Annotated in this window: 56 protein-coding genes, 3 tRNA genes and 1 pseudogene (2 of these 60 only partly in view); 32 read left to right on the top strand and 28 right to left on the bottom strand. The window is 69.4% G+C overall.

The annotated features are described in order from the left end of the window. Together ABD875_RS08010 and ABD875_RS08005 are read right to left on the bottom strand one after the other, a co-directional pair. A pseudogene (locus tag ABD875_RS08010) lies at positions 1–87 on the bottom strand (potassium-transporting ATPase subunit KdpA) (its annotated part extends 216 nt beyond the left edge of the window); the annotation flags it as partial. Positions 88–444: 357 nt separating this feature from the next. Beyond that, positions 445–2,016, bottom strand: a complete 1,572-nt coding sequence (locus tag ABD875_RS08005) for a bifunctional phosphatase PAP2/diacylglycerol kinase family protein (RefSeq protein WP_345173089.1) — start codon at positions 2,014–2,016, stop codon at positions 445–447. Positions 2,017–2,095: 79 nt separating this feature from the next. Between ABD875_RS08005 and serS the strand changes: the two genes are divergently transcribed. The 5 genes from serS to ABD875_RS07980 are packed head-to-tail and all read left to right on the top strand — an operon-like array spanning position 2,096 to position 6,055. Next, positions 2,096–3,370 carry a serine--tRNA ligase gene (gene serS, locus ABD875_RS08000; protein WP_345173087.1) on the top strand — a complete coding sequence of 425 codons (1,275 nt, stop codon included), beginning with the start codon at positions 2,096–2,098 and terminating at the stop codon, positions 3,368–3,370. Beyond that, positions 3,367–4,200, top strand: a complete 834-nt coding sequence (locus ABD875_RS07995) for an HAD family hydrolase (RefSeq protein ID WP_345173083.1) — start codon at positions 3,367–3,369, stop codon at positions 4,198–4,200. Before serS ends, ABD875_RS07995 begins: the two co-directional genes overlap by 4 nt. Beyond that, a complete protein-coding gene (locus tag ABD875_RS07990) occupies positions 4,197–4,676 on the top strand; it encodes a GNAT family N-acetyltransferase (RefSeq protein ID WP_345173080.1) in 480 nt (159 codons plus the stop codon). The genes ABD875_RS07995 and ABD875_RS07990 overlap by 4 nt, the downstream gene beginning before the upstream one ends. Next, complete coding sequence (locus ABD875_RS07985; protein WP_345173077.1) at positions 4,673–5,464, top strand: Cof-type HAD-IIB family hydrolase; 792 nt, start codon at positions 4,673–4,675, stop codon at positions 5,462–5,464. The genes ABD875_RS07990 and ABD875_RS07985 overlap by 4 nt, the downstream gene beginning before the upstream one ends. A gap of 9 nt (positions 5,465–5,473) precedes the next feature. Continuing rightward, positions 5,474–6,055, top strand: a complete 582-nt coding sequence (locus ABD875_RS07980) for a hypothetical protein (protein ID WP_345173075.1) — start codon at positions 5,474–5,476, stop codon at positions 6,053–6,055. Here the strand turns inward: ABD875_RS07980 and ABD875_RS07975 are convergent, their stop codons facing one another. The 4 genes from ABD875_RS07975 to mobA are packed head-to-tail and all read right to left on the bottom strand — an operon-like array spanning position 6,056 to position 8,605. Continuing rightward, positions 6,056–6,655, bottom strand: a complete 600-nt coding sequence (locus ABD875_RS07975) for a bacterial proteasome activator family protein (protein ID WP_379187711.1) — start codon at positions 6,653–6,655, stop codon at positions 6,056–6,058. It abuts the gene before it with no gap. A 16-nt stretch (positions 6,656–6,671) separates the two neighbouring features. Next, the gene (locus ABD875_RS07970; protein ID WP_345173072.1) at positions 6,672–7,649 is read right to left on the bottom strand and encodes an NAD(P)H-quinone oxidoreductase; all 978 of its coding nucleotides are present in this window, start codon (positions 7,647–7,649) and stop codon (positions 6,672–6,674) included. Between the two features lie 16 nt (positions 7,650–7,665). After that, entirely contained in the window at positions 7,666–7,998 is a 333-nt protein-coding gene (locus ABD875_RS07965) for a DUF6457 domain-containing protein (RefSeq protein WP_345173069.1), read from the bottom strand. 25 nt (positions 7,999–8,023) lie between these two features. Further along, positions 8,024–8,605, bottom strand: coding sequence for a molybdenum cofactor guanylyltransferase (gene mobA / locus ABD875_RS07960; RefSeq protein WP_345173066.1), 582 nt, complete (start codon positions 8,603–8,605; stop codon positions 8,024–8,026). 18 nt (positions 8,606–8,623) lie between these two features. Here mobA and ABD875_RS07955 point away from each other — a divergent pair, with 18 nt between their 5' ends. The 4 genes from ABD875_RS07955 to ABD875_RS07940 all read left to right on the top strand — a co-directional run bounded on the left by ABD875_RS07955 (position 8,624) and on the right by ABD875_RS07940 (position 10,878). Further along, positions 8,624–9,388, top strand: a complete 765-nt coding sequence (locus ABD875_RS07955; protein ID WP_345173063.1) for a carbon-nitrogen hydrolase family protein — start codon at positions 8,624–8,626, stop codon at positions 9,386–9,388. Between the two features lie 11 nt (positions 9,389–9,399). Continuing rightward, a complete protein-coding gene (locus ABD875_RS07950) occupies positions 9,400–10,461 on the top strand; it encodes a hypothetical protein (protein WP_345173060.1) in 1,062 nt (353 codons plus the stop codon). 56 nt (positions 10,462–10,517) lie between these two features. Next, on the top strand, positions 10,518–10,748 hold the full coding sequence (locus tag ABD875_RS07945) for a biotin/lipoyl-binding carrier protein (RefSeq protein ID WP_345173057.1): 231 nt from the start codon (positions 10,518–10,520) through the stop codon (positions 10,746–10,748). Between the two features lie 42 nt (positions 10,749–10,790). Next, positions 10,791–10,878 (top strand) — tRNA-Ser (locus tag ABD875_RS07940). A gap of 5 nt (positions 10,879–10,883) precedes the next feature. Here ABD875_RS07940 and ABD875_RS07935 read toward each other — a convergent pair. Further along, positions 10,884–11,267, bottom strand: coding sequence for a hypothetical protein (locus ABD875_RS07935; RefSeq protein WP_345173054.1), 384 nt, complete (start codon positions 11,265–11,267; stop codon positions 10,884–10,886). 109 nt (positions 11,268–11,376) lie between these two features. Between ABD875_RS07935 and ABD875_RS07930 the strand changes: the two genes are divergently transcribed. Beyond that, positions 11,377–11,853 (top strand): hypothetical protein, encoded by a 477-nt coding sequence (locus tag ABD875_RS07930; RefSeq protein WP_345173051.1) that lies wholly within the window; start codon positions 11,377–11,379, stop codon positions 11,851–11,853. A gap of 75 nt (positions 11,854–11,928) precedes the next feature. Beyond that, a tRNA-Ser gene (locus tag ABD875_RS07925) sits at positions 11,929–12,019 on the top strand. A gap of 583 nt (positions 12,020–12,602) precedes the next feature. On the opposite strand, the gene ABD875_RS07920 is transcribed toward ABD875_RS07925, so the two are convergent. After that, a complete protein-coding gene (locus tag ABD875_RS07920) occupies positions 12,603–13,565 on the bottom strand; it encodes a LuxR family transcriptional regulator (protein WP_345173048.1) in 963 nt (320 codons plus the stop codon). 204 nt (positions 13,566–13,769) lie between these two features. Further along, positions 13,770–15,590: a phosphoenolpyruvate carboxykinase (GTP) gene (locus tag ABD875_RS07915; RefSeq protein ID WP_345173045.1), complete on the bottom strand. Its 1,821-nt coding sequence runs from the start codon at positions 15,588–15,590 to the stop codon at positions 13,770–13,772. A 339-nt stretch (positions 15,591–15,929) separates the two neighbouring features. Here ABD875_RS07915 and ABD875_RS07910 point away from each other — a divergent pair. Together ABD875_RS07910 and ABD875_RS07905 are read left to right on the top strand one after the other, a co-directional pair. Next, positions 15,930–16,002: transfer RNA gene (locus ABD875_RS07910), tRNA-Arg, on the top strand. 59 nt (positions 16,003–16,061) lie between these two features. Further along, entirely contained in the window at positions 16,062–17,003 is a 942-nt protein-coding gene (locus ABD875_RS07905) for a serine hydrolase domain-containing protein (RefSeq protein WP_345173043.1), read from the top strand. A 21-nt stretch (positions 17,004–17,024) separates the two neighbouring features. On the opposite strand, the gene ABD875_RS07900 is transcribed toward ABD875_RS07905, so the two are convergent. After that, positions 17,025–18,227, bottom strand: a complete 1,203-nt coding sequence (locus ABD875_RS07900) for an endo-1,4-beta-xylanase (RefSeq protein ID WP_345173040.1) — start codon at positions 18,225–18,227, stop codon at positions 17,025–17,027. A 125-nt stretch (positions 18,228–18,352) separates the two neighbouring features. Here ABD875_RS07900 and ABD875_RS07895 point away from each other — a divergent pair, with 125 nt between their 5' ends. Further along, positions 18,353–20,857 carry a family 78 glycoside hydrolase catalytic domain gene (locus tag ABD875_RS07895; protein WP_345173037.1) on the top strand — a complete coding sequence of 835 codons (2,505 nt, stop codon included), beginning with the start codon at positions 18,353–18,355 and terminating at the stop codon, positions 20,855–20,857. Here the strand turns inward: ABD875_RS07895 and ABD875_RS07890 are convergent. From ABD875_RS07890 to ABD875_RS07880, 3 genes are all read right to left on the bottom strand, one after another. Continuing rightward, complete coding sequence (locus tag ABD875_RS07890; RefSeq protein WP_345173033.1) at positions 20,854–21,918, bottom strand: M36 family metallopeptidase; 1,065 nt, start codon at positions 21,916–21,918, stop codon at positions 20,854–20,856. The two genes, ABD875_RS07895 and ABD875_RS07890, sit on opposite strands and share 4 nt — an antisense overlap. A gap of 84 nt (positions 21,919–22,002) precedes the next feature. Continuing rightward, complete coding sequence (locus ABD875_RS07885; RefSeq protein ID WP_345173030.1) at positions 22,003–22,524, bottom strand: cupin domain-containing protein; 522 nt, start codon at positions 22,522–22,524, stop codon at positions 22,003–22,005. Beyond that, on the bottom strand, positions 22,521–23,450 hold the full coding sequence (locus ABD875_RS07880) for an MBL fold metallo-hydrolase (protein WP_345173028.1): 930 nt from the start codon (positions 23,448–23,450) through the stop codon (positions 22,521–22,523). The genes ABD875_RS07885 and ABD875_RS07880 overlap by 4 nt, the downstream gene beginning before the upstream one ends. 119 nt (positions 23,451–23,569) lie before the next feature. On the opposite strand from ABD875_RS07880, the gene ABD875_RS07875 reads away from it, so the two are divergent. Beyond that, on the top strand, positions 23,570–24,811 hold the full coding sequence (locus ABD875_RS07875) for a multidrug effflux MFS transporter (RefSeq protein WP_345173026.1): 1,242 nt from the start codon (positions 23,570–23,572) through the stop codon (positions 24,809–24,811). Here ABD875_RS07875 and ABD875_RS07870 read toward each other — a convergent pair. After that, positions 24,702–25,637 carry a LysR substrate-binding domain-containing protein gene (locus tag ABD875_RS07870; RefSeq protein ID WP_345173024.1) on the bottom strand — a complete coding sequence of 312 codons (936 nt, stop codon included), beginning with the start codon at positions 25,635–25,637 and terminating at the stop codon, positions 24,702–24,704. The two genes, ABD875_RS07875 and ABD875_RS07870, sit on opposite strands and share 110 nt — an antisense overlap. 298 nt (positions 25,638–25,935) lie before the next feature. Between ABD875_RS07870 and ABD875_RS07865 the strand changes: the two genes are divergently transcribed. The 3 genes from ABD875_RS07865 to ABD875_RS07855 all read left to right on the top strand — a co-directional run bounded on the left by ABD875_RS07865 (position 25,936) and on the right by ABD875_RS07855 (position 29,013). Next, a complete protein-coding gene (locus ABD875_RS07865; protein WP_345173022.1) occupies positions 25,936–26,859 on the top strand; it encodes a LysR family transcriptional regulator in 924 nt (307 codons plus the stop codon). A gap of 133 nt (positions 26,860–26,992) precedes the next feature. After that, a complete protein-coding gene (locus tag ABD875_RS07860) occupies positions 26,993–27,844 on the top strand; it encodes a calcium-binding protein (protein WP_345173020.1) in 852 nt (283 codons plus the stop codon). Positions 27,845–27,975: 131 nt separating this feature from the next. Beyond that, positions 27,976–29,013 carry a nucleotide kinase domain-containing protein gene (locus ABD875_RS07855; protein ID WP_345173018.1) on the top strand — a complete coding sequence of 346 codons (1,038 nt, stop codon included), beginning with the start codon at positions 27,976–27,978 and terminating at the stop codon, positions 29,011–29,013. Between the two features lie 8 nt (positions 29,014–29,021). On the opposite strand, the gene ABD875_RS07850 is transcribed toward ABD875_RS07855, so the two are convergent. Together ABD875_RS07850 and ABD875_RS07845 are read right to left on the bottom strand one after the other, a co-directional pair. Next, positions 29,022–29,840: a hypothetical protein gene (locus tag ABD875_RS07850; RefSeq protein ID WP_345173016.1), complete on the bottom strand. Its 819-nt coding sequence runs from the start codon at positions 29,838–29,840 to the stop codon at positions 29,022–29,024. Next, entirely contained in the window at positions 29,833–31,074 is a 1,242-nt protein-coding gene (locus tag ABD875_RS07845) for a toll/interleukin-1 receptor domain-containing protein (RefSeq protein WP_345173014.1), read from the bottom strand. Before ABD875_RS07845 ends, ABD875_RS07850 begins: the two co-directional genes overlap by 8 nt. A 74-nt stretch (positions 31,075–31,148) precedes the next feature. On the opposite strand from ABD875_RS07845, the gene ABD875_RS07840 reads away from it, so the two are divergent. From ABD875_RS07840 to asnB, 7 genes are all read left to right on the top strand, one after another. Further along, positions 31,149–31,613 (top strand): TIR domain-containing protein, encoded by a 465-nt coding sequence (locus ABD875_RS07840; protein ID WP_345173012.1) that lies wholly within the window; start codon positions 31,149–31,151, stop codon positions 31,611–31,613. Positions 31,614–31,617: 4 nt separating this feature from the next. Continuing rightward, entirely contained in the window at positions 31,618–32,220 is a 603-nt protein-coding gene (locus ABD875_RS07835) for an Nmad2 family putative nucleotide modification protein (RefSeq protein ID WP_345173285.1), read from the top strand. Between the two features lie 58 nt (positions 32,221–32,278). Next, a complete protein-coding gene (locus ABD875_RS07830) occupies positions 32,279–33,574 on the top strand; it encodes a hypothetical protein (RefSeq protein WP_345173010.1) in 1,296 nt (431 codons plus the stop codon). A gap of 58 nt (positions 33,575–33,632) precedes the next feature. Further along, a complete protein-coding gene (locus ABD875_RS07825) occupies positions 33,633–34,205 on the top strand; it encodes a toll/interleukin-1 receptor domain-containing protein (RefSeq protein ID WP_345173008.1) in 573 nt (190 codons plus the stop codon). A gap of 327 nt (positions 34,206–34,532) precedes the next feature. Further along, on the top strand, positions 34,533–35,564 hold the full coding sequence (locus ABD875_RS07820; protein WP_345173006.1) for a trypsin-like serine peptidase: 1,032 nt from the start codon (positions 34,533–34,535) through the stop codon (positions 35,562–35,564). Positions 35,565–35,566: 2 nt separating this feature from the next. Continuing rightward, positions 35,567–36,904 carry a hypothetical protein gene (locus ABD875_RS07815; protein ID WP_345173004.1) on the top strand — a complete coding sequence of 446 codons (1,338 nt, stop codon included), beginning with the start codon at positions 35,567–35,569 and terminating at the stop codon, positions 36,902–36,904. A 139-nt stretch (positions 36,905–37,043) separates the two neighbouring features. After that, positions 37,044–38,861 (top strand): asparagine synthase (glutamine-hydrolyzing), encoded by a 1,818-nt coding sequence (asnB, locus tag ABD875_RS07810; protein WP_345173002.1) that lies wholly within the window; start codon positions 37,044–37,046, stop codon positions 38,859–38,861. 1,053 nt (positions 38,862–39,914) lie between these two features. On the opposite strand, the gene ABD875_RS07805 is transcribed toward asnB, so the two are convergent. The 8 genes from ABD875_RS07805 to ABD875_RS07770 form a co-directional block, all read right to left on the bottom strand. Then, positions 39,915–40,550 carry a hypothetical protein gene (locus tag ABD875_RS07805; protein ID WP_345173000.1) on the bottom strand — a complete coding sequence of 212 codons (636 nt, stop codon included), beginning with the start codon at positions 40,548–40,550 and terminating at the stop codon, positions 39,915–39,917. A gap of 58 nt (positions 40,551–40,608) precedes the next feature. Beyond that, a complete protein-coding gene (locus ABD875_RS07800; RefSeq protein ID WP_345172998.1) occupies positions 40,609–41,175 on the bottom strand; it encodes a hypothetical protein in 567 nt (188 codons plus the stop codon). 427 nt (positions 41,176–41,602) lie between these two features. Then, a complete protein-coding gene (locus ABD875_RS07795) occupies positions 41,603–41,977 on the bottom strand; it encodes a PH domain-containing protein (protein ID WP_345172996.1) in 375 nt (124 codons plus the stop codon). Positions 41,978–42,042: 65 nt separating this feature from the next. Beyond that, positions 42,043–43,359 (bottom strand): FAD-binding oxidoreductase, encoded by a 1,317-nt coding sequence (locus ABD875_RS07790; protein WP_345173282.1) that lies wholly within the window; start codon positions 43,357–43,359, stop codon positions 42,043–42,045. Beyond that, on the bottom strand, positions 43,359–44,498 hold the full coding sequence (locus ABD875_RS07785) for an FAD-dependent monooxygenase (protein WP_345172994.1): 1,140 nt from the start codon (positions 44,496–44,498) through the stop codon (positions 43,359–43,361). The genes ABD875_RS07790 and ABD875_RS07785 overlap by 1 nt, the downstream gene beginning before the upstream one ends. After that, positions 44,491–45,279: an ATP-binding cassette domain-containing protein gene (locus tag ABD875_RS07780; RefSeq protein ID WP_345172992.1), complete on the bottom strand. Its 789-nt coding sequence runs from the start codon at positions 45,277–45,279 to the stop codon at positions 44,491–44,493. The genes ABD875_RS07785 and ABD875_RS07780 overlap by 8 nt, the downstream gene beginning before the upstream one ends. Before the next feature lie 2 nt (positions 45,280–45,281). Beyond that, on the bottom strand, positions 45,282–46,385 hold the full coding sequence (locus ABD875_RS07775) for an ABC transporter permease (protein ID WP_345172990.1): 1,104 nt from the start codon (positions 46,383–46,385) through the stop codon (positions 45,282–45,284). A 5-nt stretch (positions 46,386–46,390) separates the two neighbouring features. Beyond that, entirely contained in the window at positions 46,391–47,383 is a 993-nt protein-coding gene (locus ABD875_RS07770) for a sugar ABC transporter substrate-binding protein (protein ID WP_345172988.1), read from the bottom strand. Positions 47,384–47,575: 192 nt separating this feature from the next. On the opposite strand from ABD875_RS07770, the gene ABD875_RS07765 reads away from it, so the two are divergent. The 7 genes from ABD875_RS07765 (at position 47,576) to ABD875_RS07735 (ending at position 52,856) form a co-directional block, all read left to right on the top strand. After that, complete coding sequence (locus ABD875_RS07765; protein ID WP_345172986.1) at positions 47,576–47,866, top strand: putative quinol monooxygenase; 291 nt, start codon at positions 47,576–47,578, stop codon at positions 47,864–47,866. Between the two features lie 3 nt (positions 47,867–47,869). Then, positions 47,870–48,850, top strand: a complete 981-nt coding sequence (locus tag ABD875_RS07760; protein WP_345172984.1) for a fumarylacetoacetate hydrolase family protein — start codon at positions 47,870–47,872, stop codon at positions 48,848–48,850. After that, positions 48,850–50,193: an aldehyde dehydrogenase family protein gene (locus tag ABD875_RS07755; protein ID WP_345172982.1), complete on the top strand. Its 1,344-nt coding sequence runs from the start codon at positions 48,850–48,852 to the stop codon at positions 50,191–50,193. Before ABD875_RS07760 ends, ABD875_RS07755 begins: the two co-directional genes overlap by 1 nt. A gap of 74 nt (positions 50,194–50,267) precedes the next feature. Further along, positions 50,268–50,684 (top strand): VOC family protein, encoded by a 417-nt coding sequence (locus ABD875_RS07750; protein WP_345172979.1) that lies wholly within the window; start codon positions 50,268–50,270, stop codon positions 50,682–50,684. Then, complete coding sequence (locus ABD875_RS07745) at positions 50,681–51,628, top strand: VOC family protein (RefSeq protein ID WP_345172977.1); 948 nt, start codon at positions 50,681–50,683, stop codon at positions 51,626–51,628. Before ABD875_RS07750 ends, ABD875_RS07745 begins: the two co-directional genes overlap by 4 nt. After that, positions 51,628–52,356 carry an SDR family NAD(P)-dependent oxidoreductase gene (locus ABD875_RS07740; RefSeq protein ID WP_345172975.1) on the top strand — a complete coding sequence of 243 codons (729 nt, stop codon included), beginning with the start codon at positions 51,628–51,630 and terminating at the stop codon, positions 52,354–52,356. The genes ABD875_RS07745 and ABD875_RS07740 overlap by 1 nt, the downstream gene beginning before the upstream one ends. A gap of 125 nt (positions 52,357–52,481) precedes the next feature. Then, the gene (locus ABD875_RS07735) at positions 52,482–52,856 is read left to right on the top strand and encodes a glyoxalase superfamily protein (RefSeq protein ID WP_345172973.1); all 375 of its coding nucleotides are present in this window, start codon (positions 52,482–52,484) and stop codon (positions 52,854–52,856) included. 4 nt (positions 52,857–52,860) lie between these two features. Here ABD875_RS07735 and ABD875_RS07730 read toward each other — a convergent pair whose 3' ends face one another. The 4 genes from ABD875_RS07730 to ABD875_RS07715 form a co-directional block, all read right to left on the bottom strand. Then, positions 52,861–53,259 carry a hypothetical protein gene (locus ABD875_RS07730; RefSeq protein ID WP_345172971.1) on the bottom strand — a complete coding sequence of 133 codons (399 nt, stop codon included), beginning with the start codon at positions 53,257–53,259 and terminating at the stop codon, positions 52,861–52,863. Positions 53,260–53,303: 44 nt separating this feature from the next. Beyond that, positions 53,304–54,527 carry a glycoside hydrolase family 1 protein gene (locus ABD875_RS07725; RefSeq protein WP_345172969.1) on the bottom strand — a complete coding sequence of 408 codons (1,224 nt, stop codon included), beginning with the start codon at positions 54,525–54,527 and terminating at the stop codon, positions 53,304–53,306. Positions 54,528–54,593: 66 nt separating this feature from the next. Further along, entirely contained in the window at positions 54,594–55,241 is a 648-nt protein-coding gene (locus ABD875_RS07720; protein WP_345172967.1) for a hypothetical protein, read from the bottom strand. Between the two features lie 8 nt (positions 55,242–55,249). Next, positions 55,250–55,692, bottom strand: partial view of a hypothetical protein gene (locus ABD875_RS07715; RefSeq protein WP_345172965.1) — the 3' portion only. It continues 97 nt past the right edge of the window; the window shows 443 of its 540 coding nt (coding positions 98–540); the start codon falls outside the window, past its right edge; its stop codon occupies positions 55,250–55,252.

The following is a 55,692-nucleotide window of genomic DNA, read 5'->3' as shown; positions in this document are numbered from 1 at the left end:
GGCCGCGAGGTGCCGGGGCGTCGTGTAGACGTGGGCGAGGTAGCGCCCGAGGAACGGGACCGTGAGGGCCAGGGCGGCGACGAGCACCGCGACCTGGCCGAGAGCGGGAGCGAGCTGGCTCACTTGAGCCTCCGGTCCAGGGCGCCCACCAGCACGGCGAGCAGCCCGAAGGCCACGAGGGTCAGGAGCACGTAGATGACGTCGGACACGCCCCAGTCCTACGTCCGGAGACGCCGTCTCCCGAGGTGTCTTGACGGTTCCTTGACGGTCGTCGGGCCGGTGTTGACGGAAGCCTGACGGTGGTTTCGAGGCTCAGGCGCCAGGGCGCCTTCGCACCTCAACCACCGACACGGTGGTTGAGGTGCGAGCGCAGCGAGCCTCGAAACCACCGCGACACGGTGGTTGAGGTGCGAGCGCAGCGAGCCTCGAAACCACCTAGCCGTGCTAGCGCGGCACGCGCACGAGCAACCGCCCGTGCACGCAGGTCATCCGCAGCTCCTTGCCGGGGCCGATCGAGTCGCCGTCGAGCTGGCGCGGGGTGTCGGTGGCGGCGCGGACCACGATCGTGTGGCCGGTCATCCGGTTGACGAGCTCGTCGGTCTGCCGGCGGCGGGCCAGCACGCGGTAGGCGAGCGGGATCCAGGACAGGAACTTGCGCGGGTGCAGCAGCACGACGTCCAGCACGCCGTCGTCGATCGAGGCGTCGGGCAGCAGCGGCATGCCGGCCTGCAGGAAGCCGACGTTCCCGACCACGACCGTGCGGGCGCGGTGCTTGGTGAACTCGCCGCCGTCGACGGAGATCTCCAGCCGGACCGCGGGAAACATCAGCGACTTCATGCCGGACAGCACGTAGGCGAGCCAGCCGACCTTCTTCTTGATGTCCTCGTTGACGCCCTCCATGATCGCGGCGTCGAAGCCCATGCCGGCCATCACCATGAAGTGGGTGTCCTCGAAGCCGTCCCCGGAGACCTCGACCAGGTCGATCGCCCGGTCCTGCCCGGTGAGCGCGACATCGATCGCGGCGCGGATGTAGAGCGGGATGTCGAGGTTGCGGGCCAGCAGGTTGCCGGTGCCGGCCGGGACGATCCCGACCGGGATGCCGGTGCCGGCCAGCTCCGCGCACACCTCCCGGACCGTGCCGTCGCCGCCGCACACGAGCACCAGGTCGGCGCCGGCGACCGAGGCGGCCTCGGCCATCCCGGTGCCCGGGTCCTCGACGGTCGTGTAGTGCCACGTGGGCGTGGACCAGCCGGCCTCGGTCGCCATCGCGGTCACGATCGACTCGAACTGCCCGACGTCCTCGACCTTGATCGGGTTCAGGACCACCGCGAGCTTGCGCTCCGAGACGTAGACCTCGGGAAGCGGCTCGACGCTGGCCGCGTGGCTGCGCGGGAGCGGGTTGTAGACGACGATCCCGAGCAGCACCATGCCGACGCCGAGCAGCACGCCGCCGACCACGTCGGAGGGGTAGTGCCGGCCGAGCAGGACCCGGTCGAGGCAGACGAGGACGATGACCAGGACCACGCCGGCGTACGCCGCGCGGCGCAGGTTCGCCCGGCGGACCAGCATCGAGACCAGGATCACCACGATCCCGCCGAACGCCGCGATCGACGACGCGTGGCCCGACGGGTACGCGCCGTTGTGCAGGAGCGCCTCCGCGCTCTGCCACGGCGGCCGGTCCCGGTCGGTCAGCGCCTTGAGCAGCGTGGTCGTCAGCGACGTCGCCAGCATCACGCCGGCGGTGAAGTACGCCGCCCGGCGGTGCTTGCGGAACAGCAGGCCGAAGAGCGCGACGGTGTAGATCGCCATCGCGACCGTGCCGAACGCGATCTCGACCACGCGCAGCACGTCGTGCAGCCAGTCCACGTCGGTCGCCCAGGCCTGGGCGCCCTCGCCGCGGTCGTCGAGGTCGGCGAGCCAGGACCACTCGGCGGCGATGCCGACGGCCAGCAGTCCGCAGAGTGCGAAGCAGACCACTGCCCAGGTCAGCACGATGGCGCGTGGTCGGTCGAGCATGGAGGGAAGTATGCCGGGCCGCCGGGGCCAGGCCCGAACTCGCGAGCGTGCTCGCGGTGGCCCCCGATAGCCTTGCCGCATGATCGACCCCCGCATCCTCCGAGACGACCCCGACCGCGTGCGCGCCGCCCAGGCCAAGCGCGGCCTGTCCGACGAGGTCGTGGATCGCGCGCTCTCGGCCGACGCCGCCCGGCGCGCGGCGATCGCCGCGTTCGAGGCGAAGCGGGCGGAGCAGAAGTCGCTCGGCAAGCAGGTCGCGCAGGCGCAGGGCGACGAGAAGCAGGAGCTGCTGACCCGCACCAAGGCGCTGGCCGCCGAGGTCAAGGAGCTCGAGGCCGCGCAGGGCGAGGCCGAGGCCGCCTGGAACGACGCCGTGATGAGCATCCCGAACCTCGCGGCCGAGGAGGCCCCGGCCGGCGGCGAGGACGACTTCGTCGTGCTCGAGACCGTCGGTACGCCGCGCGACTTCGCCGCCGAGGGCTTCGAGCCGCGCGACCACGTCGAGCTCGGCCGGATCCTCGGCGCGATCGACCTCGACCGCGGCGCCAAGGTCTCCGGCTCGCGGTTCTACTTCCTCACCGGCGTCGGCGCCGAGCTCGAGTTCGCGCTGGTCAACCTCGCCAACGAGACCGCCCGCGAGCACGGCTTCACCCAGGTCATCGCGCCGTCGATGGTGAAGCCCCGCGCGATGGAGGGCACCGGCTTCCTCGGTCAGGCCGCCGACGACGTCTACCGCATCGAGGGCCAGGACATGTACCTCGTCGGGACCTCCGAGGTCCCGATGGCGGCGTACCACTCCGACGAGATCCTCGACGGTGCGGCGCTGCCGCTGCGCTACGCCGCGTTCAGCCCGTGCTTCCGCAAGGAGGCCGGCTCGCACGGCAAGGACACCAAGGGCATCATCCGGGTGCACTGGTTCGACAAGGTCGAGATGTTCGTCTACACGACGACCGAGGAGTCGTACGCCGAGCACCAGCGCCTGCTGGAGATCGAGAAGGCGTTCCTCGACAAGCTCGAGCTCGCCTACCAGGTCATCGACACCGCGGCCGGCGACCTCGGCCTGTCGGCGCAGCGGAAGTTCGACTGCGAGGCGTGGATCCCGACCCAGGGCAAGTACCGCGAGCTCACGTCGACCTCCAACTGCACCGAGTTCCAGACCCGCCGGCTCGACACACGGGGCCGCTTCGGGCAGGAGATCAAGCCGATCGCGACGCTGAACGGCACGCTGTGCGCGATCCCGCGGGCGATCGTGGCGATCCTGGAGACGCACCAGCAGGCGGACGGCTCGGTGCGGGTCCCGAAGGCCCTGCAGAAGTGGCTGGGTCGCGACGTCCTGGAGCCGGTCGCGACGTGAGCGTCCCTGACAACTGGCGACCGCAGCTGGTCGCCCTCGACATCGACGGCACCATCCTCAAGTGGGTGGAGGGCGCGGGCATGACCCACGAGGAGGTCGCGCCCGCGGTCAAGGCCGCCGTACGCCGCGCTCTCGACGCGGGCGCCCACGTCGTCCTGGCCAGTGGCCGCTCGCCGCACGGCATGACCCGGGTCGCGGACCTGCTCGACCTGCACTCCGAGGGCGACGAGCCGCTGTGGATCGTGGCGTCGAACGGCGCGGTGGTGTTCCGCTACCCGCCGATCGAGGTCGTGCACGAGGAGAAGTTCGACGCCCGGCCCGCGGTCGAGGCGATCCTCGCCCGGCAGCCCAACGCGATCGTCGCGGTCGAGGAGCGCGGCGTCGGCTACCGAGTGAGCCGTGCGTTCCCCGAGGGCGAGCTGTCCGGCGACATGATCGTCACCGAGATCGAGGACCTGCTGGCCGCCGAGGTCAGCCGCGTGATCATCCGCGACCCCGACGCGACCGCCGACGAGTTCGTGGCGTTGGCCGAGGAGCTGGGCCTGCACGGCACCAACTACGTGGTCGGCTGGACGGCCTGGCTCGACCTGGCGCCGGTCGGGGTCTCGAAGGCCTCGGGTCTCGCGCACGTCGCGCAGGCCCTCGGGATCGACGCGGCCGACACGCTGGCCGTGGGCGACGGCCGCAACGACCTCGAGATGTTCGCCTGGGCCGGGCGCTCCGTGGCGATGGGTCAGGCGATCCAGCCGGTGCTCGACGCGGCCGACCACGTGACCGGCAGCGTCTACGAGGACGGTCTCGCGACCGAGCTGGACCGCTGGTTCGCGTGAGCCTCCCGTCCACGATCACCAGCGAGCGGCTCCGGCTGCCGCTGTGGACGCCCGAGGAGGCGGCCGACATCCTGGCCGGCCGGCGACGGCCGGCCTGGCACCGCGACTACCCGCGCCAGGACGACCGGGACGCCGCCACCATGTTCCACGCGGATGACCCCTGGGCGCCCCGGCACGTCGTCCGGGGCGAGACCGCGCTCGGCTCGCTGGGCTTCTTCGGCCCGCCCGAGCCGGCGGCCGACGGCGTCCTCGAGGCCGAGGTGGGCTACGGCCTGGTCGAGGAGGCCCGCGGGTGGGGCTTCGCCACCGAGGCGCTCCGGGCCGTGCTCGTGGAGACCGACAAGGCCGGCGTCCGGGTCCGCGCCAGCGTCGAGCCGACCAACGCCGCCAGCATCCGGGTGCTCGCCAAGTGCGGGTTCACCGAGCTGCGCGGCGGCAACGAGGACGGCAACCTGGTGATGGCCAGGCCGCTGTGAGACCCAAGCTCGTCGCCACCGACCTGGACGGCACGCTGGTCCGCAGCGATGGCAGCGTGTCGCCGTACACCGCCGACGTGCTGGCGAAGGTCGAGGCCCTCGGCGTCCCGGTCGTGTTCGTCACCGGGCGGCCGCTGCGGTGGACCGAGGAGGTCTTCGAGCACGTCGGGTCGCACGGGCTGGCCGTGGTCAGCAACGGCGCCCTGGTGTGGGACGTCGCGCGGCACCGGCCGCACCTCGAGCGGCCGATCGAGCCCGCCCTCGGCCTGGAGATGTGCACGCTGCTGCGTGAGGCGCTGCCCGGCACGGTGTTCGCGGTCGAGACGCTCGACGGGATCGGTCTCGAGCCGGAGTTCCTGGAGCGGCACCGCGTGCCCGAGGGCGCCCGGCGCGCTCCGATCGCGGAGCTGTTCGACGAGCCGGCGCTCAAGCTGCTCGCCCGCCACGAGGAGCTCGCGCCGCAGGAGTTCTGGGACGCGGCCGAGCAGGTCGTGCTCGGCCGGCTGGTGATCACCTGGTCCTCGTCGACCTCGCTGCTGGAGATCAGCGCGCCGGGCGTCACGAAGGCCTCGACGCTGGCGCTGCTGTGCGCGGACCTGGGCGTCGACGCCGCCGACGTCATCGCGTTCGGCGACATGCCCAACGACCTGCCGATGCTCAGCTGGGCGGGCACGTCGTACGCCATGGCCGACGCGCACCCGACCGTGACCCAGGCCGCGAGCCACGTCGCGCCCGGCCACGACGAGGACGGCGTCGCGCAGGTCCTGGCTGGTGTCTTCGGACTGTGATCTGTTGAGATGAGTGACGTGATCCGACGACTGCTCGCCCTCCTGGTGCTCGTCTGCGCCGGGGTCTGCGCGACCAGCGCGCCCGCGTCCGCGGCGCCGGCGTGCCTGAAGAACGTGCCCCCGCTGTCCCAGCAGACGATCCGCGCCGACGCCGTGCTCATCGGGGTCCTGGGCGAGCCGGTCACGAAGAAGGGCTTCGTCACCTACCCCGTGGCGGTCGAGGAGATCTACAAGGGCGACGTGGGCGAGGAGGCCTCGGTCTCGACGCCGGCCAAGGTCGCGAACTGCGGCCTGCCGGGCCTCGAGGTCGGTGCGGCGTACGTCGTCTTCGGGACCGTGGAGGGCGACCAGCTGCGGACCACCGCGGACAGCGGCACGGCGCCGGCGACCGACCGGTACGTCGAGCAGGTCGAGGCGCTGCTCGGGCCCTCGAAGTCACCCACGCCGCCCGAGCCGGTCGAGGCCACGCTCACGATGGTCGCCGACGATGCGCCCACGCTGCAGCGCCTGGTCGCCCCGGGCGTCGCGATGGTGCTGGTCGGCCTGCTCGGCCTGGTCCTCGTCGGCGCGCTCGCCCGCCGTCGCGGGTAGCTAGAGGTACATCCCGCCGGACTCGCCCGGCACCTGCGGAGGTCCGCCGGGCGCGGGCTGGCCGGGCGCGCCGGCACCGGGCGGCAGCCCGCGGCGCATCTGCTCGAACTGCGCCCGCGCGGCCATCTGCTGGGCGTAGATCGCGGTCTGGATCCCGTGGAACAGGCCCTCGAGCCAGCCGACCAGCTGGGCCTGCGCGATCCGCAGCTCGGCGTCGGACGGCGTCGCGTCCTCGGTGAACGGCAACGACAGCCGCTCGAGCTCCTCGACGAGCTCCGGCGCCAGCCCCTCCTCGAGCTCCTTGATCGAGGCGCGGTGGATCTCCTTGAGCCGGTTGCGGCTCGCCTCGTCGAGCGGCGCGGAGCGGACCTCCTCCAGTAGCTGCCGGATCATCGAGCCGATCCGCATCACCTTCGCCGGCTGCTCGACCATCTCGGTGACCGAGCGGTCCTCGCCCTCGGCCTCGCCGCCGTTCTCGGACGCCGCCGCGAACTCGGCGGCCGACATCTCGGCGAGGGGCTGGCCGTCGGGGCCGACGATGACGACGCGCTGCTCCTGCTCGGGAGCACCGGTGCTGGCGCTGTCCTGGGGTTCGCTCATGGACCCAACCTATCGGTCAGAGGGTGAGCAGAATCTTGCCGCTGTGGGCGCCGCTCTCCATCAGCGCGTGGGCGGCGGCCACCTCGGCGAGCGGCATCGTGCCGTGCACGACCGGCCGGACCAGGCCCTCGGCGACCAGCGGCCAGACGTGCTCGACCACCGACGCGCAGATCGCCGACTTCTCCGCGGTCGGGCGGGCCCGCAGCGTGGTCGCGATGACCGCGCCGCGCTTGCGCAGCAGCTTGTTGATGTCGAGCTCGGCCTTGGTGCCGCCCTGCATGCCGATGATCACCAGGCGGCCCTCGGTCGCGAGCGCGTCGAGGTTCCGGTCGAGGTACTTCGCGCCCATGTTGTCGAGGATGACGTCGGCGCCGTGACCGTCGGTCGACTCCTTCACGACCGCGACGAAGTCCTCCTCGCGGTAGTCGATGGTGACGTCGGCCCCCAGCGCCGCACAGGCCGCGCGCTTCTCCGGCGTGCCCGCCGTGGTGAGGACCTTCGCGCCGAGCTGGTGGGCGAGCTGGATCGCGAACGTCCCGATCCCGCCGGCGCCGCCGTGCACGAGCAGCGTCTCCTGGGGCTCGAGGCCCGCGACCATGAACACGTTCGACCACACGGTCGCCGCCACCTCGGGCAGCGCGGCCGCGGTGACCAGGTCGACCCCGGCCGGCACCGGCATCAGCTGCCCGGCCGGTACGGCGACCCGCTCGGCGTACCCGCCCGCGGACAGCAGCGCGCACGCCTCGTCGCCCACGGACCAGCCGGTCACGCCCTCGCCGAGAGCCGCGACGGTGCCGCTGCACTCCATCCCGATGATGTCGGAGGCGCCGGGCGGCGGTGGGTAGAAGCCCTGCCGCTGCAGGAGGTCGGCGCGGTTGAGGCCCGCGGCGGCCACCTGGAGGAGCACCTCACCAGGACCCGGCTCGGGGTCCGGCAGCTCGGCGACGGACAGGACCTCGGGGCCGCCGGCCCCGTCGGCGATCACGGCACGCATGGGGCCAGCCTAGGGATCAGTCCCGCTCGAAGACCTCGCCGGTGTGGTCGACACCGCTGTCGTCGGGCACCGGGACGCTGACGTCCACGTCGAGCGGGTCCGGCGCGTCGGCCGGCCGGTCCCACCCGTCGGCGAGGCGCTGCACCTTCGCGGCCAGCGCCTCCAGCTGCTCGGGGTCGGCGTCCTGCGACCCGGCGGCGAAGCCGAGCAGGAAGGTCGTGACCGGCGCGGCCGGCCGGGCGACGTTGTGCGCCGCGGTGCGAGCCAGGTCGAGGATCAGGCCCTCGTCCAGCTCCGTGTCGACCTCGAGGACGTCGCTGAGCTCGTCGATCCAGTCGTGGAGGTTCACAAGGGCCAGATTTCTCCACCAGGACTCAGTCCGCAACCCCCGGCAGGCCCTGATCCCCGGAGAGGTCGCGCAGGTCCTCCCAGGTGTCGACGTCGCGACCCTCGTCCCCGTCGGGTCCGACGTCGACGAGGTCGAGCGCGCTCAGCAGCCGGTGCAGCGGCATCCCGTGCTGGTGCTCGTGGTCCGGGCGGACCGCGCGCAGCCGCGCCGCGTCGAGCACGCCGGCCAGCTGGCGTCGGCCGTCCGCATCGGTCAGGAACGCCCCGTCGTGGCCGGCCGCGGCCTCCTGCAGCCGGCGGAACGTCCACGAGGACACGCGCGGCATGTCGACCGCGAGCACGGCGACGGTCGTCGGGGTGCGCACCAGCGCGTCCAGCCCGGTGAGCAGGGCCGCGACCGGGCCGCCATGGCGCGGGTCCTCCCGGGTGAACGTGACCGGCTGGGTCGTCGGGACCGGGTCGCCGACGACCACCACCTCGTCCGCGTCGAGGAGCGCGTCCAGCGTGTGCTCGAGCAGGGTCCGGCCGAGGTACTCGACCGAGGCCTTGTCGGCGCCGTCGAGGCGCACCGCACGACCACCCGCAAGGACGATCGCGGCGAAGGTCATGTGTGGCAGTCTCGCACCGTGGCCAGCCTGCACGTCGCCCTCGTCCAGCACGCCTCCGGCCTCGAGTCCGAGGCGAACCGCCGGCTCCTCGACCAGCTGACGCCCGCCGGCGCCGACCTCGTGGTGTTCCCGGAGGCGTTCGCGCGCGACTTCGGCGAGGCGGGCTCCGACGTGAGTCCGTACGCCGAGGCGGTGGACGGTGCGTTCGCGACCGAGCTCGGCCGGGTCGCCGGCGAGCGGGGCACGACCGTGGTCGCGGGCATGTTCGAGCCCAGCGCGGACCCGGAGCGGCCGTTCAACACGCTCGTGGTCCGGGGCGGCGCGGAGGCGACGTACCGGAAGATCCACCTGTACGACTCGTTCGGCTACCGCGAGTCCGACCGGCTCGCCGCCGGCCCGACCGACCCGGTGCTCGTCGACGTCGGCGGGTTCACGGTGGGGCTGATGACCTGCTACGACCTCCGGTTCCCCGAGCTGGCCCGTGCGCTCGTCGACCGGGGCGCCGAGGTGCTGGTGGTGCCGGCCGCGTGGGTGGCCGGGCCGCGCAAGGTCGACCACTGGCGCACGCTGGTCCGCGCGCGGGCGATCGAGAACACGGTGTTCGTGCTCGCCGCCGGGCAGCCCGGCCCGCGCTACTCCGGCCACTCGCTGGTCGTGGACCCGCTCGGCGACGTGCTCGCGGAGGCGGACGACGACGCCACGGTGATCACCGCGACGCTCGACCGCGAGACCCTCGACACAGCCCGCAGGACCAACCCCTCGCTCGCGAATCGCCGAATGTAACCTCACCTCCCGTGTCCAGGTCCGCTCCGCGTCGTCGTGCCGAACGTCCGCCGACGCGTCGGGCGCGAGCGGCGGACGACGCGCGGGCCGGCGTCGAGCGGTTCGCCAGCTCCCGGATCCCGCTCGTCGCCGCCGTCCTGGTGGTGCTGGCCGGTCTCGGCGCCCTGGTGACCTGCGTTGCCGAGCTCGGGCCGGCCTGGCTGTGCAGCGCGGGCTCGGTGGCGGTCGCCACGGCGTACTCCTGGGCGCTCGCCGCCCGCACCGGCGGCCGCCCGGTCGTCGTCGGGACGCTGGCGCTGGCGATGGGTGTCGCGGTGGTGCTCATCGACGACGACTCCCTGCGGACCGGCGCGGCCGTGCTCACCTGTGTCGTCTCCGCGGTGCTCGCGGTGATGGCGACGGTCCCCGCGGTGCGGTTCCTGCAGACCGTGCGTGAGGTCGTGATCGCGGTGGTGATCGCGGCGATCGGCGCGCTCGCCACCATCGGGTTCGAGCCGGTCGTGACCGTGACCCGCTTCGAGTACGTCACGCTCGGCCTGGCGCTGCTGGGCGCGTTCGCGCTCGTCTACCGGCTCGGCGCCGGCCTGCACGGGCTGGGTCGCCGCGGCGTCGTGATCGTGCTGATCGGCACGGCCGTCCTCGCGCTGACCCTGGCCTACGCCGAGCTGCTGCGCCGCTACGGCACTCCCGGCCTGGTCGGGACCCTGCTGGACGCGGCCGCCTGGACCCGGGACAACCTCGGCGCGTTCCCGCGCCCGCTCGTGGCGGTCCTGGGCGTTCCCGCGCTCGCGTGGGGGGTCCACATGCGAGCCCGCCGCCGTCAGGGCTGGTGGGTCTGCGCGTTCGGCGTGACCGCGACGGTCCGGGTCGCCAACTCGCTGATCAACCCCGCGGCGACGCTGGAGGAGGCGGCGCTGTCGGTGCTGTACGGCGTCGTGGTCGGGCTGGTGCTCGGGTTCCTCGTCATCCGCCTCGACGTCGCGCTCACCGGGCAGCCGGGCAGCCGGAGCCGCCGCGCGGAGGAGGCCAGCGCCCTGCGCCCCGAGCCGCCCCGCACCCGGCCGCTGCTCTGAACCCGATCTCGGGCACGGGTTCTCGGGTACGGGCCGGTAACGGCTAGGTTCGCTGCGTGGCACGAGAACAAGTGGTCGAGATCGTCGCGGAGATGGTCGCCAACGTGATGACGGTGGCAGTGGCTCCGGGGGAGCGGGTCGAGGTCGGCGACACCGTTGTGCTGCTGGAGTCGATGAAGATGGAGATCCCGGTGCTGGTCGAGACGCCCGGCACCGTCCGCGCGGTCAAGGTCGCCCCGGGCGACGTGGTGCAGGAGGGTGACGTCCTCGTCGAGGTCGTGCTCTAGCCACACTTACACTCATGGTGCTCCGGCGCCTGCGCCGGACACGGAGGGGTGCCGGAGTGGCCGATCGGAACCGCCTTGAAAGCGGTCGTAGGGAGACCTACCGCGGGTTCGAATCCCGCCCCCTCTGCCAGAGCCCTACTCCGAGCCACCCAGCTCGAGCTCGACCTCGTCGTACACCAGGTCGTTGACCCGCTGCACGTGGTGGGCGAGGTCGGTGAGCAGCCGGAGCAGCTCGCTGCGGACCAGCTCGACGTCCGGGTGCTCCAGTACCTGGGGTCCCAGCACGCTCAGCCGGCCGAGGAGGGCGGTGCGCTCGCGGAGCATGCTGCCGCTGCGGGCGGCCAGCCAGCCGTCGTCGGCGTCGCCGGCACCGGCGACCAGCTCGTCGCGGACCGCGGCCATCCGCTGCCGCACGGTCCACCGCCAGCTGCCGAGGGACGCCCCGGACCGGCCGGGGGCGTCGAGTGCCTCGTGGAGTGCCGCCGTCGCGGCCGACATGCCGGTCATGGTGACGGTCATGGTGCCTCCCGGTGGACCGGAGCGGTGGGGGACTTCGAGTGTCACCCCGGGGCCCCCTCGCGACAACCCCGGTGACCCGACCAAATGCCGTGTCTTGTTCAATCAGTTCGTGTCCGCCCCGCTCGACGACCTGCCCGTGTCCGACTATCGCCTCGCGCCGGCGATCGGCGTCCGGTTCGTCGGCGGACTGCTGGTGCTCGTCGCGGTCCTGGTCTTCGCGACCACCCTCCTCGTCGGCCTCCTCGACCTGCCGGGCTGGCTGATGCTGCTCGCCGCCGTGCTCGGCCTGCTCGCGGTCGCCGTCGGCGGGTACGTCGTGACGCGGCGGATCGCCGTGGTCCGGCTCGGCGCGGACGGCTACCGCGTGCGCCTGGTCCGGGGTGTCGGCGTCGCAGCCGCGGGGTGGAAGGACGTCCGCGAGGCGGTGACCAGCACCGATGGGGTCGGCGCTCCCGTCGTGGTGCTGCGGCTGCGCGACGACCGGGCGACCACGATCCCGGTCCGGGTGCTCGCCGCCGACCGGGAGGACTTCGTGCGGGACCTGCTCGCCCACCTCCAGCGCGGCCAGGGGATCCGGCCGCTCTGAGCGCGGCACGAGTCCGCTGCGGGGGCCCTGATTGGTCACCCGCCGCACGCTCCTTGTAGCCTGTGCGGGCTGTCGGGAGGCGTCGCCTAGTCCGGTCTATGGCGCCCGCCTGCTAAGCGGGTTTGGGGCTAAAACCCCATCGAGGGTTCAAATCCCTCCGCCTCCGCAGTCACGAAGCCCCGTCCGGGGGACCCCTCCGGGCGGGGCTTCGGCCTGCGCGGGGACTTACGGGGGTTTTCGGACGCTCCTCGACCGTTCCGCCCCGAAGGGGTGAAGCGCGGGGATCTTGCGGTGGGTCGGGTATCCCCGGGCGAGAAATTGAGGTACAACTCTTCGTCGGACATCTTCTTCCTGGCCCCTCATCCATGCCTGCAGGATCCTGCAGTTATGTGCAATGCACATTTCTGAGGGACCAATCCGTTCGTGCTTCCGGCACTCCACCGACGACACTTGTCGTACCGGGTCTTCCGTGGGACCCGATGACACAAGGTGGAGAGGGAATCATGAACATTGCTCGTAAGGTCGCCGTCGCCGTTCTCACCGCGACGCTGAGCGTCGGTCTCGTCGGTATCGCCGCTCCGGCGCACGCCGACTTCAGCTGGAACCGCGTGGGTCGCTGACGTAGCCCAGATTCGATCGAGCCGGGGGCCCGACTCACCCCCCACCTTGTCCGGCCCCAGCGCCACCCCCCAGGCCCGGCTCGATTCTCAACGAGGACAGTGACCATCGGTCACTGTCCTCGTTGCATTTCAGTCTTGGGTCTCGTCCGGTGACTCGGCGCCGGAGATACCGAGCCGGCCGAGGGTGTAGCCGAGCTGGAACCGGGTCTCCGCCTCGAAGTCGTCCTTGAGGTCGGCGACGTAGCCCGCGTAGGTGCGCGGGCTGACCCCGAGCCGCTTGGCCGAGACCGGGTCGGAGTGGCCCTCGATCAGCATCCGCATGGTCATCGCGCGCTGCTCCTCGGCGATGCCCTTGACCACCGACGCCTCTTGGCTCGTGAACGGCCGGGCCCGTTCCCAGGAGCGCATGAACACGTCGACCAAGTAGCCGACGATCGTGGGTTCGTGAATCGCAAGGGCGGTCTCGGTGCCGGCCGCGCTCGGGATCACCGCCGTGCGCCGGTCAACGACGATCATCCGGTTGAAGAACTCGTCCTGGGTCCGCGTCTCGCCTCCGAGGGGCGTCAGTGCGGCAACGTACTCGCGGGTGGCGGTGCTGCGCCGGGCGCTGTGTTGGTACAGCGTGAGGATCCGGACTCCCCGCTCGAGCATCGTGCGCTCGACGTCCAGCACGTTCGCGAGGCCGGAACTCACGTCCTCGCCGCTCCCGCGGTCGGCCTGAGGCTGAGCGGTGAGCACCTCCTCCTCGGCCTCCGGGACAATGGTGTGGAGGAAGGCGTTGATCTCGTCCTTGCCGTGGAGATAGCGGAAGGGCCCGCTGCTCTCCGAGGTGCTCGGGGCGCGGCGCCAGGCCTGGGACAGGCCGGTGAACGCCTGCGCCCACTGCGCGGACTCCTGGAGCAGCTCGGCGCCCTGCTGGCTGAGCGGGGTGACCACGCGGGCCTGCACCAGGCCGGGGTCCTCAGCGACCCAGGTGTCGTTGGTCGGATCGAGCCGGATCAGCCCCATGCCGCGCAGCTGCTCGAGCGCGGTGTGGAGCTCGCCGCCGTCCGCGATCCGCGGCTCTCCCGCGACGATGCCTCCGGAGCTCACGATCTCTTCGTAGAGCGCGGTGCTCGCTGATTCGAAGAGCGCACGGTCCTCAGGGCCGTACGTGTCCACGCAGCCCTCCCCCTCTCGCCCGAGCCCCCGTTCCGACGAATCCTGTGACCCCGATGATTCCACAGGGCCCAAAGAAGTCGGGCCCCGTCCACGCGACGGGGCCCGACTCCTTAAAACTGTGTCTCAGTCAGTGAGTCACTCGCCGAGGCGGGCCCGCAGTCCGTCGAGCTCGGTCCAGAGGACGGCCGGCAGGTCATCACCGAACTTCTCGAACCACTCCTGGATCTGCGGGATCTCGGCCTTCCACTCATCGACGTCGACCGCCAGCGCGGCGGCGAGGGCCTGCGGGGTCATGTCGAGACCGTCGGTGTCGAGCGACTCCGGCGTCGGCACGTGGCCGATCGGCGTCTCCACCGCGGCGGCCTGGCCCTCGATGCGCTCCACGACCCACTTGAGGACGCGGCTGTTCTCACCGAAGCCCGGCCACAGGAAGCCGCCCTCGTCGTCGCGGCGGAACCAGTTGACGTAGAAGATCTTCGGCAGCTTGGCGGCGTCGTTCTCCTTGCCGACCGAGATCCAGTGGTTGAAGTAGTCGCCGGCGTTGTAGCCGATGAACGGCAGCATCGCCATCGGGTCGCGGCGCACCACGCCGACCGCGCCGACCGCGGCCGCGGTGGTCTCCGACGACAGCGTCGCGCCGAGGAAGGTGCCGTGCGTCCAGTCGCGCGCCTCGAAGACCAGCGGGACCGTCGTCTTGCGGCGGCCGCCGAAGAGGATCGCGTCGATCGGCACGCCGCGCGGGTCGTCGTACTCCGCCGCGAGGATGTCGCACTGCTTGATCGGGGTGCAGTAGCGCGAGTTGGCGTGGCTGGACAACTCCGGGGAGTCCGGCGTCCACGGCTCGCCCTTCCACGAGGTCGCGCGGGCCGGCGGGTTCTCGAGACCCTCCCACCAGATGTCGCCGTCCTCGGTGAGCGCGACGTTGGTAAAGACCGAGTTGCCCTTGTTGATGGTCCGCATCGCGTTCGGGTTGGTGTGCTCGTTGGTGCCGGGCGCGACGCCGAAGAAGCCGTACTCCGGGTTGACCGCCCACAGCCGGCCGTCCTCGCCGATGCGCATCCAGGCGATGTCGTCGCCGAGCGTCTCGACCTTCCAGCCCGGGATCGTCGGCTGCAGCATGGCGAGGTTGGTCTTGCCGCACGCGGAGGGGAACGCCGCGGCGATGTACTTCACGACGCCCTGCGGCGAGGTGAGCTTGAGGATCAGCATGTGCTCGGCGAGCCAGCCCTCGTCGCGGGCCATGACCGAGGCGATGCGCAGCGCGTAGCACTTCTTGCCGAGCAGCGCGTTGCCGCCGTACCCGGAGCCGAAGGACCAGATCGCGCGCTCCTCGGGGAACTGCACGATGTACTTGGTGTCGCTGCACGGCCACGCGACGTCGTCCTGGCCGGGCTCGAGCGGCATGCCGACCGAGTGCAGGGCCGGCACGAACTCGGCGTCGAGCTCCGTCATCCGCTCCAGCACGGCGGTGCCGACGCGGGCCATCACGCGCATCGAGGCGGTGACGTACGCCGAGTCGGTGATCTCGATGCCGAACATCGGCTTCTCGGCCTCGAGGTGGCCCATCACGAACGGGATGACGTACATGGTGCGACCGCGCATGCAGCCGTCGTACAGACCCCGCATCAGGGTCTTCATCTCCTCGGGGTCCATCCAGTTGTTGGTCGGACCCGCGTCGCGCTTGTCGACCGAGCAGATGTAGGTGCGGTCCTCGACGCGCGCGACGTCGATCGGGTCGCTGGCGGCGTAGAAGGAGTTGGGCTTGATCGCCGGGTTCAGCCGGGTGAAGGTGCCGGTCGAGACGAGGGTGTCGGTGAGCTCGGTCCACTCCTCGTCGGAGCCGGTGACCCAGTGGATCCGGTCCGGCTGGGTCATCGCGGCCACCTCGGTGACGAAGTCGAGGATGCCCTGGTGGGTCGTCGGATGGGTCGTGGTGGCTGCCTGGGTGGCGGTCATCAGCTGTTCCTTCTCGCGCGCTTCGCGGATTCGTCCGGCGTCGTTGTCGGCGACTGGAGGTACCCCGAGATCGACGCACAAGCGCGCTCCGACCCCCGTGAGTGGGGCGACAGTACCCTCGGATTCTCTCGACGGAACATTGGATCGATCAATGGACCGTGGGACGCGTCACATCCCTTGTTTTGAGCGGGATTCTCGCTCTTCGAGGTGCATGCCTTCGGCCTTTTCGAGACCCAAGCCCGATGCCGGGGGGAGCGGGTCGCGGGTCCCCCGGATTTCGTGCGGTCGCGAGGGTTCGGCTATCCTCGTCCAGTCGCTCACCCGTGTGGTGGGCGACGGGCGCCCGTAGCTCAACGGATAGAGCATCTGACTACGGATCAGAAGGTTTGGGGTTCGAATCCCTACGGGCGCGCAGGACCCGAAGCCCGCACCGCCAGGTGCGGGCTTTCTGCTTGTCGGCATAGTGGTCGCATGCTGGAACGGCTGGGGACCACCCACTTCGGTGACGCGGCGTGGGGACTCGCCCTGCTGGCCGACGGCGAGGTCACGCACGCGAGCCACCGGCTCCCCGAGAACGGCGACGCCGAGATCGGCTCGATCACGAAGGGCGTGACCGGCCTGCTCTACCGCGATGCGATCACGCGCGGGGAGGTGCAGGCCGACGACCTCGTGGAGAAGCACCTGCCGCTCGCCGGCTGCCCCGCGGGAGCCGTGACCCTCGGCTCCCTGGCCGAGCACCGGTCCGGGCTGCCGCGGCTGCCCGTCGTCCCGGACATGACCGGACGCTCCTGGCGGCTGTGGCGACACCAGCAGAACCCGTACGGCGACACCCTGGCCGAGCTGCTCGAGCAGACCCGGGCGACCCGCGTGGGCAAGCCGAAGGCGCGGTACTCCAACCTCGGGTTCGAGCTGCTCGGTCACGCCGTGGCTGCCGCGGCCCACAGCACCTACCGCGAGCTCGTGCGGGCCCGGGTCGCCGAGCCGCTCGGCCTGACCAGCTGGTACCTCCCGACCACCCCCGGCGAGCTCGGCCCGAACGCCGTGGCCGGCACCTCTCGCCGTGGCAAGCCCGCCGAGGCGTGGACCGGCGAGGCCCTCGGCCCGGCCGGAGGGATCCGCTCGACCCTGGCTGACCTCACCACGTTCGCCGCCGCGCTGCTCGACGGCACCGCACCCGGTGTCGACGCCCTGGAGCCGACCCGCAACTTCGCGGGCCCCGCGGTGCGGATCGGCTCCGCATGGATGACCACCCGGATCCGCGACCGCGACGTCACCTGGCACAACGGGGGCACCGGTGGCTGGAGCTCCTTCATCGGGCTCGACCGGGAGGCCGGCCGGGCCGCGGTCGTCCTCCTCGGGCGAGCGCGGTCGGTGGACAAGGTCGGCATGGAGCTGGTCGCGCCGGCCTCGTAGCCCGCCCACACCTCCGTGGACCTACCGGGTCTTCTCGACCTTCCAGAGCGGCTCGCGGTCCGGGGCGTGGCGAAGGGCTCCGGAGATCGCCTGGTAGGCCGGCTTCGGACGCAGCCTCCGGTCGAAGGCCAGCGGACGCCGGTGGCTGCCGTCCTCACGCGGCTGGTCCTCGTCGAGCCAGGTGTACCGGTCGGTGAGCCCGAACGCGACGACGACCTTGACGTTCGTGTCGTCCAGCGTCACGTCGAGGTAGCGGCGGTAGACATCCGCGACCCTGCGGTCGCGACGGATGACGTCCTTCGGCAGGCCCGCGTCGAGGACGTCCAGCTCGGTGATCAGGACCGGCAGCCCGCGGTCGGCGAGCTCCTGGAGGAACGCGCGGTAGCCCGTCGCGTCGAACCTCCGCCCGAATCCGTCGGCGAGGAGGTGGCCCTGGATCCCGACGGCCTGCAGGGGCGCACCCTGGTCGATCAACCGGTCGATCGCCCTGAGATAGGCCCGGCGCCGGGGTTCCGGCCGGTCACCCCACTCGCTGACGGTCTCGAAGCCGAACTCGTTGATGATGCGCAGTGCGTCCGGGTCCTGCTCCTCCGCGATGTGGAAGCACTCGGCGACGTAGCCGGGCCCGATCGTCTGGTACCACGGCACGCTCCTCCGGAAGCCGTGCTTGTCGGCCCGCTCCGGGCCGCTCACCTCGTTGGCGACGATCCACCCGTTGACCCGGCCCCGGTAGTGCGCGACCTCCCGCCGCACGACGCCGTACAGCAGCTTCTCGGCCTCCGCGCGGCTGATTCCCCAGAGGTCGTCCTCGCTCCAGCCCCCTCCGAAGCCCTCGTCCCACACCAGGTGGGCGGCGATCACCAGCTGCTCGTTCTTCTCGGCCAGGCCGACGACCCTGTCGCCGGGCTCGAAGTCCAGCGGTGCCTTCGGGCGCTTCTTGAGCCGGTGCCAGAGCAGGTCGTCCTCGGTGAACAGCAGGCCGGCCTCGCGCCTGTGCAGCGCGGTGTAGCCCCGGTCGAGCTGCCAGGTCGCGATCGAGGAACCGAACACGATGCCTTTCGCGGCGGCCTGCTCCCACAGCGGCGGGCGGCCGGTGGACGGGATCCGAGGCGCCGCCACGGCGGGAGCCGGTCCGACGAGGCTGCCTCCGACGGCCAGCCCGGCCGCGGCGCCGGCGGCACCGGCCAGCAGGGATCGGCGGGCAATGGGCTGTGGGTCGGACATGGCGGCTCCCGGGGTGGTGACCCGAGGCTACGGCGGAGCCGCAGGAACGCGTATCGGCGCGGATGATCCCACCCATCGCTGCGGGGTCGGTTCCGCCCGGTCGTACGCCGCGGTTGGCTGGGCGGGTGACCGCACCCACGCACCTGCGCGCCGAGCACCGGGCCGACGCCCTCGGGATCGGCGAGCGCCGGCCCCGGCTGTCCTGGCGGCTGCCCGACGGGGCGACGCGTCAGCTGGCGTACGAGCTCGACGGCGGTGAGCGCGTGGAGTCCGTAGCCAACGTCCTGGTGCCGTGGCCCGGAGCCGCGCTCACGTCGGGCGAGCGCCGCGAAGTGCGGGTGCGGGTGTGGACCGACCTCGGCGAGAGTGCGTGGTCCGAGCCGCTGGCCGTCGAGGCCGGACTGCTCGACGCCGCTGACTGGCAGGCGCAGTGGGTCGCGCCGACCGCGGAGCCCGGCCGAGCGCCGGAGCGGCCGGCGTACCTGCTGCGCGGTGAGGTGGTCGTGGACCGGCCGGTGCGACGGGCGCGGCTGTACGCAACGGCGCACGGGACCTACGAGGCCACGATCGACGGAGTCCGGGTCGGCGACGCCGAGCTGACGCCCGGCTACACGGAGTACACCGTGCACACCCACGTGCAGACCTACGACGTCACGGCGCTGCTGTCCGAGGGCCGCCACGAGCTCGGCGCGCTGCTGGCCGACGGGTGGTACCGCGGCCAGGTCGGGATGACCCGCGCCAGCGACCAGTGGGGCGACGTGACCGCGTTCCTCGCCCAGCTCGTCGTCGAGCACGAGGACGGGACGCGCGCCGTGCACGGCACCGGCGCCGGCTGGGAGTGGTCGGCCTCGCAGGTCGTGGTCGCCGACCTCATCGAGGGGCAGCACGAGGACCGCCGGCGGTTGCCGGCCTGGTCGCCGGTCGCCGTCGTCGAGCGCGGGTACGACGCCCTGACGGTCTCGCCCGCACCGCCGGTGCGTCCGGTGGAGGAGGTCCGACCACTGTCGGTGACCGCGCTGCGGCCCGGTGTCCACGTGGTCGACCTCGGGCAGAACATCAACGGCCGGGTGCGCATCGACCTGCACGGATCGGATGCGGTCCTCACCCACGCCGAGGCGCTGGGGCCGGACGGCGACGTGACCACCGACCACCTGGCGCCGGACGTGCCGTTCCTGCCCGAGCCGCTGACCGCCGGCCAGGTCGACCGCGTGAGCGGCGGCGGCGAGGTGTTCGAGCCGCGGCTGACGACGCACGGGTTCCGCTACGTGCGGGTCGAGGGTCCCGAGCACCTCGCGTGCGGCGACGTCACCGGGGTCGTCGTGCACACCGACCTGGAGCCGCGCGGCTCGTTCCGCTGCTCCGACGAGCGGCTGCAGCGGCTGCACGACGCGGCCGTGTGGAGCTTCCGCGGCAACGCCTGCGACATCCCGACCGACTGCCCGACCCGCGAGCGCGCGGGGTGGACCGGCGACTGGCAGGTCTTCGCACCGACGGCGACGTACCTCTACGACGTGGCGGGGTTCTCGCTCAAGTGGCTGCGCGACCTCGCCGCCACGCAGTGGGAGGACGGCACCCTGAACAACATGGCGCCGATGCCGCCCGCCGAACGGGCCGGCTTCCTGGCGACGCTCAACGGCTCGGCCGGGTGGGGCGACGCGATCGTGCTGGTGCCGTGGGAGCTGTTCGGGGAGTACGGCGACACCGCGGTGCTGGCGGAGATGTGGCCCGCGATGGTGCGCTGGCTCGACCGCGCCGAGCGGATGGCCGCGACCGCGCACCACCCCGACCGCGAGCCGAACCCGTACCTCTGGGACACCGGCTTCCACTGGGGCGAGTGGCTGGAGCCGGGGGAGGAGCCGGCCGACTTCCCGGCGTTCGTCGCCGCCGACAAGGCGATCGTCGCCACCGCCTACTTCGCGTGGTCGACCCGGCACGCGGCCGCGATCGCGTCCGTGCTCGGCGACGCGGAGGCGACCGGCCGCTACGCGGCGCTGTCGGAGCGAGTCGTGGCGGCCTGGCGGGCCGAGTTCCTCGGGAAGCCGACCACGCAGGCGAACCTGGTCCGCGCGCTCCGGTTCGGGCTGGTGCCCGACGAGCTGCGCGCGGAGGCAGCCGACGACCTCGCCCGGCTGGTCCGGGAGGCGGGCACGCACCTGGGCACCGGATTCCTCGCGACGCCCGACCTGCTGCCGGTGCTGGCCGACCACGGGCACCTCGACGTCGCCTACGACCTGCTGCTCCAGGACACCGCGCCGTCCTGGCTGACGATGATCGACCGCGGCGCCACCACGGTGTGGGAGCGCTGGGAGGGCGTCGACGAGGACGGCGTGCCGCACGAGTCGCTCAACCACTACTCCAAGGGCGCGGTCATCTCGTTCCTGCACCGCTACGTCGCGGGGCTCCAGCGGCTCGAGCCGACCTGGCGCCGGTTCCGGGTCGCACCGCGTCCGGGCGGCGGCATCACGTGGGCCGACACCCACCACGACTCACCGCACGGCCGGATCTCGGTCGCGTGGGAGCAGGGGGAGACGTTCGCGCTGGCGGTCACCGTGCCGCCGGGCTGCACGGCCGAGGTGGTGCTGCCCTCCGGGGCGACCGCGACGGTCGGCCCCGGAGAGCATGCGTTCTAGAAGTAGATGCGCCGGGCGGCGAACGCGTCCCGCACCGCCTCGGCCGCGCGGCGGCCGTCGCGCGCGAGCGCCGTGTCGTACGTCGCCTTCGCGGCCGCCTGGAACGTCGTGTCCGCGGCGTAGCGGAACTGGCTGTCGACCAGCGTCGTGTCCCAGGCGCGGCTGCCCAGCCCGAGCGCGGCGTACCGCTGACGCGCGTCCCACAGCGCCGCGCTCCAGATGGTGCCGTCGAAGTGCACCTGGTTGCGCCGGTCCTCCAGCACCCGGTCGGTGTCGATGCGGCGCAGGCAGTGCGGCGTCGTGGAGGTGTAGGAGACCGCGTCCCAGTCGGCCACGCACGGCTCCGGGGCGAGCACCGGCCAGCCGTACTGACGGGCGGCGTCGAGGCCGACGGTCACCGCGAGGTAGTCGCCGAAGGCCTCGCCGATCGCGCCGGCGTCCACGGTCGCGCCGAACCCGGCCACCTGGGCGTCGTGCACCGCGTGGCCGTACTCGTGCACGATCACCTCGGCGTCCTCCGCGTCGTCGACGCCGCCCTTCCCGAGCCGGATGTAGTCGTGCTTGTCCCAGGAGTAGGAGTTGTCGACGCCGTACTGGTCGATCCGCACGTCCTGGCTCTCGGCGTTGACGGGCGGGAGGGTGCTGCCGAAGCCGAGCGACTGGAGGTACTCCTGCGCCTGGTTGACCCAGAAGTACGTCATCACCTGCTCGAAGCGGTCGTCGTCGCGGGTGTAGGAGAACGTGTTGGTGGGGCTGTACGCCGGGTCGCCGGTGGCGCTGCGGACGTTCACCCACCGCCCGACGAGGTAGCCGGAGCCGTCGAGGTTGCGCAGCGGCACGGTGGCGTACGCCGTCGCCGGGACCGCCGCGGCGGCGTCCTTCTGGTCGGTCAGCGTCTGGTCGCCCGTCGACTGGACGGGGTTGACCATGAACACGCTGCCGGTGCCGGTCGAGCTGCCGCTGCCGGGCTTGGTGGCGTCCGCGGGCGCTGCGAGCGCGGCTCCGCCGAGCAGGCAGGACGTGGCGATGAAGACGGCTGAGGTACGACGGACGTGGGTCATGCGAGCCCTCCCGAGACCGGACACCGCGGCCGGCGTCCCCTTGGAGGGCACATGTCGCGCGACGGCCGCTGCGTTACCTCGGGGTCACCTCGGGCCGCCGTGCATGAGGCCGTCCAGCGGCAGCGTCGCGCTCAGCTCCTCGTCGAACTCGCCGTCGACGAGCACGAACACGACCTTCGCGGTGACGTCGCCGCGGTTGGCCCAGGCGTGGTCGGTGCCGCGCTGCACGACCACGTCTCCGGCGCGCAGGGTCACCTCGGAGTCGTCGAGGACGAGCGTGATCTCTCCCTCGAGCACGATCCCGTAGTCGATGGACGCGGTGCGGTGCACCGGCGACTGCAGGCCGCGCTCGTCGAGGTGACCGGGCGCGAACTCGTTGATCCGGATCTTCGTGCCGCGCGGCGGCGGGGGTACGGCGAGGTCGCGCTCGGTCGGGTCCGGCTCGACCGCCCGGACCACGGCCGGGGCGCCCTCGGTGTTCCAGATCTCGTGGAAGTGCACGCCGTCGTCAGGGAGCTCCCGCGACACCGGCACCGGGCCGTCGGACAGCACGACGGAGACGCCGTCCGGGGTGTGCCCGGTGACCACGCGGCGGGGGACGCTCATGCGTGGGTCTCGATCGGCTGGCCGCCGTTGAGCGCGACCATCTCGGACCACAGGTGCGGGATGTTGAGCGGGTGGTCCACCCGGTAGTCGGTGGTCTCGGCGTAGGCGCGGTGCAGGTTGCACACGACCCGCTCGCTCTCGGGCCAGTCGCGGTACGGGCTGTCCGTCGCGGCCTTCTGCGCGGCCTCGAGCGGGGTGAGCCCGGCGGCGTACGACTCGGCGGCGAGCGCGGCGATCCAGTCGACGTACTGCTCCTGGCGGTCGAGCAGCTCGAGGACCTGCTCGCCGCGGCGCACCGGTCCGTGCCCGGGCAGCAGCACCTCGGGGGCGAGCTCGCGCATCCGCTGGGTGGCGCGCTTGAAGCCGAGCATCGAGCCGTCGAGGAAGATCGGGTGGCCGCCGGCGAAGGCGAGGTCGCCGGCGAAGAGCACCTTCTCCTCCGGCAGCCACACGCCGATGTCGTGCGAGGTGTGGGCCGGGCCGAGGATCGTCAGCTCGACCGGACGCTCCTGCAGGTGCAGCGTCACGTCCTCGGTGATCGTGACGTCGGGCGGGCGGACCACGAGGTCGCCGTAGTCGGCGGGCAGCTCGTGGGTCGCGGCGAGTCCGGCGCGCAGCACGCCCTCGCGGCAGTGCCGGTGGCCGATGATCGTGGTGGTCTCGGGCAGGAAGCCGTTGCCGTAGGTGTGGTCGGGGTGGCTGTGGGTGTTGACCGCGATCCGCGGGCCGCGGGAGACGCCGGCGATCTCGGCGAGGAACGCGCGGTTGCGCTTCTCGGTGGAGGTGGTGTCGACGATGACGGCGTCGCCCGAGGCGTCGGTGACGACGCCGCAGTTGTTCACCATCCAGCCGCCGTCGGGCTGCACGAAGGCGTAGACGCCCGGCGCCATCTCCTCCAGGTACGCGTTGCCGTCATCCCAGGTCATGGCTCAAGTCAGCCCCACGCGGCCGGGCGCGACAAGGGAGCTGGGCATCGCGTGCGCCGATCACTGGCATCCACGATCAGCGCGTTCCGGCGTACTCCCCGCGTTGCGAGACTCCGCTGGTGTCGACTGTCCGGTGGCCCACCCTGCTCGTGCTGGCCTCGCTCGCCGCGGTCGCGCCGGTGGCGACCGACCTGTACCTCCCCGGCTTCCCGGACCTCGGCGACGACCTCGGCGCCGGCGCCAGCGCCGTCCAGCTGACGCTGACCTCGTTCCTCGTCGGGCTCGCGCTCGGCCAGCTCGTGATGGGCCCGCTCTCGGACCGGTACGGCCGCCGCCGCCCGCTGATCGCCAGCGCGGCGGTCTGCGTGGTGGCTGGCGTCGCGTGCGCGCTGGCGCCGAACCTCGTGGTGCTCGTCGTGGCGCGCTTCGTGCAGGGTCTGGCCGGCGCGGGCGGGATGGTGATCGGCCGGGCGGTGATCTCCGACCTGGTGACCGGGCGGGCCGCGGCGAAGGCGTTCACGCTGATGCTCACCGTCGGCGGTGTCGCGCCGGTGCTGGCGCCGCTCGTGGGCGGGCTGCTCAGCACCGTGGTCGGCTGGCGCGGCATGCTCTGGACCGTCGCCGGGCTGTGCGCCGCGATGCTGGTCGGCGTCGTGCTCGCGCTCCGCGAGACGCTCCCCGCCGAGCGCCGCACGCGCGGCGCCACGTCGTACGCCGCCGTCGTACGTGCTCCCGGCTACTGGCCGCCCGTGGCGGTCCTCGCGCTGTCGTTCGCGATGATGATGGCCTACATCTCGGCCTCGCCGTTCGTGTACCAGAACGTCGTCGGGCTCTCCGCGATCGGCTACGGCATCGCGTTCGGCGTCAACGCGGTCGGGCTGATCTCGACGGGCTGGGTGACCGCGCGGCTGGTCGACCGGGTCGATCCGCGCCGCCTGGTGCGCGCCTGCGTGAGCGTCCAGGTCACCGCGACCGCGACGTTCCTGGTGCTCGCCCTCGTCGAGGCGCCGACCTGGCTGCTGCCGGTCCCGATCTTCGTCGCGGTCGCCATGAACGGCGGGGTGATGGGCAACTCGGCAGCGGCGGCGATGTCGCAGGTCCGCGAGGTCGCGGGCACCGGCAGCGCGGTGCTCGGCTGCACCCAGTTCACCCTCGGGGCGCTGGTCTCGCCGTTGGTCGGGCTCGGCGGCGAGCACTCCGCCGTCGTACCCGCCCTCGTGATGACCACCGCGTCCGCGCTGGGCTGGCTGGTCAGTCGAGCGCGTCCTCGAGATCGATCGCCACGTCGTGGAGCAGGTGACGGAGCCACACCACCGCCGGGTCCTTCTCGCGGCGTGGGTGCCAGTGCGCCGCCTCGGTGATCCGCACCGGGTCGATCGGCGTCTCCGCGATCACCAGGTCGAGCACCGCCGCGCACCGGCGTGCCAGCCGGGACGGGACGAACGCGCACATGTCGGTGCCCGCGACCGCGAACGGCAGCGTGAGCAGGCTGGTCACCTGGACCAGCACGTTGCGCTCGGCGAGGCCCTGGTTCTCGACCGCGACCTCGAGCGGGCGACGCTGGTCGCCCGCGGCGGCAAACTCCGCGACCGCGTGCGGCATCGCCCGGAGGTCCTCCAGCGTGAGCCGGCCGTCGCGCAGCCGCGGGTGGTCGCGGGTGACGAGGCAGACCAGCTCGTCGGTGAACACCGGCTGGGTCCGGCCGGGGAAGTCGAAGCCGAGCGGGGCGACCACGAGGTCGCGCCGCATCAGCTGGGTCTCCACCTGGTCGCGGCGTACGTCGAGGGGGTCCAGCGCGACCGTGCAGCCGGGCGCCTGCTCGGCGAACTTCCGGGTCAGCGGCTCGGCCAGCACCGTCATGGCGTACTCCGACATGCTCACCGCGAACCGCTTGGTGCTGGTGTTCGCGTCGAACTCGCGCTGGTTGCCGAGCAACGCCTCCGCGGCCTCCACCGCCTCGGCCACGACCGGCCGCAGCTCCTCGGCCAGCGGCGACAGCTCGAACCCGCGCCCCGACCGCACCAGCAGCTCGTCGTCGAAGTGCTTGCGCAGCCGCCCCAGCGCCCCACTCATCGCCGGCTGGCTCATCGTCATCCGCTCCCCGGCGTGCGTGAGGTTCCGCTCCTCGAGCAGCGCGTGCAGCGCGAGCAGCAGGTTCGCATCCACACCCCGCAGCCGTTCCCTCACGCATGCACCATAGTGATGACCGTTACAGAGTGGGTCGCGGTGGTTGAGGTGCGAGCGAAGCGAGCGAGCCCCGGTGGTTGAGGTGCGAGCGAAGCGAGCGAGTCCCGGTGGTTGAGGTGCGAGCGAAGCGAGCCTCGAAACCACGAAGGCAACACGGTGGTTGAGGTGTGAGCGAAGCGAGCGAGCCCCGGTGGTTGAGGTGCGAGCGAAGCGAGCCTCGAAGCCACGAAGGCAACACGGTGGGTGAGGTGCGAGCGAAGCGAGCCTCGAAACCACCACCCAGGAGAAAGGACGAGCGATGCCCCTCGGCGGCACCGACCTGAACCTCCTGCTCCCGCTGAAGGTCCTCCTCGAGGAGGGCAACGTGACCCGCGCCGGGCAGCGCCTCGAGCTGAGCCAGCCCGCGATGAGCGCGGCCCTCGCCCGCCTCCGCCGCCGCTTCGACGACGAGCTCCTGGTCCGCGCCGGCCGCGACTACGAGCTCACCCCGTTCGCCCGCGACCTGCTCCCCGAGGTGCAGCACGCCGTACGCATGATGGGGGCCGCGCTCCAGCTCGAGGAGGAGTTCGACCCGGCGACCAGCCCGCGCACGTTCCGGCTGACGATGAGCGACTACGCGATCGCGGTGGTCCACGAGCCGCTGGTCCGCCTCGTCGAGGCCGAGGCCCCCGGCGTACGCCTCGTGATCGGCCACCTCGGCCCCGAGTCCCGCTCGTCGGACCGGGTGCTGCTCGACAACGACGCGCTGATCGCCCCGCTCGGCTTCGGCTTCCCGGGCATGTCCCGCCCGCTGTGGCGCGACCGGATGGTCGTGATCGCCGACCGCGCCAACCCGCGCCTGGTCGACGGCCGCCTGACCATGGCCGACCTCGCCGAGCTCCCGCACGCCGTCGGCTCCTTCGGCCCCGGCGTCCTCACCCCCGTCGACCGCGTCTTCGGCGACCACGGCATCGAACGCCGCATCGCCCTGACGGTCTTCGGCTTCCTCCCGCTCCCGTTCGTCATCGAGGGCACCGAGATGGTCGCGGTCGTCCCCGAGATGCTCGCCCGCATGCACGTCCGCGACGGTGGCGCGATCGTGGTCGTCGAGCCGCCGTTCGGGGAGGTCGTGCTGCCCGAGGGCTACTGGTTCGCCGAGGACCGGTTGTCGGATCCGGCGCACCGGTGGTTGTTCTCGCGGCTGGACGCGGTGAGCGCCGAGCTCGCGTCCAGCGCCGGGTGACGTCACCAAGACAGGTGAGACCGACCTCCCGTCCCACCGCCGCCCGGTCGGGGCGCCCAGCATGGCGCTCATGCGCCGACGCATCGGATCCCTCGTAGTCGCTCTCTCGTCCGTCGCTCTGGGAGCCGCCCTGTTGTCGGCTCCGACGGCCGGGTCGGCCCGGGTCGCGGACTCGGCCGAAAACGGGGCCGAGCGGGCCACGCCGAAGCGGTTCTGCCAGGGCGAGCGGGCGACCATCGTCGGCACCGCGAAGGAGGACTGGATCCTCGGCACCCAGGGCCGCGACGTGATCTGGGCGGGCAAGGGGCCGGACACGGTCGCCGCTCTCGACGGCCGCGACCTCGTCTGCGGCGGCCCGGGTGCCGACGTCATCGAGGGCAGCGCCGGCCGGGATCGGCTGTACGGCGACCGCGGCCGGGACATGTGCACCGGCGAGGACCGCGAGCACCGCCACCACCACAGCTGCGAGACGCACCTCAACAACCTCGGCTACCAGGTCGACCCGCCCAACGCCCCCGGCGGTGGCGACCGACCCGTCCTCCACGGCAGGGCCGTGTCCCCGGCCGACGTACCCGCCGGCGCGCAGCGCGGCGGCGCCTATTTCGCCTCCGACTACCCCCTGTGCGACCCGGCCGGCATCGCCCTCACGACCGTCCACCTCGGCAACGTCTACTTCCAGACCTACTACACGAACCCGGGCTACATCGCGATCCGCCCGGCGTACTTCCGCGTCGGCGACAGCGGGTTCATGCAGGGCCCGTTCTACGAGAGTGGCTGGAGGCAGCTGAACGCCCCGGCCGACGGCAACGTCTACCAGTACGACATGGTCGGGGCCACCGTGCCGCGAAACGACCGCGTCTACTGGATCTACGAGGTCTTCTGGTGGAACGGCTTCGAGTGGACGAACTTCGAGAAGTTCGCTGTGCCCGGGCACTACCTGCAGACGACCACCGGGCCGGTGTACACGGGGGTCTGCTGGGTCTAGGTCGGCACCCGGGTTGCGTGACCCCAGTCCGCCCAGAATGTCCCACCGCGCGGAGTCTGATCGAGGGGTCGCCACGCTGACCGATCATCCGCACCGTCGTTGGGTCTGGGTTTGATGGAATGATGCCGGGCATGCTGGTTGACGCGCTCGAACAACCTCGTGTGAAGGGTGCCCAGCTCCTCAAGCCCGCCTCGGAGTGTGCAGAAATAGTCGTCGCTGGACGCCATCTGCGCCCTACTGAGGTGTTCGACACCTACTGGACCTTCGCAAGCCGTCGACAACGGATCTACAGCGCCCGCATCAACGGCGTCAGTGGCCCGTGGACCGATGATCCCATCCTGCGAGAGCATCGGTTCACCAACTGCTACCGCGCTGCCGACCGCGTCAGCCAGTACCTCATTTCCAATGTGATCTACTCGGGGAGCCAGGCGTTCGACGAGGTCGTGTTCCGAACGCTTCTCTTCAAGCTGTTCAACAAGATCGAGACCTGGGAGCTGCTTCTCGACGGCTTGGGCGAGACCCCTTCGTGGCACGGATTCGACCTCGACACGTACGACGATCTGCTCTCGCGCAGTTTCGAGGCCGGCATTCGCATCTACTCAGCCGCATACGTGATGGCGCCACCCAGGCTCGGAGCCGAGCGGAAGCACACGAACCACCTGCGTCTACTTCGCGACATCATGGTCGAAGACCTCCCGGGCGCTCTTACGGCCTCAGCGAGCATGAAGGACGCGTTTGCCGTGCTCCGTGCTCAGCCTGGGATAGGCGACTTCCTTGCTTTCCAGTACCTCATCGACCTGAACTACTCTGCAGGTCTCGACTTTGACGAGATGGACTACGTCGTTGCCGGCCCAGGTGCGAAGGACGGTATCCGGAAGTGTTTCGGCCGAGCGGCTGCGGGCATCGAGGCCGAAGTCATCGCCTACATGGCGGAGACGCAGGCCCACCACTTCGAACGTCTCGGCCTGAGCTTCGACGGCCTACACGGGCGGCCGCTCCAGTTGATTGACTGCCAGAACCTGTTTTGCGAGGTCGACAAGTACGCGCGTGTAGCGCATCCGACAGTTCCGGGACTAAGCGGTCGCACTCGTATCAAGCAGAGGTTCACTCCTCGTACGGAGCCGCTGACAACATGGTTCCCACCGAAGTGGGGCCTACGCGCGCCCTAGCCTGTCGGCTACGTGCTCGATCGCGCGAGACCGAGTACTACTAAAGACGCGATGTCGGCAGGTCGGTGAGTGACCGCGAGCTCACGACGTTGCTGGTCAGTCAAGCCGTCATCGGCTTGGCGCGTCGCCAAAGCTGCTATCTGCTCTAGCGGCTCCCTCCACATCTCAGCATGGCGCGGGTATCCTTCGGGTGCCCAGTGGCCGTCGTCCGTACCCAGAGCTCGAGCAACCGCCGCGGCCGCGCCGCCGAAGCCACCGGCCACGAAGACTGGATGCTCGGCCTCCAACCCGAACAGGGCCTCCTCCAGCAGGCCCGGCATCGCCCCTTTAACTCCGGCCAGCTGACCACCGACGACGACGTGAGCATCTGCCGCCGACGCGATGTGACGACGCATTCCGGTCAGAGCTGTCGAAGGGTCCGCAGGCTCGCTCATGTCCCGTTCGTCCGGAGCAACCGGTGACCCCGCCTCATCGAGACACACGAGGCGGATCGAAGCGTGGTGCTCGTTGTGAAACTGCCGGATCTCGCCGGAGGACATTGACGCATGTTCGGACGCAGCGAGGTAGATCGTTAGGGCATCCCGGTCGCCCGCGAACCTAGTCACCTCGTCCATCACAATCTGAGTGAAACCGGCGGGAACAAGCCGTCCTCCGTATGCGATGTCCCCGCCGGACAAGAGAACCGACCGTGCGATCTCAGCGACTGCGAGGTCGCAGTGTCGAGCGCTCAAGCCGAGACGTCCAAGGTCGGCGCTATCGGACACAGAGATCGCAACCACCATGCCCTTGAGCGCTCCTCGCGCTACCAGGTCGGTCGCGTCAGTCATCGCCCGCGCCTCCCCCGCGTGCTGCAAACGTTCGGGGGGTCAGAACATCCACGTCGCCAGTAACTCCTACAAGGCGGCAAATCTGCTGTACCACCTCCTGCTCGGGCGGACCGAGTGGCGGATCCGGATGAATGATGACGACGTTGGGGTCGCTGCTCGCGAGCGTCCTCCCGGAAAGCCAGTGGGTCAGGGTGGTTGGTTCGGGCGCGTGAGCAGGCAACCAGTCGAATCCTTCTGTCTCCAGGTACACGCGCTGAGCTCGCCACAGTGCCTTCTTCAAGGCCTCATCCACCAAACGATTCAACGCTGCCTCTATCGCCGGCTTCGGGTCGCCGGGTGGGCACACGACAACCGGCATGTGATCCATCAGAAATGACCCCCGGTCCTCCTGGGTCCGAACTGCGTGGAGCGCCACAAGCGGGACATCGTGCTGCTTGGCGACCAGCACCTCCCGCTGCGTCCACTCTCGACTGGCGTATAGGTTGGTGCGAATCGTCAGGAGCGCGTTTCGCCCGGCCTCAGACGCGAGACGAGCAACCCAGTCCTCACCTGTCTGAATGTCGTGAGCGTCGAAGAATGCATCGAGCCGGGTGTCTTGCAGGACCTCACGAACACCTTCAACGAGTTGACGGCCGCCGTCGCCCTCGTCCGGCGCATAGCGCTTCGTATGACTCACGAACACCTTGACGCGATCGTCCCCGGCGCCCCCGGACTCCCGATGCAGTCGCTGGGTGATCGCCTGCGCAAGCTCCCTCGCCAGCAACGTTGGATCATCCAAGGTGCGCGGCCGGATTGATTGCGGAGTTGACGCCATGTCACTCAAGTGCGTTCCAGACAAATCGGACCTGCTTGCGACGGGATAGACCGCGACCCAAGGGCTCTGCGAGGCGCTGGCAGAGACTGGGTCGGCAGTGAAGACCTTCTCCATGTACTCGCGCCAGTCCTCGGAGTCGCGGACCGCGCGCGCCAACTCCCGACTCAGGATCGGAACGACAACCGTGAGCTGCGCGGGTGCCAACCCTGCTGGAAGGTCTTTCATAAATGGCAACGGTCGCGGAGGTCCATCCTCGGAAACCCAGCCCATACTCCGGCGGTAGACCTCAACAGCACCGCCCGCCAGACCGGCGTAGGCCGGGCCATGGAAGTGCTCGGTCATGTACTCGGCCGCGACACGCCCATCCTCGTCGTCGGGGTGCCACAACACGTAGATCTCCAGGATCGGCGGCGTTGGCATGTCGTCGACCCTATTCGCTAAAGCCCTTCGACTGTCGATGCCTGGCGATAGCGTTCGTGCGGAGGTGGGGCGGGATGTCAGACCACAACGTATTCATCAGTCATCGACATGAGGACGATGCCCTGATTGGGAAGCTCAAGGACATGCTCTCCAAGAAGGGGTGCGAAGTCCGCGACTCGTCCGTGAACGCGCAGACTCCTAACAATGCGAGCAACGAGGACTACATCAAGTCCCTGCTGCGCGCCCGCATCGACTGGGCCGGAAAAGTGATCGTCATCGTCTCGCCACAGACCAAGAACCACGAATGGGTCGACTGGGAGATCGAGTACGCGAAGAAGTTCCCTGACAAGCGCATCATCGGCGTATGGGCTCCCGAGGCAGACGGTTGCGAGATACCGGATCCGCTGAAGAAATACGCCGACGCCATGGTCAACTGGGACGCAGAGGACGTTATCGACGCCATCAACGGCAAGGACAGTTGGCGAGACCCGGACGGCTCACCACGCGCCGAACAGGTCCTCTCACGGATCGGATGCTGACTTGATGCGGCTCTTTAGCTACGTCGTTAGATACGACATCGGGTTTGCCCCCAACCCCTTCTACGGGTGGTGCACGCTAGCTACCTGCAAGCAAGACATCAGAGCACACGCTGGCGTCGGGGACTGGATCGTTGGAACTGGATCAGCGAGTACCGGCCTCGGCGATCGTCTGGTGTATGCGATGACAGTCGAGGAGACAACGACGTTCGATGAGTACTGGGCAGACTCCCGGTTCGCTCACAAGCGGCCCAATCTGCATGGAAGCCTAAAGCAGCAGTATGGCGACAATATCTATCACCGCGACGTCGATGGCCGCTGGATCCAGGAGGACTCGCGTCACAGTCACGACGACGGAACGCCCAACGAAGGCCACATTGTCCGCGACACCAAGGCCGACGTCGTTCTCCTGTCTAGGAAGTTTGTCTACTTCGGTGGCGACGGACCGGCCATACCTGCCCACTTGCGCGGAGAGGAGGACCTGGTTCACGGCAGACCGGCTTATCGCGTGAACTTTTCTGCCTCGTTCGTTGCTGCCGCCATCGGGTGGATCGAAAGTCTGGGCACTGGTGTTCTCGGCACTCCACGCGACTGGCCCAAACTGCTGTAGGCGCTGCGATACCGACCCCTCTGCCTCCTCGTCACCACCACATGGAACAGGATCAGCCGTGTTGCTCAACGAGTATCAACGCCGCATTGCTGCAGCCACACAGCAAAGTGGACTCATTGGCCTGCTCGGAATCGGCGCGCACGCTGGCGCCCTGCTCCAGGCACACCGTAACTACCTCTCAAACCACCTCGACGCCGAGACCAGTCGCGCCCAGGTGCGACGCCAACTAGGTGAGCTTGTCGCCCAGATGGCCGCACTTGCGTCCACTAATCGGCTGTCACTCGACGCAATCGCCCAAGCGAACCTGCAAAAGATCAGTGAGCGCGCACACGCTCTGGGTCTCACGCCGCCCGCGATCCCTGCCGTATCGCTCACTGGGAACACCTATCAGAAGCTCGCCGCCACGACAGATCAACAGGTGACAGACGGAGTCGACCCACTAGCGTTGTCGGTACCTATGCTCGGCCTTGCAGGTGAAGTCGGCACCCTGCTGGTCGCACAAAAGAAGGCGTACCGCGACAACGCGGAAGAAGCGAGCGACCCGGAGTTTCTGACCACCGAACTCGGCGATCTTCTCTGGTACGCCGCTGCCGTCGCAACTCACTCCGGCTTCGCCTTTGACGATGCGCTAACCGACGGGCTTCAGCTCGTCGAACGGCGCGTCCTGGAGCTCGCCTATCTAGCTAACCTTCCAGGCGATCTGCCCGTCCTGGACGAGGCGTATGACATCACGGAGCGCTTTCCCCGCGTCATGGTGATTCGATTTCGCCAGATCGACGACGGAAGCGGAAACTCCCGCGTGAGACTGACACTCGAACACGCCGAACCGAACGCGTTCCCTTGCGGTCCCGTGTCGGTCCCAGGGAGCAAGAAGATGCAGGGTTTCGCGGTCCGAGGATCGTTCGGCGACCCGGTAAACGACAACTCGCGTCGCGCGGACGCCTACCGCTATCACGATGCGCTACACCTCGCCTTCACCGCCGTGATGGGCTGGTCCCCAAATACTCGCTCGCTCCTCGGCGTGAAACGGCGAAGTGACGAGGTTGTCGATGAAAACGAGGACGGCGCTCGCGCCATCTTCGCCGAGGAGGGCATGGCGGCAGTGCTGGCAAAAGTTTCCAATCAGCGCCAGGGTTTTCTCGCTGAAGGCGCCGTCGATGAAGAGACCGTCGACATGCTCGTCACCGTGTTCGAGGATCTGGAGGTTGCGCAGATGCCTCGCTGGCTCTGGAAAAGAGCAGTGAACCAAGGGTTTCTCGCCATGCGCGAGCTGGACCGCTCTGGTGGGGGCTTCCTTAGGGTCGACCTCGACAATCGGCGTCTCGACTACTCGCGATCGATGCCGGCGCGTTGATCGGGCGTCAACGGACGCACCCCCGGCAGAATCACATATCGACCCTTATGGAGCCTACTTGTCGTACTTCACCGCCTCTGACCTTCGCGAACGTGCGGGCAGCGTCAGCGAATCCGCGGCACGTGTCGAACTCTCGCATATGGCCAAGACAGTCGACACCTACGATGTGTTCCTGAGTCACAGCGTCCGTGACGCTGTGTTGGTGCTCGGTCTGAAGAAGATGCTAGAAGCCGAGCGATTGTCGGTGTACGTGGACTGGCTCGAGGATCCGGATCTCGATCGTGCGAACGTAACGCCGGCTACTGCGCGGCGGCTACGCCAGCGGATGCAGTCGTGCCGATCCCTGATCTACGCGACCTCGCGGAACGCCTCTGCGTCGAGATGGATGCCTTGGGAGCTTGGCTACTTCGATGGGCATCGCTCGCAGTCAACGGTCGCGATCTGCCCGATTGAGGAGGGAACCGGGAGTTATCCCGGCGAAGAGTATTTGGGTATGTACAAGCGGGTCGAAAAGGTGAGGCACCAAGGCCGCTTGCAGCCGTTCGCGGTCGAGCCCCCTTGGGCCGAGGGCGAGACAATGCCTTCCTTTGTTCACGGTCGCGGGATATTCCACACGCTTACCAGGAAATGAAACTCGACCGAGTCGAGCGTTTACCCGAGATACAAATTGGAATGACGCTGAGGATGATCGCGATGCGGGACGAAGTCGCGAAGCCTTCGGCCCGCGAAAGATCGGATCGCGATGGCGTCGGAGGCCGTCGGCCCGCCCTGCGTCCAGTCTCGGGTCCGCGAGGACGTAAAGCGGCTCGCACCCGGGCACAGCGACTTGCGAACCACATCGATGTCTCCCTTCGATGTGGACGAGTAGACGACTGCATGGGGGAACGACCTGCCGGCCAGCGGTGACAGTTTGCGCGAACCACCGCTCGCGCGGGTGGAGGCCGCCTAGCATTGGTGTATGCAGCTCCGGCGAAGCGATGTCGAGCGACTGCTGCTCGCCATGGAGAGGTATTTCGATCCGTTCGCCATGGATCGACTGCTCGAGGCTCGGTTCGGGTTGCGGTTTGCGAACGTGACGTCTGTGATGAAGAACTTCTCGCAACAGAGTGTTGACGTCTTCCGCTACTTCGATCATCGGAACCGGGTCGAGGAACTGGTCATGGCATTCCGCGACGCTCGACCGGATGTGTCAGTCTTCGTCGAAATCATGGATTGCGGTGGGTTTATCCAGGCTCCGTCTGGCGACGCACTGGAGGTTCTGGTCCGCAAGGGTCGCGGGAACTATAAGGACGTCGCGTCGTTTCGCAGCGAGATCGCGAGGATTGAGGCCGCAGTCTGTCGAATCCAGACCTCGACCTCATTTGGCACCGGCTTCTTGGTCGGCCCGCGTCATGTACTCACGAACCAGCACGTCGTTGCAGATTGCGTCACCGACGACGGCGAAATGGTAGCTCCAGTGGAGTGCCAGTTTGACTTCAAGGCGGCCTCGAGGGGGTACGTGACCCCGATGGTGATCGAGTCCGTGGAGAAGGTTCTCGCCAGTAGCTCCTGCCCGGAGATAGGCCCGTCCATGGCGATTGACGCGAATCCGCCCGCGCTGGATTACGCATTGCTCGAGATATCTGCTGGTTTCGCCCGCAGGCCGGTCGTCCCGGGTGGCGCCCCAAGAGGAGCAGTACGTCTTACTCCGTCTGGGCGTGGCCTAAGGCCGCATGACGGGCTTCTGGTGTTGCAGCATCCGCGTGGGCAGCCGATGAAGATCGACATCGGGTCAGTGTTGTCGTTGGGTGCTGTCCGTGTTCGTCACAGCGTGAACACCGAAGGTGGGTCTTCGGGATCGCCCATTTTCGACGCGGACCTGAGTGTCGTTGCCATTCACCACGCCGGGTTCGATTGGCCGGGCGAGTCGATGCCCTTTAACCAGGCGGTTCGGATCGACGCTATCTGCGAGGACCTATACGCGAAGAACGTCTGGATTGGCGACGACTGACCGTGACCTTGACGAGCGAAGATTCGCGGGCGATCGCAGCACTGCTCTCGAACTATGAACAGACGGCGTTCGACGCCCTGCTCGCTAGGGCAGGGAACTACAGAGTCTCAGACTTCTCGTCTGCGCTGAAGCCCATGCCCGCCGTGGCGGCAGACTTCTTACGGTGGTCGGAGGGGAGGCCAGACGACCAGTACACAATTCTCCGCGCCCTAGCCGAAGAACATCCTTCTCACCCGTCGTCAGCCGTCATCATTAAGGCGCTCCGTCGATCTCCGTCGGCAGGCATCGCAGGTCGCCCTTCAGGATCTGCTCAGAACGAAGTTAGGGCGCTTGATGAGCAGCTGGCTTCGAACCGCTTGGAGGCTGGCGAGATCATCAACCGCATCAAGCGCGGAAACTTCCGGGACGAGTACATCGAGGGCATCCACAACGAGATCGCGGACATCGCCCGGTCGTACAACTGGACCCCGCCGGCGAAGGTGGTAGAGACGGTTCTTCCGGTGTGGCGGGAACTGGCTCCGAGTCTGCACAAGGATCGACACCCAAGCGCCGAGGCCGCTCTCTTCAACCTCGCCGCTCAGGTGCAAGGCTTGCTGTCATATGCGGCGCTTTACGTCGATGAAACTAGGCACGCGCGCGCCTTCGCTCAAAACAGCCTGGAGCTTGCGGAGTTCGCAAACTCGGACTACTTGAAGGCGTGGGCATGCGGCACCTTGTCAATGCTCTACCGATTCGAGGATCTCAACCAGGAAGCATTGCTTGTCGCAGAGCGGGGATTGGTAACCACGTCGGCTAGGGGTCAGATCCGGTCGAGGCTCTACAGTGCTGCCGCCGAGTCGGCCGCAAAGCTCGGTAGGTCCGAGGACACGATGGAGTACCTCGCGAAGAGCCAGGATGAGTCTGAGGGCGCCGACAAGTCGACCTCCCTCGACCTCCCCGGCATTTTCGGGTTCTCCGAGGGGAAAACTAAACTCTACGCCGGAACCGCTCTCGTCGAGTTGAACAAGGATGCGTCGACAGCTCGTCAGTCAGAAACCGAATCTCAGATTGCCGTCAGCATTTTTTCGGATCCAAAGAGTGAGGAACGGTCGCATCCAGACCTACTAATCGCACAAGGGCATTTGGCGCACGCGCGCATGCAGTTGCAGGATCTGGACGGGGCGATCGCAGCGCTGCGGCCGATGCTGAACTCGCCGCCCGAGATCCGAACATCCTGGCACAGGAAACTGTTGCAAGGAGTACTGGCGTCGGCGAACGCCGAACCATTCTCGACATCTAAGTTGAGCACCGAGATCGTCGACATCATCGAGGAGTTCCAGACCTCGCAAGAGCGATCGTGAACTGGACCATAAGGTCACCACAGATTCGACTCGAGTCGGCCAAGACTAGGCACCCAGGACCCGATCGTGAGCGGGAGTTGAACGCCGCGGACAAGCGCGGACGGGCTCAAGCGGGAGCAGTCAGGTTGCGGGAACAGTCGTGTGCGGGATAACCGGCTTGATCGACTCCTCGATGTCGCGCGAGAGACGACACGAGCAGGTACTGCGTATGACGAGGGCGCTCGAAGCGCGCGGGCCAGACGGAACGTCGGTATCGAGTCATGCCGCCGCAGCAACGTTTGGCCACACACGTCTGGCGATCATCGACCCCGTTGGTGGATCCCAGCCCTGGCTTGTCGGACTACCGAGTCCTGGATCGATGCTTGTCTTCGGAGGCGAGATCTACAACTATCGAGAGCTGCGATCGACACTCCGAGGACGCGGTCACCTGTTCCACACGAACTCCGACACAGAGGTGATAGCGCATGGATATCGAGAGTGGGGCCCGGGCTTCTTCTCCTTGGCCCGCGGAATGTTCTCGATCGCGATCTGGGACGATGGCGAGCAGACCCTTTATCTCGCCCGAGACCCGCTCGGAATCAAGCCGCTCTTCTTCGCAGTTGACCGGTCGTCGATCCAGTTTGCCTCAGAGCCGAAGGCCCTCTTTGCCGGTGGCCGAATCACGCCCGCGTTGAACCGGACAGGCGTCTGCGAACTGCTCGGGATGTGGCCCTACAGGACACCCGGGTCGCCGATCTATGAGGGCGTCGATGAAGTACGCCCCGGGGAGATGGTCAGCTGGTCCTCCGGCCGCGTCACGAGATCTCGGTACTGGGAGTTGAGCAACGAACTCAACCACACAACGTCGTTCGAGGATGCCGTCGGGGACGTTCGCGACATCCTTCGGGACGCGATCCAACTCCAGCTGCGGTCCGACGCGCCACTCTCGGTCGCCTTGTCGGGCGGCGTGGACTCAAGCTCGATCGCCGCCATCGCGCAGAACCTCTCCGACGAAACACCGCGCACGTTCAGCGTCGGGTACGTCGACCCGATATCCCGGTTCACGCCTTCAGCCTTCCGCCCCGAGTTGGACGAACCGTACATCGATCTGATTGTTGAAGCCTTGGCATTCGACCACCAACACGTGTCGCTCACAGAAGCGGACATCCACGGGCGTCTTGATGATGCGATCCGCTCACGTGATCTGCCGAGTATGGGCGACATGGACGCGTCGTTGCTCACCTTCTTCGAGCACCTCTCCGCCGAGCGCGTGCCAGTCGCCCTGGTTGGCGAAGGCGGCGACGAACTGTTCGGCGGTTACCCATGGTTCAGGCAAGCCCGCGAGGGCCTCACCGCGTTCCCCTGGCGAGACCATTTGTCCGTGTGGTCTGGCGCCGTCCGCGACGACTTCGCGCAAACCATCGATTTGGAGGGCTACGTGGCGAATCGCTTCGAAGAAGCCATCGAACAGGCGCCCGCCATGGAGGGAGAGCCGCAGGAGCTCACCAGGCTTCGGACGATGTCGTTCCTCGACCTCAGCCGGTTCCTGCCTGGGCAACTCGAACGAATGGATCGCACATCAATGGCGATGGGCATCGAGGCAAGGGTGCCTTTCTGCGACCACGTTCTCGTTCAGTACGTGTGGCAGCTGCCCACGTTATACAAACTTGAAGGGGGAAGGGAGAAGCAGCTACTGCGGGAGGCCGTCCGCGGGTATTTGCCCGAGGAGATCCGACTGCGAAGGAAGGCGTCCTATCCCACACTCGGGGGCGATCGCCATACCGAGTTCTTGCGTCGGGCCGTCATGAAGTGCCTCGACGACCGTGACTGGTGGCTGGCTGACGCCCTCGACAAGAACGCGATACAAAATGCGATACAGGGTAGGCAGCAAGTCCCAGCAAGACCGTCCGTATGGTTGGGGCGCATTCTCAGCCTCTACCGGTGGTCGAAGATTTACGACCCGAGCGTGAACTTCTAGTCGAAGTCAACTCCACTGCTCCGCGTGGATCACTGGGGCAAACGCAGCGTAGTCCGTAGCATTCGCTTGCCATTCGCATCTTTCCGGGTTGCCTAAGGCGTGTCAGCGGCCGACCGAGAAGAGGCCGGGCTACCGGACAGAGTCTTGACCCCGGTGACTCGCCAAGATCGTCAGCTGAGGCAAATTGGCAAAGAGCTGTCTGTGGTTTTGGGTGCGGCCGGTCCGAGCTGAGACCTGAGTTGGAGTTTCTCTCGTAGGCGCGTGGCCGACGGTATTGTGACGTCCAGATCTCGCGACAGGGGTCTGAGGTCGTGCGTCTGCCGATCGCTACGTACAGCTCTGACAAAGAAGTCCTATGACCCCACGCGGCTCGCCGAGATCCAGGGTCGTTCTCGTGTGGATCTGGGCGTACCACCATCCTTTCGAGAACTACCACGCGCTATTCGACTTTCTCTCAGGGATCGATGCCACGCCCGTCGGCACCCGCAGTTGGTTAGTGGACTGGGATTCGCCGATGGACGAACTGCGCGACGCCCTAAAGCGGAGAACTGACTATCTGGACCGCATCGTGGTAGTTGAACTGCCGCCGACAGACAGTCGACCATCGAAGCGGGACGACCACGGCGTAGGAATCTGCTTCGAGAGGTGCCCGAGCCGGACGCGAAGTCACAGCGAACCGCCAAGTGATATGGGCGGGTAACCATTGCTCAGCGTCATACCGCCGCGACAGCGGCTGCATCACTCCGCCGCCTGTAGGCGCGGAGCAAACGACAGGATCTCCCAGAGCGGACGGACTGGCCGCACCACCGAGGAAGGGCGCAGGAAGAGCGCGATCGCCGCTGGGTCAAACTCTCCTCGGCTACACCGTATCCTCGACGTGTCTGTTCCCGTCCTCACGATCGACCGCGGTTGCGACGTCCTGGCCGGCATGAGGGCATCGCAGTTGGCAATCACCGCTGACGGCAGTGCTATACCCCGCGTCTTGGAGCCCAGGTTCCGAACGAAACGAATGCCGATGGCGACCGCTGGGACTAGCCATGGACGCGCCGGGAACTAGTCGGAGACTGATTCGCCAGGGTCGACCTCATGCGTCAAAGGCGTGACGGTGCCAGTGCCGTCGCCGTACTCGACCGCGATTCCTTGAGCGTGAGCTGGGGACCAAAGGGCGGCCTCGCTTGGAATTTTCGAGCCATCATCGCCGTAGGGAAACTCGGGGGTGCCCTTCTGTGCTGGCACGAGATACGCCTCGATCGGCATCCCCTGTACGAACGAGTCCTGGAGGAGGTCGGGCGTTACAGAGAGCTCAATCCAGATGATCTCCCCGCGGTCGTAGGGTCCCTTGAGCGATTCGGTGATGCGAACCGCGACTCCAGAGGAGCGTGCCGCCCAGACGTCATCGATCCTGGTTGCACCCCGGATTCGTCCAGGTACGACCGCGTCGATGCTGCCTCGGATCGCGATCTCAGCTCTGCCCTCTAGTTCGCTTGCAGACTTCACGGGCGTGTAGTCGTATGCGAGGAACTGGAATGCCTGAAGAATCGACTCGGGTGTGCTCTTGGACGCTGCGGTGGTGGCAACCGTTCTGCCGTCGGGGTCCGCGGCTGTCTGCTCTCCACAGGCAGCGGCGCTGAGCCCAACGAGTAGCAAGGCGCCTGCGAGTCTCCGCTGGCCGTTGATCCCGACTTTCATTGGTCGACCTCCTTGCACCTTCGACGGGCATACAGCCTCGACGGTTCCGTGCTGCGGCCTAGTAGGTGGTATTGATCCAGATGTAGTGGTCGTAGTTGTACGTGAGATGCCCGGAGTTCACGGCGCCCGATACCAGGCAGTCGCCGTAGGGCGCGGCGTGATGGTCTTCCCCAGTGGTATGTCCGACCTCGTGGCAGGCAGTCTTCTTGAGATTGTGCTCGTACGGTCCGCCATCGGTCTCGATGATCGCTGGATTGAAAGTGACCCTCGCTTTGTGGCAAATGATGGGGTTAGTTCCTGAGTGGTCGAGACACTCCCATAGTCCCCGGTTGCCGTCAGCGTTGCCGACCGCGAACTGGACGTCCGTGTCAGTCGCGCACGGGACCGGGCCCGACTCACTCATGTCGGTCTGATTGTCGAGGTTGTTCATGCCGTATGCGGCGGCATCTCGAACCTTGCCATGTCCATTTGTAGATGCTCCGTAGCACCAGGACTGCGACGGGTTGTCGGCGTTAACCTCGGGCGAGAACGGATGGGCGTGCGCTGGGGAGTGCAAGGACGTCCACACAAGGCACAGGGCGAGGGCTCCGGCGGCCGCGGCATTGCGGTTGAATGAAGCACTCACATCTACCCCTCGACTTCGGGAAAAGCCCACGGTCGAGCAGTTGACCAATCACAACGCCCAAGTTTTGAGATTGGCAGCGGAAGCACGCGCCTGTCAACGGCCCTACCAGTCGCCTGCCGTCTTACTTAGCGCGTGATCCGCCAGTGATCGTGGTCCTGAGCAACCGACGGCCGAGTCCTAGCACGAGGTCGTTTGGATCGTTGGCGCAGACGTCCGAAACACCAGCCCGCGGAAGCCTAAATCTTGAATCGCAGCCTTTCGCGGAGGAGGAGCTCGAACTGCGGCACGAGGTAAACCCGCCATTGTGGGCGCCGTTCAGACTGTGCCCGCGCACTACGCGATCGCGTCTTTCCGCGGCAAAAGACCGACCACGCCCGGTGCGCCGGTGGGGTCTGTCGAGCTCCTGGGAGCGACGTCCACTATCGATCTACTTGAGGACGGCCCACGCGATCAGCGAGTCGAGACGACGGATGTCTGCACCCTTGCCCACCTTGATCTTGATGTGCCCGGCTCGCGTCCACATCTCGAGCTCGGCGTTGTGGTCCAGCAGGCCGCCGGCGTTCTCCGAGGACCACATGTTGATCGAGCTGTACGGCAGGGAGTAGATCTCGATCTTCTTGCCGGTGATGCCCTGCGCGTCACGGACGATCAGCCGCTTCGTGGTGAAGATGGCGCTGTCGCGGAAGGTCTTGAACGCCGCGACCGGGGTCTCGCCCTGCACCATGAGGGCTGATACGTCGGGCGGGACCGGGATCTCCTGCATGAAGGTCCAGGCCGTGATGGCAGCGGTTTCGAGTGACATGGGCCGACCCTAGGTGACCCTGCCGACCAGACGGTGGTTTCGAGACGGTTGCGAGCGCAACCTCCTCAAGCACCGTCGACCAGGTAGCCGACGAACAGCCCGTCGGGGTCGCGGTCGGCGTACACCTGCTGCAACCGATCCCATGCGCCATCCGACAAGAACCGGTGCGGCCGCCGCCGCAGGTCGCTGTCGCCGAGGTACTGGCCGACGGTGACGGGGTCGAGGTCGGCGATGGCGGAGGCGAGCCAGGCCTGGTTCGCCTCGTCCTCCTCGGGGGAGTCCCAGAGGACGTACGACGCCAGGTAGATCTCGGACTGCACGGAGAACGCCATGTCCGGCAAGGAGCGCAGCGGCGCCATGGAGAACCAGATCGTGAAGGACTTCGCGTTCGGGAGGGTCGTGTAGGCGCGGCGCATCGCCGGGACGACCTCGGCCGCCGTGCCGGACAGCCAGGCGTTGTCGACGGCCCAGCGGTGGCCCTCGGGGTTGTCCTCGAGCTGGCGGGCGCGCTCGGCCTCGGGGGTGGTCGGCTCGTTGTCGAGGACGAGCAGGGCTCTGTCCAGGCACGGGTTCTTGCGGAACGGCGCGAGGGCCTGGTCGGCCTCGAGAGGGGAGTCGACCATCGCGAGCGCGGTGACCAGCAGGACCGGGTCAGGGGAGAGCGCCGGGTCGGTCTTGGTGAGCGCGACGATCTCCACGGTGTCGGCGACCGAGTGATGAGCGTCGTGGAGCCAGGTCATCACCTCGTCGAAGTCGTCGAGGTGGAAGGCCTGGACGGTGTGGGCGAAGTGCCGTGGCAGGGGGACGGTCTGCAGGTGGAAGCGCGTGACGACGCCAGGGAAGCCGGGGCCGGCGCCGCGGGCGGCCCAGTAGAGGTCGGCGTTCTCCGTGGCCGAGCAGCGCACCAGCTCGCCGGCCGCGGTGACGACGTCGACGGCGACGACGTACTCCGCCGCCCAGCCCCAGCCGCGGGCGTTCCAGCCCTGGCCGCCCTGGAGCAGGAAGCCGCCGATGCCGACGGTGGGGCAGTGGCCACCGAGGAAGAACCGGCCGAAGCCGGCGAGGTACGGCGCGAGCTCGGCGCCGCCCTTGGTGGACGGCGAGGCGGTGACGATGCCGGTCGACTCGTCGTACGACAGCTCCTTCAGGCCGCCGAGGTCGATGACCAGCGCGTCGTCGCGCACCGACCACTGCGCCCAGCTGTGCCCGCCGGAGCGGACGGCGACCTGCCAGCCGCGGTCGCGCGCGAGCCGTACGGCGGCCACCACGTCCGCCTCGGTCTCGGGCCGCACGACCGCGGCCGGCTGCCGGTCGGGGAGGCGGCGGTTGAAGATCCGGTCGACCCGCGCCTCCTCGAAACCGGCATCACCGGGAAGCAGCATCACGCCGGCGCCACCAGGGCGTGCAGGGTCTGGCCCATGATCCGGCCGGGGTCGGCGCCCTCGGTCTCCGGGTGGATCTCCCACTCGGCGAGGGTGAGGCTGTTGTCGAGCACCATCTTCACGCGCGGGAAGCGGCGCTCCATGAAGGCCGGCAGGACCTCGTCGACCGGCGCGCCCGACGTCAGCATCTCGGCCAGGATCACCGCGTCCTCCGCGCACATCGCGGCACCCTGCGCGATCAGCGGCGGGCACGCGTGCGCGGCGTCGCCGATGATGATCGAGCGGCCGCGGTGCCACGGCGACTCGACGCAGATCGCCTCGATCCACTGGTAGTTGACGATCGCGTCGTCCGGCAGGCTGTCGCGGATCGCGCCCCAGGTGCCGCCGTACCCCTGGCCGCGCTCCTTGAGCTCCTTGCCGCGCGGGCCCTCGCCGACGAACGACCGGTCGAGGTCCTCCTCGAGCAGGAAGGCGTAGCAGAGGTCCTCGGAGATCGGCGTGTAGCCGGCCTTGAACTTCGGGCCGCCGTAGTACATCTCCGAGCAGTCCATCTCCGGCGGCCGCTTGGCGACCGTGCGCCAGATGCCCATCCCGACCGACCGCGGCTCGGCCTCGATGCCGAGCATGCCGCGCACCTTCGAGCGGATGCCGTCGGCGCCGACGAGCAGGTCGACGGTCTCCTGGCTGCCGTCCGACAGCGTCACCGTCACCGAGTCGCCGTGGTCGTCGATCGCGGTCAGCGTGCTGCCGAGGCGTACGTCGACGCCTGCCTTCTCGACCTCCTCGGCGAGGATGTCGGCGATGTCGCCGCGGACCGCGCCCATGGTGCCGGGCAGGTCGGGCCCGCCCATCGGGGGCGTGGGGATCTCGGCGATGACGTGGCCGTCGGCCGTGCGCAGCCGCAGGTGGTTGAACGGGTAGCCCCGCTCGGCGAGCCGGTCGTAGATGCCGACGGCCTGGAACGCCTTGAGCGCGTTGCCCTGCAGCGTGATGCCGTGGCCCACGCCGCCGAGCGAGTCGCGCTGGTCGACGAGGACGACCTCGACGTCGCGCTGGCGCAGCGCGAGCGCCAGGACGCCACCGGTGATGCCGCCGCCGACGATCAGGACGCGGCGGACTCGGGGGGTGATCTCAGACATGGCTCTCCTGCACGAACATGGACGGACGCGAGCCGGTGATCCAGCCGACGATGTGGTCGCGGTCGGCGCCGGCGGTGGGCAGGTCGGCGACCTTGCGGCCCCGGTTGAGGATCACGATCCGGTCGGTGACCTCGTAGCAGAGCGGCAGGTCGTGGGTGACCACGACGATCGCGATGCCCGCGTCGGCCATCCGGCGGATCAGGCCCTCGACGTTCTTGGTCTGCTCGTAGCCCAGCGCCGCGGTCGGCTCGTCGAGCAGCAGGATCCCCTGCGACTCACCGTTCACGCGGATCGCGCTGCGGGCCAGCGCGACGACCTGGCGCTGGCCGCCGGACAGCATCTCGACCGGCCGGGTCATCGGCGCCGTCCGCACGCCGAGGCGGTCCAGCTCCTTCTCCGACGTACGTCGCATCTCCTTGCGGTCGACGAACCCCAGCCACCCGAGCGGCCCCCGGCGCAGCGTCTCCTGGCCGAGGTTGAGGTTGGTCGCGATGTCCTGCGGCTCCACGAGCGAGAGGTCCTGGTAGACCATCTGGATGCCGGCGTCGGCGGCGTCGCTCGGCGCGTGGAACGTGTGCTCCACGCCGTGCACGCGGATGCTGCCGTGCGAGGGGCGGTGCGCCCCCGACATCACCTTGAGCAGCGTCGACTTGCCGGCGCCGTTGTCGCCGAGCAGGCCGACGACCTCGCCGGGCTGGACCTGGAAGTCGATGCCGTCGAGCGCGCGGACGAAGCCGTAGTGCAGCTCGATGCCCGAGAGCTCCAGTGCGGGAACGGTCATGGTCAGACCTTCTTCTCGTGGACGGAGAGGTTCGCGGTCATCAGCCGCTCCGACACCGCGGTCTGGAGGATCCGCTCGATGAGCAGCGAGCCCAGCAGCAGCGCGCCGGTGCAGACCGTGGCCCAGTACGGCTGGATGCCGCGGATGGTGAGGCCGTTGCTGATCGTGGCGAGGATCAGCGCGCCGACCAGCACGCGCGGCAGGCTGCCGCGGCCACCGGTGAGCGCGACGCCGGCCAGCGCGACCGCGGTCAGCGCGTTGAAGATGATCTGCGGGCTGGCGTTCGGGTTCGCCTCGGTCACGACCGCGGTGCTGACCAGGCCGCCGAGCGCGGCGAGCAGGCCGGAGATCACGAAGCCGAGGACCTTGTAGCGGTCGGCGTGGATGCCCGCGCGGCGTACCGCCTCGGCGTTGCCGCCGACGGCCATCAGCCGGATGCCGTCACGGGTGCGGGTCAGGAACACGGTGCCGACGAAGAACACCGCCGCCACGATGAAGACCGGCGCCGGGATGCCGGAGAAGCTGTCGCCGACCTTGAGGTAGCGGTGCGTGCCCATGAACTCGAGCTGGGTCAGCCCGGGGAACGTGTACCCGCCGGCGATCACGGCCGCGAGGCCGGACAGCACCGAGAGCGAGCCGATCGTGACGATGATCGGGTTGAAGCCGCGGATCGTGATCAGCCCGTTGGCGATGCCGACCAGCACGCCGGTCGCGAGGCCGGCGGCGAGGCCGATCCACGTCGCGTAGCCGTTCGTGAGCAGCCAGCCGCACACGCAGCTGGCCACCGCGGCGGTGCCCGGGAGCGAGAGGTCGAGGACCCCGGTCATGATCCCGATGCCGACGCCGGCCGCGAAGAGCGCGGTGAGCGCGGCGGCGTTCGCGATCAGCAGCGCGTTGTCCACCTTGAAGAAGTACGGCGAGCACCAGAACGCGAAGACCGCGATGAGCAGTCCCCACAGCACGAAGATGCCGCGGTCGCGGAGGAAGACCAGGACGGAGATCGAGCGGGGCATGTCCTGGCCGTGGGCCGGGGCCGGGCCGGGGCTGTTGCCAGCCCCGGCCACGGTCGCGGTGTCAGACACGGTGTCGGACGCGGGGTTCGTCATCGTGCTCAACCGTCTGCCTTGACGACTTCCTGCGGGGTGACGAGCTGGACGCCCTCGGCCTCCGGGTCCTCGAGCATCTCGGTCAGCTTGTCGACGTTCTGGGTCATGTCGGCGGCGAACTGCAGCGCGACGACGGCGTACAGGTCACCGCTCTCGACGGCGGCGAGCGTCTCCTCGTTGCCACCGGTCTCGGTGATGCAGGGGATGTCCTTGCCGGCGGCCTTGAACGCGCCGACGGCGCCGAGCGCGCCCTCGTCGTTCTGCGCGAAGACTGCGGTGATGTCCGGGTTGCCCTGCAGCGCGTTGCCGATGTCGGTCTGGGCGGCCTGGCGGTCGGTCACGGTGATCGTGGAGACGATCTCGGCGTCGGGAGCGGTGGCGGCGAGGGTCTCCTTGACCGCGCCCTCGTACTGCTCCTTGCCGGCGGTGCCGGGGGTCGACTCGGCGAACAGCACCTTGGCCTGGCCGTCGTACCGCTCGTTGATGCAGTTGCCGAGCTCGGTGCCGGCGGCCACGCCCTGGGCCTCGTAGTCGATGGTCGCGAAGGAGATGCCGGGCTGCATGCCGTCCATGCCATACGCCTCGGGCGTGCCGTTGACGACCATCGGGACGCCCTTCTCCTGCGCGATCGGCAGCAGGGAGGCGGCGGCCTCCGGCGCGACCATGATCGCCCAGACGGCGTCGGCCTTCCCGCTCTCGATCGCGGTCTGCAGGTCGGTGACCTGCTTCTGCGGGTCGAGGTTCGGGTCCTGGATCACGACCTCGTAGCCCTGCTCCTCGGCGTAGTGCTTCACGCCCTCGGAGAGCTGCTGCATCGCGGGGATCTTCAGCGCCAGCGGCGAGAAGACGAGGGTCTTGGTGTCGCCCGAACCCGAGTCGGAGTCACTGCCTGCGGCGGGCTGGGGGTCGCTGCTGCCGCAGGCGGCGAGCAGCGCGAGGCTGCCGACGGCCAGCGCGGCCAGTGCCGCCTTGCCCTGAGTGATGGAACGGGACGTCATGAGTTCTCCTGATCCTCGACGGCGGCTGCGGGCCGCCCTGTGTGGTCCGTCACAGGAAACCGTCGGTCCGCGGGATGCAGAACCCCGATCGGAGTGATGCCTGCCATAGCCGCCAGTGCTTTCCGCGGGCCCTCGACGCCGACCTAGCGTGATCGAGCCAACCCGCGATCACCCATGCACAGGAGAACCCCCATGGCCTTCGTCGTCAGCGCCGTCTGGACCGCCCAGCCCGGTCAGGAGGGCGTCGTGCTCGACGCGATCGAGAAGCTCGGCCCGCTGTCGCGGGAGGAGCCAGGGAACCGCTGCTACCAGGCGTTCCAGGACCCCGCCGAGCCGCTCGTGTTCCGCCTGTTCGAGATCTACGACGACCAGGCCGCGGCGGACGCGCACTGGGCATCGGACCACTTCAAGCAGTACGCGCTCGAGCAGGCCATCCCGGTCCTCGCCACCCGCGAGCGCGCCTTCTACGAGACGATCGGCTGACCCGTGCGTCTCGCCACCTTCCGTCGGCACAGCGACGAGCCGCACGTGCGGCAGGTCGGGCTCGTGCTCGGACAGGGTGACCACCTGCGGGTGCACCCGTTCGACGCCGGCTTCGACCTCGTCGAGCTGCTCGCCGAGTCGCCCGAGTGGCGGGACTCCCAGGCCGACGTCGCGGCGGCGAAGGACGGCCTGGCGCTGGACGACATCGTGCTGCTGCCGCCGGTGTACCCGGTCGCGATGCGCGACTTCCTCACCTTCGAGGCGCACGTCGACGGCATGGAGCGCGGGCACGGCAACCCCGGCCCGCCGGCTGAGTGGTACGACGCCCCCGTCTTCCTGTTCATGGCGCCGCACGCCGTGACCGGCCCGTACGACGACGTCGCGATGCCGCCGGACACCGAGCGGCTCGACTTCGAGCTGGAGATCGCCGCGATCGTCTGCCGCGACGTGCGCGACGTGACGCCGGAGCAGGCGCGGGCCGCGATCGGCGGCTACTGCGTGATGAACGACTGGTCGGCGCGCGACGTGCAGGGCAAGGAGATGCGGCTCAAGCTCGGCCCCTCGAAGGGCAAGGACTTCGCGACCACGATCGGCCCCTGGGTGGTGACCGCCGACGAGCTCGACGGCTGCCGTGACGAGGACGGGTTCCTCGACCTGGAGATGTCGGTGAAGGTCAACGACGAGCGGGTCGGCGGCGACCGGTCGGGCCATATGGGCTGGTCGTTCGAGCAGCTCGTCTCGCACGCCTCGCGCGCGTCATGGGTGAAGGCCGGCGAGGTGCTCGCGTCGGGCACCTGCTCCACGGGCTCGCTCGCCGAGGCCTGGGGCCGCACCGGCTCGCTGACCCCGCCGCCGCTGCAGGTCGGCGACGTCGTCGAGATGACCATCGAGCGGCTCGGCACGATCCGCAACACCGTCGTGGCGGGCGAGGAGCCGGTCGCCGCCGTCGCACCGGCCCGGCGCCGCGTGCGCGAGGAGGTCTGATGCCGGTCGTCACCCGCAACCCGGCGACCGGCGAGGTGCTCGCGACGTACGACGCCCATGACGAGGCGGGCGTCGAGGCGGCGCTCGCCGCGACGTACGCCGCCTCGCAGGCCTGGGCCGCGACGCCGCTCGACGACCGGCTCGCGCTGCTGCACGGGGTCGGGAAGCTGCTGACCGAGCGGCGCGAGGAGTACGCCGCGCTGATCACCGCCGAGATGGGCAAGCCGCTCGCGGAGTCGCTCGGCGAGGTCGACAAGTGCGCGTGGAACTGCGAGGTCGTCGCCGACCTCGCGCCCGGCTGGCTCGCCGACCACGAGGTCGCGTCGGGCGCGTCGCGGTCGTGGCTGTCGTACGAGCCGCTGGGCGTGGTGTTCGCGGTGATGCCGTGGAACTTCCCGTTCTGGCAGGTGCTCCGCTTCGCCTCGGCCGCGCTGGCGGCGGGGAACGCCGCGCTGCTCAAGCACAGCCCGGACGTCACCGGCTCGGCGCTGGCGATCGAGGAGCTGTTCGCCGATGCCGGTGCGCCAGCGGGGCTGTTCCGCTCGCTGGTCGTCGCGGCCGAGGACGTCGCCGAGGTGTCGCGCCGCATCGTCGAGGACCCGCGCGTCGCCGCCGTGACGCTGACCGGCAGCGAGCGCGCCGGGTCGGCCATCGCCGCCGTCGCCGGCGCCGCGATCAAGAAGACCGTGCTCGAGCTCGGCGGCTCGGACCCGTTCGTGGTGCTCGCCGACGCCGACCTCGAGGCCGCCGCGGCGACCGCGGTGAAGGCGCGCTTCACCAACACCGGCCAGAGCTGCGTGTGCGCGAAGCGGTTCATCGTCCACGAGGACGTCGCCGACGCGTTCGTCGAGCGGTTCGTCGACCACATGGCGCTGCTCGAGCCCGCGCCGATGGCGCGCGAGGACCTGCGCGACGGCATCCTGCGCCAGGTCTCCGAGACGGTGGCGCAGGGCGCGCGGCTGGTCGTCGGCGGCCGCGCGATCGACGCACCCGGCTGGTACGTCGAGCCGACGCTGCTCACCGACGTCGAGCCCGGGATGACGGCGTTCGACGAGGAGACGTTCGGCCCGGTCGCGACCATCACCCGCGCCCGCGACGACGACCACGCGGTCGAGCTCGCGAACGCCACGACGTTCGGCCTCGGCGCCTCGGTGTGGGGGTCGTCGGACCGCGCCCTCGCCGTCGGCCGGCGGATCCGCTCGGGCGCGCTGTTCGTCAACGCGATGGTCGCCTCCGACCCGCGGCTGCCGTTCGGCGGAATCGGCCGCTCGGGCTACGGCCGCGAGCTGTCGGCGGAGGGCGTCCGCGAGTTCACCAACGTGCGCACGGTGGTCGTCGCATGAACCACCCCACGAAGTCCTCGGACTCCTCCGCTGCGCTCCCCCGTCCGACGACTCCGCGGGGACCCCGGAAAAGCGTGAGGCTGGACCACGTCGGCCTCGCCGTCGCCGACCTCGACGCGATGACCGCCTGGTACTGCTCCGCGCTCGACCTCGCCGTCGAGTTCGAGTTCGCGGTCGACCCCGCGGACCTGCGCGGCTCGATGCTGCTCTCGGCCGAGGGCCACCGCGTCGAGCTGCTGCACCGCGCCGGGAACGTCGCCGGCCTGCAGGCCGCAAGCCCGGTCGACGCCGCGCTGACCCGGGGCTTCGGGCACCTCGCGTTCGACGTACCGGACGTGGACACGACGTACGACGCCCTCATCGCGGCCGGCGCGACCGACCGGATGTCGCCGCGGCCCTCGCCCGAGCCCGGCGTGCGGATGGCCTACGTGGCCGACCCCGAGGGCAACTTGATCGAGCTGCTGGACCGAACCAAGGGAGAGAAGTCATGAGCCACCTCAACGAGCACGGGATCACCCACCTGCGCCACGTCGACCTCGCGGTCACCGACTACGAGACGCAGCGCAGCTTCTACAAGGACACGTGGGGGCTGAGCGAGGTCGGCACCGACGGCAACCTGTCGTACCTCGCCGCCGAGGGCTCGCCGGAGCAGTACGTGATCCGGCTGCGCCAGGGCGACGAGAAGCGGCTCGACCTGATCTCGTTCGGCTCCGAGAGCGTCGAGACGGTGGACGCGCTCGCGGCCAAGCTCGGCTCGCAGGGCGTGCAGCTGGTCAGCGAGCCGGACAAGCTGCAGACCGCCGGTGGCGGCTACGGCTTCCGGTTCTTCGACATCGACGGGCGCACGATCGAGATCTCGACCGACGTCGAGACCCGGCAGCACCGCGCGATCGAGGAGGGCGAGGCGATCCCGGTCCGCATCTCGCACGCGGTGATGAACAGCAACGACCCCAACAAGACCCGCGACTTCTACGCGAACGTGCTCGGCTTCAAGCTGTCGGACACGCTCTGGGGCCAGCACATGGGCGAGATGATGCACTTCATGCGGTGCAACGACTGGCACCACAGCCTGGCGATCGCCCGCGGCCCGCACACGTCGGTGCACCACGTGTCGTTCGAGATGCGCGGCCTCGACGAGTACATGCGCGGCACCGGCCGCGTGATGCGCGCCGGCGTCAAGAAGATCTGGGGCCCCGGTCGGCACAACGCCGGCAACAACACGTTCACGTACTTCCTCGACCCGTCCGGGAACACGATGGAGTACACGACCGAGCTCGAGAAGATCGAGACCGACGAGTGGCACCCGTCGATCTACGACATCGCCGACCCGATGACCCAGGACGTGTGGGGCACCGCGGACCCGATGTCGGAGATCATCGCCCGCGACTCGTTCAACGACCCGGACCGCGGGGTGTTCGTGGCCCCGCCGGTCTGATGGACCTGACGGGCAAGGTCGTCGTCGTCACGGGCGCTGCCCGCGGGCAGGGCGCGGCCGAGGTCTCGGCGCTGCGGGCTGCCGGGGCGACGGTCGTGGCCACCGACGTGCTGCCCTTCGACGGCCGGCACCTCGACGTCACGTCGGCGGAGGAGTGGGCCGCGCTCGCCGCGTCGCTGGGCGAGGAGCACGGCGAGGTGCACGCGCTGGTCAACAACGCCGGTGTGGCCGCGCGCGAGCGGCTGCCGGACGTGTCGCTGGACGCGTGGCAGCAGACGTTCGACATCAACGTCACCGGCCCGATGCTCGGCATCCAGGCGCTCGTGCCGCTGATGCCGCCGGGGTCGTCGATCGTGAACATCTGCTCGGTCGCGGCCGTCTCCGGCCACGCGGCGGCGGCGTACACCGCCTCGAAGTGGGCGCTGCGCGGGCTCACCCGCTCGGCGGCCCTCGAGCTCGGCTCGACCCGGGGCATCCGGGTGAACGCCGTGATGCCCGGCCTGGTCGACACCCCGCTGATGGAGACGGCGCCGGACGCGTTCTTCGATGCGGCGCTGGCCGAGATCCCGCTCGGTCGCGTCGGCCGTCCCGCGGACATCGCGCCCACCGTGGTGTTCCTCTGCTCCGACGACTCGTCGTACTACAACGGCGCCGAGCTGGTGGTCGACGGTGGTCTCACCGCGCACGTGTCGCACAAGCGGATCGCGGACGCGACCCGGCGCCGTTGACCGTCGAGTGACGCGAAATGGCCCTGAATCGGCCGGAATCACGGCCAGTTCGCGTCACTCGACGGTCAATCGGTCGTCCGGGATTGAGGTCAGGAACTGACCTGAGCGGCTCCTAGCGTGGAGCCATGGACTTCAGGATCGAACTCATCCCGCTGGCCGTGACCGACGTCGAGCGGGCCAAGGACTTCTACGGAACGACGCTCGGCTGGAGCGTCGACCACGACCAGGTGGTCACACCGGAGCTGCGGTTCGTGCAGGTGACGCCGCCGGGCTCGGCCTGCTCGATCTGCTTCGGAGTCGGCCTCGACATGATGCCGACCGGCTCCTCGCAGTTCATCCAGGTCGTCGTCGACGACGCCGACGCGGCGCTCGCCGACCTCCGCGAGCGCGGCGTGGAGTGCGAGGGCGTCGAGGACCTCGCCTGGGGCCGGTTCGTCTACTTCGCCGACCCCGACGGCAACCGGTGGGCGCTGCAGCAGATCGTCCGGCCCGCCGCCTGATGGCTCAGCTGTCGGTGGAGCAGTAGCTGGCGTCGTAGCCCGGCGTGCCGGGCTGGCAGAAGGACTCGCTCGCCCGCCAGGTCGTGCCGACCATGACCAGTGGCGAGACGACCAAGAGGGCCGCGCCGCCGACGACGAACGTGGCCGCGCGGCCGCTGCTGGCGCCGAGGACCAGGACGACGACACCGGCTGCGGCCAGGATCCACTGGACGACCCCGCCGGCGTTGATCCACCGCTCTGTCGTGGCGCACGGCGGGCACCCGGTCTCGGTGCAGCTGTAGTTGTTCGTGCAGTCGGTCATCATCCCGAACCCGACCGCGAACCATCCGAGGCTGCCGAGCAGCACGCAGAGGGCGATGGCGACGGAGACCAGGACGACGCCGAGGACGCAGGGGATGCGCATGACGACGACCCTGGCCCCGAACGCGGTCGTCCGCCTGAGCACTCCTACTCAGAACGGAAGGTCTTCACCAGCGCGGCGTAGACCCCGGCGCTCGGCTTGGGTGTGCGCTCGAAGGTCTCCCGGTCGACCTCGTGGAGGCCGAGCTGGTGCTGGTAGCCGAAGACCCACTCGAAGTTGTCCAGCAGCGTCCAGTGGATGTAGCCGAGCACCGGCACGCCCTCGTCCATGACGCCCTGCAGGCCGACCAACGAGGGCTCGATGAACGCCGCGCGCTCGGAGTCGTCGTGGGTGCTGATGCCGTGCTCGGTGACCAGGATCGGCACGCCTGCGACGGAGTGCGCGTAGCGGACCGCCCCGGCCAGCGACAGCGGCTCGATCGCGGTGCCCATCTGGTTGACGGGGACGCCGGCGGCGGGCGGTACCTGCCCGGCGCCGTCGTACGGCACCTGCTCGTAGTTCTGCACGCCGAGGAAGTCGTCGCCGCGGGCGAGCTCCAGCCAGCGCTGGTAGCACTCCGCGCGCTTGCGGTCGCGCACGGACGCGTCGTCGCCGTCGACCACGTCGTCCATGACCGCCAGCGACAGCCCGACCGGAAGGTCCGGCCGGCGCGCCTTGATCGCGGCCCGGGCGAGCACGTGCCCGGCCTCGAGCCCGTCCTCCATCGCCTCGAGCTCCTCGGGGAGCACGACGTTCGCGAGCCGGTACGCCGGCACCCCGGCCGCGACCGAGCACGCGTCGAGGGTCGCCCGCTCGACCTCGCGCACGAAGTCGGGGAGGTTCAGCCACGACAGCACGTGCGGCAGGTTCGGCTCGTTGAGCGTGACGACGTACGCGATCCGGTCGCCGAAGCGGTCCATGAGCTTGTCGCAGTAGCGCGCGAAGAGCGCGGGCGCCTCGGGGTTCAACCACGAGCCGCGGGCCGCGAACCAGTGCGGCGCGGTGAAGTGGTTGAACGTCACGACCGGCGCGAGTCCCTGCGCCACGCACTCGTCGACCATCGCCTCGTAGCGGTCGAGCGCCGCGTCGTCCCAGGTGCCCTCGGTCGGCTCGACCCGGGCCCACTCCACGGAGAAGCGGTACGCCGTCAGCCCCATCGCGACGACCAGGCCGATGTCCTCGCGCCAGCGGTTCCAGCTGTCGCACGCCGTACCGGACGGCTCCTGGAACACCGAGGGCTTCACCTGCTCGGCGAACCACGTGTCGCTGGTCGTGTTGTCGCCCTCGATCTGGTGGCCGGCGCCGGCAGCGCCCCACAGGAACTCGCTCATGCGACCAGGGAACGTGAGACGGCGGTCACCCGGAAGGGCGACATCGCCGATACCTCACATCACTCCTCAGCTGTTCTTGCGCTGTTGCTTCTTCGCGTCGGCGAGGTCACGGAGACGAGCGGCGTCGGCGCGTGCCTCGGCCGCGGCCTTCTTGGTCTCGCGCGCCTGGTCGAGCTCCGACTTCGCCTCAGCCTGCGCGGTCCGCTTCTTCGCCTCGGCGGCGGACGTCGCGGCCCTCTTGCGCTGCTCGGCCACGGTGGCCCGGCTCGAGGCCTTCTGGTTCGCGGCCGCCTTCTTCGTGGCGGCGGTCTTGGTCGCGCGAGCCTTCGCCTGCTGCTTCTTGCGGGCCTCGGCGACGTCGGCCTCCTCGAGCCCGGACGCCGCCCGGCGCTGCGCGGCGGTGCGCTTGCGGGTCGCCGCGCGACTGCCCGACCTGGCGGTCGCGCGAGCCTCCTCGCGGCGTACGGCGGCATCCTGCTCCAGACGCGCGGCGGTCGCGAGCTTCTCGGAGCGGTCGAGCCGGTCCGCGCCTCGAGCGACGATGTCGTCGTTCCGCAGGATCGAGCCGGCGATCTTGTCGGCGGTGCCGATGACCCGGTCCAGGCCGAGCCGGACGGGAGCGTCGTCCGCGAGCCGGGGAGAAACGTTGGCGTCGACGACGACCAGCGGCAGGCGGGCGACCTGGTAGGGGAGAGCGATGAGCGTGCGGATCATGGTGGTCCTCACTGTGCGATCTGGTCGCGCAGCTGCGCGGCCTGCTGGTCCTTGGCGGCGGCCTCGCGCTGGAGGCGGGCCGCCTCCTCGGTGGTCTGCTGCTGGGTGCGGTCGGCGTCCTTCTCGAGCGCCTCGGCCTCGCGGAGGCGCTGCTCGGCCAGCGCGTCGGCCTCGCGCTCGGCGGCGGCGAGTCCCGCGGCCTCCTGGCGGTCGGCGGCCTCGGCTGCCTCGGCGTGCTCGGCGGCGCGCTGCTGCTCGGCGACCGACTTCTCACGGGCGGCCTGGGCCTGCGCGGCGTCCTCGCGCTGGGCAGCCTCCTGGCTGGCCTCGCGCATCTCCGCGGCGGCCTCGGCGCGCTTCGCGTCGGCCACGGCGTCGTCGGCCACGGCCTGCTTGCGGTTGCGGGCCTCGGCCTGCTGCAGCTGGCCCTCCTCGACGAGGTCGTCCTTGC

Origin of the sequence: Nocardioides caricicola, assembly GCF_039541135.1 — a bacterium.
GTDB lineage: Bacteria > Actinomycetota > Actinomycetes > Propionibacteriales > Nocardioidaceae > Nocardioides > Nocardioides caricicola.
This window is presented reverse-complemented; position numbering and strand designations above follow the sequence as displayed.

Bases quoted from the DNA above. Each gene is read 5' to 3' on its own strand.
- ABD875_RS08005 (WP_345173089.1), bottom strand. From the start codon at position 2,016: ATGCTCGACCGACCACGCGCCATCGTGCTGACCTGGGCAGTGGTCTGC.
- serS (WP_345173087.1), top strand. From the start codon at position 2,096: ATGATCGACCCCCGCATCCTCCGAGACGACCCCGACCGCGTGCGCGCC.
- ABD875_RS07980 (WP_345173075.1), top strand. From the start codon at position 5,474: ATGAGTGACGTGATCCGACGACTGCTCGCCCTCCTGGTGCTCGTCTGC.
- ABD875_RS07975 (WP_379187711.1), bottom strand. From the start codon at position 6,655: ATGAGCGAACCCCAGGACAGCGCCAGCACCGGTGCTCCCGAGCAGGAG.
- ABD875_RS07970 (WP_345173072.1), bottom strand. From the start codon at position 7,649: ATGCGTGCCGTGATCGCCGACGGGGCCGGCGGCCCCGAGGTCCTGTCC.
- mobA (WP_345173066.1), bottom strand. From the start codon at position 8,605: ATGACCTTCGCCGCGATCGTCCTTGCGGGTGGTCGTGCGGTGCGCCTC.
- ABD875_RS07935 (WP_345173054.1), bottom strand. From the start codon at position 11,267: ATGACCGTCACCATGACCGGCATGTCGGCCGCGACGGCGGCACTCCAC.
- ABD875_RS07915 (WP_345173045.1), bottom strand. From the start codon at position 15,590: ATGACCGCCACCCAGGCAGCCACCACGACCCATCCGACGACCCACCAG.
- ABD875_RS07905 (WP_345173043.1), top strand. From the start codon at position 16,062: ATGCTGGAACGGCTGGGGACCACCCACTTCGGTGACGCGGCGTGGGGA.
- ABD875_RS07900 (WP_345173040.1), bottom strand. From the start codon at position 18,227: ATGTCCGACCCACAGCCCATTGCCCGCCGATCCCTGCTGGCCGGTGCC.
- ABD875_RS07890 (WP_345173033.1), bottom strand. From the start codon at position 21,918: ATGACCCACGTCCGTCGTACCTCAGCCGTCTTCATCGCCACGTCCTGC.
- ABD875_RS07885 (WP_345173030.1), bottom strand. From the start codon at position 22,524: ATGAGCGTCCCCCGCCGCGTGGTCACCGGGCACACCCCGGACGGCGTC.
- ABD875_RS07880 (WP_345173028.1), bottom strand. From the start codon at position 23,450: ATGACCTGGGATGACGGCAACGCGTACCTGGAGGAGATGGCGCCGGGC.
- ABD875_RS07865 (WP_345173022.1), top strand. From the start codon at position 25,936: ATGCCCCTCGGCGGCACCGACCTGAACCTCCTGCTCCCGCTGAAGGTC.
- ABD875_RS07855 (WP_345173018.1), top strand. From the start codon at position 27,976: ATGCTGGTTGACGCGCTCGAACAACCTCGTGTGAAGGGTGCCCAGCTC.
- ABD875_RS07850 (WP_345173016.1), bottom strand. From the start codon at position 29,840: ATGACTGACGCGACCGACCTGGTAGCGCGAGGAGCGCTCAAGGGCATG.
- ABD875_RS07845 (WP_345173014.1), bottom strand. From the start codon at position 31,074: ATGCCAACGCCGCCGATCCTGGAGATCTACGTGTTGTGGCACCCCGAC.
- ABD875_RS07840 (WP_345173012.1), top strand. From the start codon at position 31,149: ATGTCAGACCACAACGTATTCATCAGTCATCGACATGAGGACGATGCC.
- ABD875_RS07835 (WP_345173285.1), top strand. From the start codon at position 31,618: ATGCGGCTCTTTAGCTACGTCGTTAGATACGACATCGGGTTTGCCCCC.
- ABD875_RS07820 (WP_345173006.1), top strand. From the start codon at position 34,533: ATGCAGCTCCGGCGAAGCGATGTCGAGCGACTGCTGCTCGCCATGGAG.
- ABD875_RS07805 (WP_345173000.1), bottom strand. From the start codon at position 40,550: ATGAAAGTCGGGATCAACGGCCAGCGGAGACTCGCAGGCGCCTTGCTA.
- ABD875_RS07795 (WP_345172996.1), bottom strand. From the start codon at position 41,977: ATGTCACTCGAAACCGCTGCCATCACGGCCTGGACCTTCATGCAGGAG.
- ABD875_RS07790 (WP_345173282.1), bottom strand. From the start codon at position 43,359: ATGCTGCTTCCCGGTGATGCCGGTTTCGAGGAGGCGCGGGTCGACCGG.
- ABD875_RS07785 (WP_345172994.1), bottom strand. From the start codon at position 44,498: ATGTCTGAGATCACCCCCCGAGTCCGCCGCGTCCTGATCGTCGGCGGC.
- ABD875_RS07780 (WP_345172992.1), bottom strand. From the start codon at position 45,279: ATGACCGTTCCCGCACTGGAGCTCTCGGGCATCGAGCTGCACTACGGC.
- ABD875_RS07775 (WP_345172990.1), bottom strand. From the start codon at position 46,385: ATGACGAACCCCGCGTCCGACACCGTGTCTGACACCGCGACCGTGGCC.
- ABD875_RS07770 (WP_345172988.1), bottom strand. From the start codon at position 47,383: ATGACGTCCCGTTCCATCACTCAGGGCAAGGCGGCACTGGCCGCGCTG.
- ABD875_RS07765 (WP_345172986.1), top strand. From the start codon at position 47,576: ATGGCCTTCGTCGTCAGCGCCGTCTGGACCGCCCAGCCCGGTCAGGAG.
- ABD875_RS07755 (WP_345172982.1), top strand. From the start codon at position 48,850: ATGCCGGTCGTCACCCGCAACCCGGCGACCGGCGAGGTGCTCGCGACG.
- ABD875_RS07745 (WP_345172977.1), top strand. From the start codon at position 50,681: ATGAGCCACCTCAACGAGCACGGGATCACCCACCTGCGCCACGTCGAC.
- ABD875_RS07740 (WP_345172975.1), top strand. From the start codon at position 51,628: ATGGACCTGACGGGCAAGGTCGTCGTCGTCACGGGCGCTGCCCGCGGG.
- ABD875_RS07735 (WP_345172973.1), top strand. From the start codon at position 52,482: ATGGACTTCAGGATCGAACTCATCCCGCTGGCCGTGACCGACGTCGAG.
- ABD875_RS07730 (WP_345172971.1), bottom strand. From the start codon at position 53,259: ATGCGCATCCCCTGCGTCCTCGGCGTCGTCCTGGTCTCCGTCGCCATC.
- ABD875_RS07725 (WP_345172969.1), bottom strand. From the start codon at position 54,527: ATGAGCGAGTTCCTGTGGGGCGCTGCCGGCGCCGGCCACCAGATCGAG.
- ABD875_RS07720 (WP_345172967.1), bottom strand. From the start codon at position 55,241: ATGATCCGCACGCTCATCGCTCTCCCCTACCAGGTCGCCCGCCTGCCG.